The sequence below is a fragment of the Kitasatospora sp. NPDC088134 genome, assembly GCF_044741705.1.
Classification (GTDB): Bacteria; Actinomycetota; Actinomycetes; order Streptomycetales; family Streptomycetaceae; genus Kitasatospora.
The window spans coordinates 1-57671 of record NZ_JBIUTD010000023.1 but is presented as its reverse complement, the minus strand read 5'-3'; the positions used below and the strand labels follow the sequence as shown (position 1 = coordinate 57671).

47 protein-coding genes and 3 tRNA genes are annotated in these 57671 nt (G+C 73.0%); 11 read left to right on the top strand and 39 right to left on the bottom strand.

Translation table 11 applies throughout. The features are described 5' to 3' along the window. The first annotated feature begins 21 nt into the window (after positions 1-21). Together ACIOHG_RS28510 and ACIOHG_RS28505 are read left to right on the top strand one after the other, a co-directional pair. On the top strand, positions 22-576 hold the full coding sequence (locus ACIOHG_RS28510) for a MarR family winged helix-turn-helix transcriptional regulator (protein ID WP_400954657.1): 555 nt from the start codon (positions 22-24) through the stop codon (positions 574-576). 108 nt (positions 577-684) lie between these two features. Next, positions 685-1755: an NAD(P)/FAD-dependent oxidoreductase gene (locus ACIOHG_RS28505; protein WP_400954655.1), complete on the top strand. Its 1071-nt coding sequence runs from the start codon at positions 685-687 to the stop codon at positions 1753-1755. Positions 1756-1921: 166 nt separating this feature from the next. Here the strand turns inward: ACIOHG_RS28505 and lepA are convergent, their stop codons facing one another. Next, positions 1922-3790, bottom strand: coding sequence for a translation elongation factor 4 (gene lepA, locus ACIOHG_RS28500; RefSeq protein ID WP_400954654.1), 1869 nt, complete (start codon positions 3788-3790; stop codon positions 1922-1924). Between the two features lie 103 nt (positions 3791-3893). On the opposite strand from lepA, the gene ACIOHG_RS28495 reads away from it, so the two are divergent. The 3 genes from ACIOHG_RS28495 to ACIOHG_RS28485 all read left to right on the top strand — a co-directional run bounded on the left by ACIOHG_RS28495 (position 3894) and on the right by ACIOHG_RS28485 (position 5515). After that, positions 3894-4199, top strand: coding sequence for an antibiotic biosynthesis monooxygenase family protein (locus ACIOHG_RS28495; RefSeq protein ID WP_400954652.1), 306 nt, complete (start codon positions 3894-3896; stop codon positions 4197-4199). A 209-nt stretch (positions 4200-4408) separates the two neighbouring features. Then, the gene (gene rpsT / locus ACIOHG_RS28490) at positions 4409-4672 is read left to right on the top strand and encodes a 30S ribosomal protein S20 (RefSeq protein ID WP_400954651.1); all 264 of its coding nucleotides are present in this window, start codon (positions 4409-4411) and stop codon (positions 4670-4672) included. Between the two features lie 369 nt (positions 4673-5041). Beyond that, a complete protein-coding gene (locus ACIOHG_RS28485; RefSeq protein ID WP_400954649.1) occupies positions 5042-5515 on the top strand; it encodes a DUF732 domain-containing protein in 474 nt (157 codons plus the stop codon). Between the two features lie 160 nt (positions 5516-5675). Here ACIOHG_RS28485 and holA read toward each other — a convergent pair whose 3' ends face one another. Then, a complete protein-coding gene (gene holA / locus ACIOHG_RS28480) occupies positions 5676-6668 on the bottom strand; it encodes a DNA polymerase III subunit delta (RefSeq protein WP_400954648.1) in 993 nt (330 codons plus the stop codon). Between the two features lie 137 nt (positions 6669-6805). Between holA and ACIOHG_RS28475 the strand changes: the two genes are divergently transcribed. After that, complete coding sequence (locus ACIOHG_RS28475) at positions 6806-7069, top strand: hypothetical protein (RefSeq protein ID WP_400954647.1); 264 nt, start codon at positions 6806-6808, stop codon at positions 7067-7069. Between the two features lie 41 nt (positions 7070-7110). Here ACIOHG_RS28475 and ACIOHG_RS28470 read toward each other — a convergent pair whose 3' ends face one another. The 15 genes from ACIOHG_RS28470 to ACIOHG_RS28400 form a co-directional block, all read right to left on the bottom strand. Then, positions 7111-9909, bottom strand: coding sequence for a ComEC/Rec2 family competence protein (locus tag ACIOHG_RS28470; RefSeq protein ID WP_400954646.1), 2799 nt, complete (start codon positions 9907-9909; stop codon positions 7111-7113). Positions 9910-10169: 260 nt separating this feature from the next. Further along, entirely contained in the window at positions 10170-11405 is a 1236-nt protein-coding gene (locus tag ACIOHG_RS28465) for a helix-hairpin-helix domain-containing protein (protein WP_400954644.1), read from the bottom strand. Positions 11406-11518: 113 nt separating this feature from the next. Next, positions 11519-12439 carry a DegV family protein gene (locus ACIOHG_RS28460; protein ID WP_400954642.1) on the bottom strand — a complete coding sequence of 307 codons (921 nt, stop codon included), beginning with the start codon at positions 12437-12439 and terminating at the stop codon, positions 11519-11521. A gap of 118 nt (positions 12440-12557) precedes the next feature. Beyond that, complete coding sequence (locus tag ACIOHG_RS28455; protein WP_400954640.1) at positions 12558-13349, bottom strand: hypothetical protein; 792 nt, start codon at positions 13347-13349, stop codon at positions 12558-12560. A 316-nt stretch (positions 13350-13665) separates the two neighbouring features. After that, positions 13666-16539 carry a leucine--tRNA ligase gene (gene leuS / locus ACIOHG_RS28450; protein WP_400954638.1) on the bottom strand — a complete coding sequence of 958 codons (2874 nt, stop codon included), beginning with the start codon at positions 16537-16539 and terminating at the stop codon, positions 13666-13668. Positions 16540-16857: 318 nt separating this feature from the next. Beyond that, the gene (locus ACIOHG_RS28445) at positions 16858-18150 is read right to left on the bottom strand and encodes a hypothetical protein (protein WP_400954637.1); all 1293 of its coding nucleotides are present in this window, start codon (positions 18148-18150) and stop codon (positions 16858-16860) included. A gap of 92 nt (positions 18151-18242) precedes the next feature. After that, positions 18243-18315 (bottom strand) — tRNA-Ala (locus ACIOHG_RS28440). A gap of 254 nt (positions 18316-18569) precedes the next feature. Further along, positions 18570-18642, bottom strand: a tRNA-Ala gene (locus ACIOHG_RS28435). A gap of 38 nt (positions 18643-18680) precedes the next feature. Further along, positions 18681-18753: transfer RNA gene (locus ACIOHG_RS28430), tRNA-Ala, on the bottom strand. A 108-nt stretch (positions 18754-18861) separates the two neighbouring features. Beyond that, the gene (locus ACIOHG_RS28425; protein ID WP_400954734.1) at positions 18862-19509 is read right to left on the bottom strand and encodes a histidine phosphatase family protein; all 648 of its coding nucleotides are present in this window, start codon (positions 19507-19509) and stop codon (positions 18862-18864) included. Then, positions 19506-19943, bottom strand: coding sequence for a ribosome silencing factor (gene rsfS, locus ACIOHG_RS28420; RefSeq protein WP_400954636.1), 438 nt, complete (start codon positions 19941-19943; stop codon positions 19506-19508). The genes ACIOHG_RS28425 and rsfS overlap by 4 nt, the downstream gene beginning before the upstream one ends. A gap of 121 nt (positions 19944-20064) precedes the next feature. Then, positions 20065-22404, bottom strand: coding sequence for a LytR C-terminal domain-containing protein (locus ACIOHG_RS28415; RefSeq protein WP_400954634.1), 2340 nt, complete (start codon positions 22402-22404; stop codon positions 20065-20067). A 17-nt stretch (positions 22405-22421) separates the two neighbouring features. Then, positions 22422-23129 (bottom strand): nicotinate-nucleotide adenylyltransferase, encoded by a 708-nt coding sequence (gene nadD / locus ACIOHG_RS28410; protein WP_400954632.1) that lies wholly within the window; start codon positions 23127-23129, stop codon positions 22422-22424. 146 nt (positions 23130-23275) lie between these two features. Beyond that, entirely contained in the window at positions 23276-23425 is a 150-nt protein-coding gene (locus tag ACIOHG_RS28405; RefSeq protein WP_400954631.1) for a hypothetical protein, read from the bottom strand. Between the two features lie 232 nt (positions 23426-23657). After that, positions 23658-23876, bottom strand: coding sequence for a hypothetical protein (locus ACIOHG_RS28400; RefSeq protein WP_400954630.1), 219 nt, complete (start codon positions 23874-23876; stop codon positions 23658-23660). A 162-nt stretch (positions 23877-24038) separates the two neighbouring features. On the opposite strand from ACIOHG_RS28400, the gene ACIOHG_RS28395 reads away from it, so the two are divergent. After that, complete coding sequence (locus ACIOHG_RS28395) at positions 24039-25106, top strand: M48 family metallopeptidase (RefSeq protein WP_400954629.1); 1068 nt, start codon at positions 24039-24041, stop codon at positions 25104-25106. 63 nt (positions 25107-25169) lie between these two features. Here the strand turns inward: ACIOHG_RS28395 and ACIOHG_RS28390 are convergent, their stop codons facing one another. From ACIOHG_RS28390 to ACIOHG_RS28295, 20 genes are all read right to left on the bottom strand, one after another. Beyond that, positions 25170-26228, bottom strand: coding sequence for a hypothetical protein (locus ACIOHG_RS28390; RefSeq protein WP_400954627.1), 1059 nt, complete (start codon positions 26226-26228; stop codon positions 25170-25172). Positions 26229-26371: 143 nt separating this feature from the next. Beyond that, positions 26372-27010 (bottom strand): hypothetical protein, encoded by a 639-nt coding sequence (locus ACIOHG_RS28385; RefSeq protein ID WP_400954626.1) that lies wholly within the window; start codon positions 27008-27010, stop codon positions 26372-26374. A gap of 103 nt (positions 27011-27113) precedes the next feature. After that, on the bottom strand, positions 27114-28421 hold the full coding sequence (locus ACIOHG_RS28380; protein WP_400954625.1) for a glutamate-5-semialdehyde dehydrogenase: 1308 nt from the start codon (positions 28419-28421) through the stop codon (positions 27114-27116). Between the two features lie 91 nt (positions 28422-28512). Further along, complete coding sequence (locus ACIOHG_RS28375; RefSeq protein WP_400954624.1) at positions 28513-28974, bottom strand: hypothetical protein; 462 nt, start codon at positions 28972-28974, stop codon at positions 28513-28515. Positions 28975-29054: 80 nt separating this feature from the next. Continuing rightward, positions 29055-30191: a glutamate 5-kinase gene (proB, locus tag ACIOHG_RS28370; protein WP_400954623.1), complete on the bottom strand. Its 1137-nt coding sequence runs from the start codon at positions 30189-30191 to the stop codon at positions 29055-29057. 121 nt (positions 30192-30312) lie between these two features. Then, positions 30313-31773 carry a GTPase ObgE gene (gene obgE, locus ACIOHG_RS28365; RefSeq protein WP_400954621.1) on the bottom strand — a complete coding sequence of 487 codons (1461 nt, stop codon included), beginning with the start codon at positions 31771-31773 and terminating at the stop codon, positions 30313-30315. Positions 31774-31875: 102 nt separating this feature from the next. Then, a complete protein-coding gene (rpmA, locus tag ACIOHG_RS28360) occupies positions 31876-32133 on the bottom strand; it encodes a 50S ribosomal protein L27 (RefSeq protein ID WP_014135732.1) in 258 nt (85 codons plus the stop codon). A gap of 36 nt (positions 32134-32169) precedes the next feature. After that, positions 32170-32487 (bottom strand): 50S ribosomal protein L21, encoded by a 318-nt coding sequence (gene rplU / locus ACIOHG_RS28355; protein ID WP_400954620.1) that lies wholly within the window; start codon positions 32485-32487, stop codon positions 32170-32172. A 241-nt stretch (positions 32488-32728) separates the two neighbouring features. Continuing rightward, complete coding sequence (locus ACIOHG_RS28350) at positions 32729-36178, bottom strand: ribonuclease E/G (RefSeq protein WP_400954619.1); 3450 nt, start codon at positions 36176-36178, stop codon at positions 32729-32731. A 362-nt stretch (positions 36179-36540) separates the two neighbouring features. Continuing rightward, positions 36541-37314, bottom strand: coding sequence for a TIGR03936 family radical SAM-associated protein (locus ACIOHG_RS28345; RefSeq protein ID WP_400954617.1), 774 nt, complete (start codon positions 37312-37314; stop codon positions 36541-36543). Between the two features lie 132 nt (positions 37315-37446). Then, positions 37447-38112: a hypothetical protein gene (locus ACIOHG_RS28340; RefSeq protein WP_400954616.1), complete on the bottom strand. Its 666-nt coding sequence runs from the start codon at positions 38110-38112 to the stop codon at positions 37447-37449. Between the two features lie 92 nt (positions 38113-38204). Then, the gene (locus ACIOHG_RS28335) at positions 38205-40133 is read right to left on the bottom strand and encodes a TIGR03960 family B12-binding radical SAM protein (protein ID WP_400954615.1); all 1929 of its coding nucleotides are present in this window, start codon (positions 40131-40133) and stop codon (positions 38205-38207) included. 86 nt (positions 40134-40219) lie between these two features. Then, on the bottom strand, positions 40220-41386 hold the full coding sequence (gene rodA / locus ACIOHG_RS28330) for a rod shape-determining protein RodA (protein ID WP_400954733.1): 1167 nt from the start codon (positions 41384-41386) through the stop codon (positions 40220-40222). A 29-nt stretch (positions 41387-41415) separates the two neighbouring features. Beyond that, the gene (mrdA, locus tag ACIOHG_RS28325) at positions 41416-43650 is read right to left on the bottom strand and encodes a penicillin-binding protein 2 (protein WP_400954614.1); all 2235 of its coding nucleotides are present in this window, start codon (positions 43648-43650) and stop codon (positions 41416-41418) included. Between the two features lie 21 nt (positions 43651-43671). Beyond that, positions 43672-44313, bottom strand: a complete 642-nt coding sequence (mreD, locus tag ACIOHG_RS28320; protein WP_400954732.1) for a rod shape-determining protein MreD — start codon at positions 44311-44313, stop codon at positions 43672-43674. 2 nt (positions 44314-44315) lie between these two features. After that, positions 44316-45245, bottom strand: coding sequence for a rod shape-determining protein MreC (gene mreC / locus ACIOHG_RS28315; protein ID WP_400954613.1), 930 nt, complete (start codon positions 45243-45245; stop codon positions 44316-44318). Positions 45246-45309: 64 nt separating this feature from the next. Continuing rightward, complete coding sequence (locus ACIOHG_RS28310) at positions 45310-46335, bottom strand: rod shape-determining protein (RefSeq protein WP_400712543.1); 1026 nt, start codon at positions 46333-46335, stop codon at positions 45310-45312. A 365-nt stretch (positions 46336-46700) separates the two neighbouring features. Continuing rightward, the gene (gene ndk / locus ACIOHG_RS28305) at positions 46701-47114 is read right to left on the bottom strand and encodes a nucleoside-diphosphate kinase (RefSeq protein WP_400954612.1); all 414 of its coding nucleotides are present in this window, start codon (positions 47112-47114) and stop codon (positions 46701-46703) included. A gap of 86 nt (positions 47115-47200) precedes the next feature. Continuing rightward, positions 47201-47557, bottom strand: a complete 357-nt coding sequence (locus ACIOHG_RS28300; RefSeq protein ID WP_400954610.1) for a DUF4233 domain-containing protein — start codon at positions 47555-47557, stop codon at positions 47201-47203. Positions 47558-47563: 6 nt separating this feature from the next. Next, positions 47564-48955, bottom strand: coding sequence for a bifunctional folylpolyglutamate synthase/dihydrofolate synthase (locus tag ACIOHG_RS28295; RefSeq protein WP_400954608.1), 1392 nt, complete (start codon positions 48953-48955; stop codon positions 47564-47566). Between the two features lie 187 nt (positions 48956-49142). Here ACIOHG_RS28295 and wecB point away from each other — a divergent pair, with 187 nt between their 5' ends. Continuing rightward, the gene (gene wecB / locus ACIOHG_RS28290; RefSeq protein ID WP_400954607.1) at positions 49143-50297 is read left to right on the top strand and encodes a non-hydrolyzing UDP-N-acetylglucosamine 2-epimerase; all 1155 of its coding nucleotides are present in this window, start codon (positions 49143-49145) and stop codon (positions 50295-50297) included. A 195-nt stretch (positions 50298-50492) separates the two neighbouring features. Continuing rightward, positions 50493-52061, top strand: a complete 1569-nt coding sequence (locus tag ACIOHG_RS28285) for a chitinase (RefSeq protein ID WP_400954605.1) — start codon at positions 50493-50495, stop codon at positions 52059-52061. Between the two features lie 60 nt (positions 52062-52121). Here the strand turns inward: ACIOHG_RS28285 and ACIOHG_RS28280 are convergent, their stop codons facing one another. Next, positions 52122-52670, bottom strand: coding sequence for a hypothetical protein (locus tag ACIOHG_RS28280; RefSeq protein WP_400954603.1), 549 nt, complete (start codon positions 52668-52670; stop codon positions 52122-52124). A 268-nt stretch (positions 52671-52938) separates the two neighbouring features. Then, on the bottom strand, positions 52939-55578 hold the full coding sequence (locus ACIOHG_RS28275) for a valine--tRNA ligase (RefSeq protein ID WP_400954601.1): 2640 nt from the start codon (positions 55576-55578) through the stop codon (positions 52939-52941). A 147-nt stretch (positions 55579-55725) separates the two neighbouring features. On the opposite strand from ACIOHG_RS28275, the gene ACIOHG_RS28270 reads away from it, so the two are divergent. Beyond that, positions 55726-56667, top strand: a complete 942-nt coding sequence (locus tag ACIOHG_RS28270) for a hypothetical protein (protein WP_400954600.1) — start codon at positions 55726-55728, stop codon at positions 56665-56667. 43 nt (positions 56668-56710) lie between these two features. Continuing rightward, a complete protein-coding gene (locus ACIOHG_RS28265; protein ID WP_400954598.1) occupies positions 56711-57511 on the top strand; it encodes a hypothetical protein in 801 nt (266 codons plus the stop codon). Positions 57512-57671 lie beyond the last annotated feature (160 nt).

Below are 57671 nucleotides of genomic sequence, written 5' to 3'. Positions count from 1 at the left end.
GCGCTGTGCCAGACTGGCCGGATGGACCGAGTGGACCCGCGCCGCGCCCCGCACGACCCCGTCGACGCGATCGCCGACCAGTGGCGGCACGAGCGCCCCGACCTGGCCGACCGGACGGAGGCGATGGCTGCGTTCGGCCGGGTGCACCGGGTCTCCCGGGCGGTCGGCGAGCTGATGGAGCAGGCGTACGCGCCGTTCGGGATCGGCCGCGGCGAGTTCGACGTGCTGGCCACGCTGCGCCGCGCCGGGGAGCCGTTCTCGCTGTCGCCGCGCGAGCTGACGGCGACGCTGATGCTCACCACCGGCGGGATGACCGGTCGGCTGGACAAGCTGGAGCGGGCCGGCCTGGTGACCCGCTCCCCCGACCCGAACGACCGCCGGGGCCTGCGGATCACGCTCACCGACCGGGGCCGGGAGACCGTCGACCAGGCGGTGGCCGCCGGCCTGGCCGTCCAGCAGCGGATCATCGACCGGCTCGGCGAGCAGCGGCTGGCCGAGCTGAACGGCCTGCTCCGGGAACTGCTGCACAGCGTCGAGACGACCGCGCACCCGACCCCGACCCCGGCCCGCCGCTGACGATCGCACCGGGCCGGAGGGTGTGACGCGGGCCACTGTCACACTTCCGCGGGCTGCCCTGTCCTCCTTCCAGAACCGCCACCGGGCGGGGTCCCGAAGGAGGACGAGATGACCGGCAAGCACATCGTGGTGATCGGCGCGGGCTACGCGGGGCTGTCGGCCGCCGCCGGGATCGGCCGCGGCCAGGACCGGGTCACCCTGATCGCCCCCGAGCAGCGCTTCCACCACCGGGTCCGCCAGCACGAGATCGCGGCCGGCCGCCGGGTCGCCCGCCCCGACGTCGCCCACGTGCTGCGCGGCCGCCGGGTGACCCACCTGGCCACCCGGGTCACCGAACTCGACCTGGCCGCCCGGAAGGTGGTCACCGAGGACGGCGGGCGACTGGCCTACGACACCCTGGTGTACGCGCTCGGCAGCCGGACCGCCTGGGGTGCGGTGCCGGGCGCGGCCGAGCACGCGTACTCGGCGGAGCGCGCCGAGGAGCTGCACCGCCGGATCGCCGGGGCCCCGGCGCCGGGGACGGTCGCGGTGGTCGGCGGCGGCGCGACCGGCATCGAGCTGGCCACCGAGCTCGCCGAGGCGTACCCGGCCTGGCAGGTCCGGCTGGTCGCGGCGGGCCGGGTCGGCGGCTGGCTGTCGGAGCGCGGCCGGGCGCACGTGCTGGCGGTGCTCGGGCGGCTGGGCGCGCGGGTGGACGAGGAGCGGCCGGTCACCGCGGTGACCGCGGACGGGCTGGAGACCGCCGGCGGCGCGATCCCGGCCGACGTGGTGGTGTGGGCGGCCTCGCTGGCGGCGCACCCGCTGGCGGCGGAGGCCGGGCTGGCCGTCGCCGAGGACGGCCGGGCGCTGGTGGACGGCCACCTGCGCTCGCTCTCGCACCCCGAGGTGCACGTGGTCGGGGACGCCGCCGCGGTCGAGGTCCCCGGCATCGGTCGGCTGCGGATGGCCTGCGCGACCGCGCTGCCGCAGGGCCGCTACGTCGCCAAGCTGCTGACCGGCCGCACCGCCGAGCCGTTCGCCTTCCGGTACGCCACCCAGTGCATCAGCCTCGGGCGGGGCGAGGCGCTGGTGCAGCTGATCCACCCGGACGACTCGGTCCGGCCGCGGGTGGTGACGGGCGTGCTCGGGCGACTGGTCAAGGCGGGCATCGTCAAGGGCCTGCCGCTGTCGCTGCGCTGACGGGGCGTCGGCGGCCGGGAGGGCCCGGTGGCCGGGAGGACCCGGTGATCCTGCACGGCGACCGCGGCCACGACGAGGACGGTGGCCGCAACGGCGACGGGCCGGAGCCCCCTGGTGGGGACCCCGGCCCGTCGCGGCCGCCCGGTTCACGGGCGGCCGGGGAGAGCTACTTCTTCTCCTTGGGCGCCTCGGCGTCCGTCGACAGCGCGGCGATGAAGGCCTCCTGCGGGACCTCCACCCGGCCGACCATCTTCATCCGCTTCTTGCCCTCCTTCTGCTTCTCCAGCAGCTTGCGCTTGCGCGAGATGTCACCGCCGTAGCACTTGGCGAGGACGTCCTTGCGGATCGCGCGGACCGTCTCGCGGGCGATCACCCGGGAGCCGATCGCGGCCTGGATCGGCACCTCGAACTGCTGGCGCGGGATCAGCTTCTGCAGCTTGCCGGCCATCATCACGCCGTAGTTGTAGGCCTTGTCCTTGTGCACGATCGCGGAGAACGCGTCGACCGCGTCGCCGTGCAGCAGGATGTCGACCTTGACCAACTGGGCGGTCTGCTCGCCGATGGGTTCGTAGTCGAGCGAGGCGTAGCCGCGGGTCTTGGACTTCAGCTGGTCGAAGAAGTCGAAGACGATCTCGGCGAGCGGCAGCGTGTAGCGCAGCTCGACCCGGTCCTCGGAGAGGTAGTCCATGCCCTGCAGATTGCCGCGGCGGGCCTGGCAGAGCTCCATGATCGCGCCGACGAACTCGTTCGGCGCCAGGATGGTGCCGCGCACGACCGGCTCGTACACCTCGGCGATCTTGCCGGTCGGGAACTCGCTCGGGTTGGTGACGGTGTGCTCGCTGCCGTCCTCCATGATCACCCGGTAGATCACGTTCGGGGCGGTGGAGATCAGGTCGAGGTTGAACTCGCGCTCCAGGCGCTCCCGGATGATCTCCAGGTGCAGCAGGCCGAGGAAGCCGCAGCGGTAGCCGAAGCCGAGCGCGACCGAGGTCTCCGGCTCGTAGACCAGCGCGGCGTCGTTCAGGCGCAGCTTGTCGAGGGCGTCGCGGAGCAGCGGGTAGTCCGAGCCGTCCAGCGGGTAGAGGCCGGAGAACACCATCGGACGCGGGTCCTTGTAGCCGCCCAGGGCCTCGGTCGCGCCCTTGTGCATCGAGGTGATGGTGTCGCCGACCTTGGACTGCCGGACGTCCTTCACACCGGTGATGATGTAGCCGACCTCGCCGACGCCGAGGCCGTCGGCGACCTTCGGCTCGGGCGAGATGACGCCGATCTCCAGCAGCTCGTGGGTGGCGCCGGTGGACATCATGGCGATCCGCTCGCGCTTGGTGAGCTGGCCGTCCACCACTCGCACGTAGGTGACGACGCCCCGGTAGGAGTCGTACACCGAGTCGAAGATCATCGCGCGGGCCGGGGCGTCCTTGACGCCGATCGGGGCCGGGATCTTCTCGACCACGTGGTCGAGCAGGTCCTCGACGCCGAGGCCGGTCTTCGCGGAGACCTTCAGCACGTCGGCCGGGTCGCAGCCGATGATGTGCGCGATCTCGGCGGCGTACTTCTCCGGTTGGGCGGCCGGCAGGTCGATCTTGTTGAGCACCGGGATGATCGTGAGGTCGTTCTCCAGCGCCAGGTACAGGTTGGCGAGGGTCTGCGCCTCGATGCCCTGGGCCGCGTCGACGACCAGGATGGTCCCCTCGCAGGCCGCGAGGGAACGGGACACCTCGTACGTGAAGTCCACGTGGCCGGGGGTGTCGATCATGTTCAGGATGTGAGTCGTACCCGCGTGCTCGCCGGACCGCGGCGCCCACGGGAGGCGGACGGCCTGGGACTTGATGGTGATGCCGCGCTCGCGCTCGATGTCCATCCGGTCGAGGTACTGGGCGCGCATCTGCCGGGGGTCCACCACGCCGGTGATCTGCAGCATCCGGTCGGCGAGCGTCGACTTGCCGTGGTCGATGTGGGCGATGATGCAGAAGTTGCGAATCACCGCCGGGTCAGTACGGCTGGGCTCTGGCACGTTGCTGGGGGTCGCGGGCACCTTGGTCCGATTTCTGATCCGATCAATATGGTTCCGTCCATCCTCCCATGCCGAACGACCCGCGGGCCTTCCCGCCCGAGCGGGTGTGCGGAAGGATCTCCGCATGATCTTGGAAAGCGCCCTGCTCGACGTCCGCCCGGGCCAGGAGGAGTCCTTCCTCGCCGCCTTCGCCGAGGCCCGCCCGCTGATCGCGGCCCAGCGCGGTTTCCGCTCGCTGGAACTGCGCCGCTGCCTGGACGAGGGCGGCACCTCGCGGTTCCTGCTCCAGGTCGGCTGGGACGCGCTGGAGGACCACACCGAGGGCTTCCGCCGCTCCGCCGAGTACGGCCGCTGGCGCGAGCTGCTGCACCGCTACTACGACCCGTTCCCGGTCGTCGAGCACTACGGCGAACCGCTGCTGACCGCCTGACGGGACATCGGGCCGTCGGGCCCGGGCCGCGACGGGCGGTGGACGGACCCGGGACCGACGGGGGCGCGGTGCTCCGGTTTGGGCGGGCCGGGGCCGCACTGGTAGCGTGGGCCGCTGCACTCAGCCCTCGGCATGCCCTCTCAGCAGGTCCGGGCGGCGTTCCGGTGCAACCCGTCGTAGCAACGATTCACACAGACTGAGGCTCTTTCGTGGCGAACATCAAGTCCCAGATCAAGCGCAACAAGACCAACGAGAAGGCGCGCCTGCGCAACAAGGCCGTCAAGTCCTCGCTCAAGACCGCTCTGCGCAAGGCCCGCGAGGCCGCTGCCGCCGGCGAGACCGAGAAGGCCGTCGTGCTGGCCCGTGCCGCCTCCAAGGCGCTCGACAAGGCCGTGAGCAAGGGCGTCATCCACAAGAACCAGGCCGCCAACAAGAAGTCGGCGATCACCAAGCGCGTCAGCGCCGCTGCCTGATCCTGGTCCTTCTCGCACGGCCCGGCCGTGCACCCGGTGCCCCGGCACCGAACCGGACGGCGTGACCAGCGGCCCTCTACCCGCTACCGCCGACCACCGCTCCCGGAAAGCCCCGGCCCTCTACCCGGAGCCCGGCGAGCAGCACGACCCGTACCGCACGCGGCCTGCGTTCGCCACGCGGGTGCGGTACAACCAGCTTCACGGGAACGCCCGGCAACGGGACCTCCCTCCACTGCCCGCCCGGGTTGCCCGGGCGGGCAGTGTGCGTTCCGGCACCGCGCTGTGGCCTTGCAACAGGGTGACTCCCCGGCGGTCACAGGGCCGTCACAGCGCCCACGGTGCCGCCGGGGGCGTGGAAGCGTGTGCGTCATGCGTCTGAGACTCCTCGCGGCCGGCCTGACCGCCGCCACCGCCCTCCTGACCCTGACCGCCTGCAACGACGACACCGGCACCTCCACCAGCACCAGCAGCAGCGCCGCCGGCACCACGTCCGCCGCGCCCGTGCCCGCCCCCAGTTCGGCGGCCCCCAGCTCCAGCGCCCATGCGTCCGCCGCGCCGACGGCCCCGGGCGGACCGGGTGCCGCGAGCAGCGTCCCGTCGCCGAACGCGGCCCAGACCGCCGGCCTGCTCGCCGGGCTGAAGGCCCTCAACCCGGCGCTCGGCTCCGACCAGGGCAAGGCCGTCAGCGCGGCCCGCAGCGTCTGCCAGGAGCTCAAGGAGGGCAAGGAGGCGGCCACCGTCGCCACCAATGCCGCCCAGTACTTCAGCGGTGGCAGCGTCAAGTTGACCGCCGAGGACGGTGTCGCCATCGTCGCCGCGGTGAAGGTCTCCTTCTGCGCGTGACGCCCCACCCCCGCCTGTCGCCCCGCACCCGGCCGGTCCGGGTGCGGGCGGCAGGAGGGGTGCCGGGAAACAGGGCACCGGAAAATATAGGCACTGGAAAACCGTCGGGGCCGTGACCGGGGCCGGCCTTCCAGCCGATGACCGGTAAGGGCGGCCAGTACTAGTAAGGGCGGCCGGCCTTGGAGGCGCGGGCCACCGCGACCACGGCCCGTTCCAGCGCGTACGCGGGGTCGTCGGAGCCGCCCTTGACCGCGGCGTCGGCCTCGGCGACGGCGGTGAGCGCGGCGGCCACACCGTCGCCCGTCCAGCCGCGCATCTGCTGCCGGACCCGGTCCACCTTCCAGGGGGGCATGCCGAGTTCGCGGGCCAGGTCGCCCGGCCGCATGTTGCGCCCGGCGCCGGCGAGCCGGCCGATGCTGCGGACGCCGGAGGCGAGGGCGTAGGTGATGCCGGTCGGCGGCTGGCCGACCGCCAGGGCCCAGCGCAGCCGCTCCAGCGCCTCGGCGGCGCGGCCGGTGACGGCGAGGTCTGCCACTTCGAAACCCGTCGCCTCGGCCCGCCCGCTGTAGTACTTGGCGACCGCCGCCTCGTCGATCGGGCCCTCGACGTCCGCCGTCAACTGGCTGCACGCGGCGGCCAGTTCCCGCAGGTCGCTGCCGAGCGAGTCCAGCAGCGCCTGGCACGCCTCGGGGCTGGCGGCGCGGCCGATGGTGCGGAACTCGTTGCGGATGAACGCCAGTTTCTCGCTCGCCTTGGTGAGCTTGGCGCACTGGACCTCGCGGGCCCCCGCCTTCTTCGCCGCGTCCAGCAGGCCCTTGCCCTTGGCTCCGCCCGCGTGCACCAGCACCATGATCACTTCTTCGACGGGGGCGTCCAGGTAGGCCTTGACGTCCTTGACCGCGTCGGCCGCAAGGTCCTGGGCGGCCCTGACCACGATGACCTTCCGCTCGGCGAAGAGCGAGGGCGTGGTCAACTCGGCGAGCTGGCCCGCCTGCAGGGTGCCCGGGGCGAGGTCCCGGACGTCCGTCTCCGGGTCCGCCGCGCGGGCTGCGGCCACCACCTGGGCGACCGCGCGGTCGAGCAGCAACTCCTCCTGGCCGACCGCAACGGTCAGCGGGGCGAGCAGGTCGTCGGGTGCACTCTTCCTGGCCATCGCCTACCAGGATCGCACGCCGCGCCGACAGCTCCGGCCGGTGCCACCGCGCCCGGCCCCACCTGCCCGGCCTCACCTGCCCCGCGCCGCGCCGCCCCGCCCCGGACCGACTCGCCCCCGCTCGGCAGAATGATGGCGTGATCGAGAACAATGACCGCCAACTGCTCGTCCTGCCCGACCGCGACGCGGCGGAGGAGGTGGCCGAGGAGCTGAACGCGCGCTGGCCCGCGCTGGGCGACGTGGAGGTCCTCCGGGACGCCCTCGCGGGCGAGGACGATGCCGAGGACGCCCAGTGGCTGGTGGTGGTGGAGGCCCCCGAGGACGGCGGCTGGACCGCACGACTGCTGGCGGCGCTGGACCAGCTCGTCACCGAGCAGGACGGGTGGCGGGAGCAGGACTGACCATCACCCACCCGCCCTGTCCGGGCGGCCGTGCCGGGCGTTCAACCGCGGGCGGGGCGTACGTGGGTGGCCACCGCCAGGGTCCGGGCGTCGCCCAGGACGGCGATGTCGCCGACCAGGTCGGTACGGACCACCGTCGCCCCGAGGGCCTTCAGCCCGGCCACGGTCCGCGGCGCGGGGTGCCCGTACGGGTTGCCTTCGCCGCAGGAGACCAGTGCGAGTCTCGGCCGGAGCGACGCCATCAGCGACCAGTCCTGGTTCGCCGACCCGTGGTGGGCCACCTTGAGCACGTCGACCCGCCCGATGCCCGGGGGCGGGACCGGACCGCTCCGGGCTTCCCCATCCTCCGGTTTCACTGCACCATGTTCCTCTCCCTGCAGCATTTCTGATCTGTCGTCAGCCGACCAGGGCCGGCCCGGGAGGCCGGCCCTCGGTGGGGTTCCGAGGGTGAGCACCGCCGCTTGGGCCGGGGGTTCCAGGTCTCCGAGCAACGCCACCCGCAGAGCGGTCGCGGGCGGGCCGAGGGTGGCGAGCAGCGCGATGCTGGAGTTGTTCGGCCCCGAGGCGTCGGGGGCCGGGGACGGGGTCGGCCACAGGACCTGCCAGGCGAGTTGGCCCCATGCCGTGCGCTGCTCTCCGCGCCGGGCCCGGAGCACCGGGACCCCGCCGGCCTCCGCCCAGCGCAGCACCCTGGTTCGCTCGCCGTCCGGTTCGTCCGAGGTGGTCACCTCGATCGCCCCGACCGACCGGCCGCGCAGCACTCCGGGGACGCCCTCCACGTGGTCGGCGTGGAAGTGCGTCAGGATCAGCAGCGGCACCCTGGTCACCCCGAGGCCTCGCAGGCAGGCGTCGGCCGACCCGGCGTCCGGCCCTGCGTCCACCACCACGGCGGTACCGGGTTCGACCGGCAGCACGGTCATGTCCCCCTGACCGATGTCACACATCGCCAGGCGCCACCCGGCCACCGGCCAGCCGGTCGCCAGCCGTACGACGGACGGTGGGCGCAGCAGCACCAGTGGCAGGATGATCACGCCGGCGAGCGCGATCAGCATCCGGGTCCGCGGGTGCCCCGGCCGTCGCTGCCCGGCCCGCCGTGACGGGATCGCCCAGGCCAGCGACACGATCACCACGACCAGCAGTGCCGAACCGAACAGCCCGTCCGGCCAGGCGAGTTCGGCTCCGGGGAGTTCCGCTCCGCGTCGTGCGACGACCACCAGCCATCCCACGGGCAGCGCGGCGAGGTCCACCAGGAACTCGGCGGCGCCCTTCGAGAACGGGGCGACGGCCAGGGTGCCGAATCCGAGCAGGGTGGCGGGGGCGACGGCGATCTCGGCCAGCAGGTTGCAGGGAATCCCGACCAGGCTGACCCGCGGTGCCAGCAGGACGGTGACGGGCGAGCAGAAGGCCTGCGCCGCCGCGGTGGCGCCGACCGCCGAGGCCAGGTGGTGCGGCCAGCGGCGGGCCCGCAGGGCTGCCGTCCATCTGGGGCCGAGGAGGAGCAGTCCGGCGGTGGCCAGCGCCGAGAGCAGGAATCCGTAGGAGCGGGCGAGGGACGGGTCGGCCAGGACCAGGATCAGTACCGCACCGGCCAGGACGGGCACGCCCTGGCGCGGTCTGCCGGTGGCCAGGGCCAGCAGTCCGAGGAGTCCGGTGGCTGCGGCCCGGAGCACGCTCGGGTCCGGTCGGCAGATGGTGACGAAGGCCAGGGTGAGACCTGTTCCGATCAGCGCCGTCGTGCGGAAGGAGAGGCCCAGCATCCGGGCCAGACCGCCGCGGCCGGGCGCGTCGGGCTCGGTGGGGGTGCCGCCGATCAGGACCGCGAGGACGATCGCCAGGTTGGCTCCGCTGACCGCGACCAGGTGGCCCAGGTCGGTGGCCCGGAAGGCGTCCGACAGGTCGTCGGGGAGCCTGGACACATCGCCCACCACGAGCCCCGGGAGCAGCCCCCGGGTGTCCGATGGCAGGTGGTCACATGCGTCCCGGAGTCCTCTGCGGAGTTGGGCCGCGAGTCGCTGCGGCAGGTTGGGCGGGGCGATGACGAAGGGTTGCCCCTGTGGGGCGAGCAGGGCCGCTGTGTCGGTGTGGGAGCGTCGGCCGGCTCCGGTCTCCTGGTGTTCCGGCAGCACTTCCACTTCGACCGCGATCCTGGTCGAAGGGATCAACTGCCGCCATTGGTCGGTGTCCTGGGAGCGGATGAACAGGGTGACGGGCGTCCGGGTGGCAACGGACGGGGACGGCGCGTCCGACGGGAGGGAGGGTGGACGGACGCGGGTGACGAGGGCGGGAATGGTGAGGGTCGGCCGGGACAGGCCGCTGCCCCGGGTGTGCCCTCCGTGCGGTTCGGGGTCGCGGGTGACGGTCAGCTCGACGGCGACCCGGGGATTGGCGGGTTTCTCGTGCTCGGGTTTCTCCCGGTCGGGATTCTCATGGTCAGGATTCTCGGTCTCCGTGCCGGTGGTGGCCTCCAGCGACGGGTCGGCTCCCGGTGGTGTTCCGGGGCCTTCCCGGCTCTGTGCCGACGGGGGCCGTGCCAGCGCCGGAAGCGGCCCGCGGTGCAGGTCTGCGGTGTGGAGGACGGTCGTGGTCGTGGCCGCCGCAGCAGTCAGGAGGACGGCGGCAACCAGTCGGTGGGTGGAGGGTTGGTGGGTGGCGGCGTGTGTTCCTTTCGCGGCGAGGAGGGTGAGGCCGGTCGCTGCGCTCAGCAGCGCTGCCAGCAGCAACGAGGGGTGATGGCGCGGGTCGAGGCCGAGGACGGTGGCGGTCACCACCCATGCGGTGCAGGCGGGGAGGAGGAGCCGGTGGTCGGTTCGGCCCTGACCGGTCGTGGGCGTGGCGGACAACGCGGCACCTCCTCTCGTCTCTGGCCGGTGGTGCGGGTGGATACAGGCGGGGGGTGGTTCGGTGGCCTTGCCGGGAGCAAGGCCCTGACAGAGCGTCGGTTGCGAGCGGCCGGGCGCGGCCGGGCGGCGAGCCGCGAACGGCACGAGGTGATTCGGCGTTGGTGGTCGATGCCTCCAGAACGACGGGTCGGGCAGGTTCTCGCGCCGATACGGAACGGTCCGAGTCGGACGGAACAGCGGGGGCGGGGAGAAGAAGGAGGTCAGAGGGTCAGCAGTGCTTTGAGGTCTTCGTACTTGCGCGCTCCGATGCCGGGGACGTGGCGGAGGTCGTCGACGGACTGGAACGGGCCGTGGGTGAGGCGGTATTGGAGGATGCGTTGGGCCAGGGCGGGCCCGACGCCGGGCAGGGAGTCGAGTTGTTCGGCGCTGGCGCGGTTGAGGCTGACCGGTCCGGTCGGAGCTGCGGGGGCTCCGCCGGCCGGGGTGTCGGTACCCACGAGGATCTGTTCTCCGTCGGTGAGCGGGCGGGCGAGGTTGAGCAGGCTGGTGTCGGTCTCGGGCAGGGTGCCCCCTGCGGCGGCCAGGGCGTCGGCGACCCGCGAACCTGCGGGGAGGGTTCGCAGACCGGGGTGCTGGACCTTGCCCCCGACGTCGATCACGAGGGGCGGTCCGGAGAGACGGGAGGTGCGGGCTCCTTCCAGGGTCGGGCTCGTGGCGGATTCGGCCACGGAGATCGCTGGCACGGCGACCGGGTGCGGGCGCCCCAGCCAGAAGTGCTGGACGGCGTAGCCGATGGCGAGCACGAGCAGGACGGTGAGGCCGAGGACGGCTCGGCGGTCGAAGGCGAGAGCAGTGGGGAGGCGGAAGCGCAACGGGAGTCGTGGCTGGGTGGTCGGGGACACGGTGGCGGGTTTCGGAACTGATGGCGGATCAGCGGAGGAGGGGGCGGGGTTCGATCGCGGGTCGGCCCGATTGCCCATCGGGGTACCGGCGGTGGTCGACCGTTCTTCCGGCACGGTCGCGCCGTCTCGATGGGAAGGCTCGGCGGCGGGTACGGTGAGCCGATCAGCGGGTGAGCGGGCGGGCGGGTCCCGCTCCGGCACCGTGAACGGCGGGCGATGGTCGAAGTCCTGCCCGGTTTCCCCGACCGCTTCGGTGTCCGCAGCTCGGGCGGGTACCCCGTAGCCGGCGAGGATCTGCCGTGAGGAGAGTGCCGCGGGAAGGCCCCGGGCATCTTCAGCAGGCCGGGTGAGCCCATCGGGGTCGAAATCACCGTCGTCGGACGTGCCAGGGCAAGGCTCCGCCGGATCGTCGGGACCGATGTTCGGTTCGGCCTCGTGCGTGGGGTGCGGCAGGGCCGGAGGCGGGCTTTCGACCGCCGTACCGGCGGCGTCCGAACCGTCTGCGGAGGCGGGTGGGAACAGCAGGTCGAGTCGGGAGAGGGTGGTCAGCGCGAGCTGTCGTCGGCGGGCCTGGGGTGTGGTGATGGTCCTCATGGCGAGGACAGTAGAGCGATCCCGCAGAGGTGCCGGTAAATTTCTCCACCCCTGTGGACAACTCGGCCCTGTGGAAAACTCATGTCGCTCGGACGAGTGAGTTTGACGGCCCGTCAGCCGGTGAGGTCGACGACCGGAGCCACCACTACGGCCAGTAGGCCGGGGCCCACGTGGGCCCCGATGACGGCTCCCACTTCGCTGACGTAGAGCCGGTTCAGACCGGGCACTCGTTCCCGGAGCCGTTCGGCCAGCGGTTCGGCCCGCTGTTCGGCGACCAGGTGGTGCACGGTGATGTCCACCGGCAGCGTCCCTGCGCGCTCGACGGCGATCTCCTCCAGTCGGGCGATCGCCCGGGAGGCGGTGCGGACCTTCTCCAACGGCTCGATCCGGCCGCCAGCCAGGTGGAGCAGGGGCTTCACCGCGAGCGCGGAGCCGACGAGCGCCTGCGCGGTGCCGATCCGGCCACCGCGCCGCAGGTGCTCCAGGGTGTCGACGTAGAAGAAGCCGCTGGTGCCGGCCGCACGGCGAACCGCCGCCTCGACCACCTGGTCGAGGTCCGCCTCGGTACCACCAGGAACAGCATCGGAAGCGGCACCGGCCGCGCCCGCGCGGGCGCCGTCCAGGGCGTCGGCCAGTTCGGCGGCAGCCAGCACGCTGCTGCCCAGCGCCATGCCGACCAGCCTGCTGTCGACCACGCGGACCGGGATCGGCGCGTTGGCGGCGGCCAGCTGGGCGGCCTCCGCGGTGCCGGAGAGCTCTGCGGAGAGGTGGATCGAGACGACGCCGCGCGCGCCCGACTCGGCGGCGGCCCGGTAGGCGGCGGCGAAGGTCTCGGGGCTGGGTCGCGAGGTGGTCACCCGCTGCTTGGAGCGGAGGGCCTCGGCCACGTCCTTCGGGGAGATCTCGATGCCCTCGGCGAAGACCTCGTCACCCACCGCGACGCTGAGCGGCACCACGTGGATGCGGTGCCGCTCGACCGCCTCCGGGGGCAGGTACGCGGTGGAATCCGTGACAAGTGCGAGGTGGCCGGGCATGTGCCGGAGGTTACCCGGAGCGGGGCCGGGAGGACAGCGCCCGATCTTCGCTGGTTTGACCCCCGCAGGAGCGGGTAACCACTCTGCGCACGGACAGCGATCGCCTCGTGACGCGGGGTCAGGGGCGGTTGGGTCCCGCCGGGTTCGGCTTGCGGAGTCGTTCGGCCAGGCGGGCGAGCGGTTCGGCGGCCAGTCCGAGGATCTCCTCGGCGCTGTTCTGCCGACCGGGGCCCAGACCCTTCCGACGGTCGGCGGGGCCGTCGGCGGAGGCGGCCGCCCGCTGGTTGCCGGTACCCGTGGCGGAGCTCGGGGCGGACCGGTCGGCGGAGGCGGAGCCGCGGTCGGCGGCGGGTTCGGCCGGGGTCCAGTGCCGGAGCGCTCCGGCTTCGTCCTGGCACTCCTGACTGAGCCGGGAGAGCTCGTCGTCGGCGAAGCGGCGCATGCGGTCCTGGGCGGCCCAGCGCAGCGAGTCCGCGGCGTGCGTGATCCGCTCGGTGCGCTCGCGCAGCTCGGGGAGCTTGGCCGCGATCCGGTCGTTGGCCGGCTCGCGTTCGAGGAAGCGCAGCTCGGCGTCGAGTTCGGCGGCGTGCGAGTCGAGGCGGCCCAGCAGTTGGAGGGCGTCCCCGAGCTGGCCGTCCTGCGGGAGGCCGGACTGCAGGACCTGGCGGGTGGAGTCGAGCGCGGTGCGCAGGGAGAGCCGCAGGGCGGCGATCCGGCCCTGCTCGCCGGGCTTGGCGAAGCTCTTCGCCTTGAGGGTGGCGTTCTCCACCGCCCGCTGGGCGTTGGCTCCGTGCCGCTCCACCTTGGCGGCCACCGCCTTCGCCGCCTTGACCGTTCCGACCACCGCCATCACCAGCAGCGCCACCCCGAACAGCGCCACCAGCGCGACCACGACACCGAGCGCTTCCATCGGGAGCCCACCTTCCGCCCGTGACCGGACCGGGACCGCCCACCGCGATCCACTCCGTCCGCCGGATCTCCACCGTAGCCGGGCCCGGCCCCGGACTGGAGCCCTCGAACGCCCCTTCCGACCGAGATCAGGGAGAGCTCAGGGATTTCCCCCACGTCTGCTCCCCCGGATCACCTCGAAGAACGGAGCCACCTTGTTCGCGTTCCTCCGGAACACCTTCACCCGCCGCCCGCCCGCCGGAACGGCGCCGGGCCGGCCACCCCGTGACGGGGGCGACTGGCCCGGCGGGGCCGACGGTGCGTCGGCCGACGCGTCGTCAGCCCGTGACGATGTTCACCAGCTTCGGCGCGCGCGCGATGACCTTGCGCACCGGGGCACCGCCGACGGCGGCGACCACGGCGGGGTCCGCCAGGGCCAGCGTCTCCAGCTCGGCGTCCGAGATGGACGGCGCGACCTCCAGCCGGGCCTTCACCTTCCCCTTGATCTGCACGACGCAGGTGACGGTCTCGTCGACCACGTACGCCGGGTCGGCCACCGGGTAGTCCGCGAAGGCCAGCGACTGCTCGTGGCCCAGGCGGCGCCACAGCTCCTCGGCGATGTGCGGCGCCAGCGGGGCGATCAGCAGGACGATCTGCTCGGCGACCGACCGGGGCGTGGAGCCGCGCTTCACCAGGAAGTTGTTCAGCTCGATGGCCTTGGCCACCGCCGTGTTGAACCGCATGCCCGCCATGTCGCCGCGGATGCCGTCGATCGTCTTGTGCAGCGCGCGCAGCGTCGCCTCGTCCGGCTCCTCCTCGGTGACCACCAGCTCGCCGGTGACCTCCGAGACCACGTTGCGCCACAGGCGCTGCAGGAACCGGTAGGAACCGACCACGGCGCGGGTGTCCCAGGGACGGGAGACGTCCAGCGGGCCCATCGCCATCTCGTACAGGCGCAGCGTGTCCGCGCCGTACTCGTCGGCGATCTCGTCGGGGGCGACGGCGTTCTTCAGCGACTTGCCCATCTTGCCCGCCTCGCGGCGGACCGGCTCGCCCTGCCAGGAGTACTGGCCGTCGCGCTCCTCGACCTCCGCCGCCGGCACCGGGAAGCCCCGGTCGTCGCGGTAGACGTCGGCGGTGATCATGCCCTGGTTGAACAGCTTGTGGAACGGCTCGACCGAGGCGACGTGGCCCAGGTCGTGCAGCACCTTGTGCCAGAACCGGGCGTACAGCAGGTGCAGCACGGCGTGCTCGGCACCGCCGACGTACAGATCGACGCCGCCGGCGGGCTTCTCGGCGGTCGGGCCCATCCAGTAGGCCTCGTTGGCGGGGTCGACGACCTCGGAGGAGTTGACCGGGTCGATGTAGCGCAGCTCGTACCAGCAGGAACCCGCCCAGTTGGGCATGGTGTTGGTCTCGCGGCGGTAGGTCTTGACGCCGTCGCCCAGGTCCAGCTCGACGTTGACCCAGTCCTCGTTGCGGGACAGCGGGGTCTTCGGCGAGGACGCGGCGTCGTCGGGGTCGTAGGTGTGCGGCGAGTAGTCGTCCACCTCGGGGACCTCGACCGGCAGCATCGACTCGGGCAGCGCGTGCATCGCGCCGGTCTCGTCGTAGACGATCGGGAAGGGCTCGCCCCAGTACCGCTGACGGCTGAACAGCCAGTCGCGCAGACGGAAGTTGACGGTGCCTTCGCCGATGCCCTGCTCGGCCAGCCAGGCGGTGATCCGGGCCTTGGCGTCGACCACGGACAGGCCGTCCAGCGAGATGCCGTCGCGCTCGGAGTTGACCAGCACCGAGTCGTAGGTGTCGAAGGCGTCGTCCCAGCTGTGCGGGTCCTCGCCGCGGCCGTCGGTGGGCCGGACGACGCAGCGCATCGGCAGGTTGAACGCCTGCGCGAAGGCGAAGTCGCGGCTGTCGTGCGCCGGGACGGCCATGATCGCGCCGGTGCCGTAGCCCATCAGCACGTAGTCGGCGATGAACACCGGGATCTGCTCGCCACTGACCGGGTTGGTCGCGTAGGCGCCGGTGAACACACCGGTCTTGACCTTGGCGTCGGCCTGCCGCTCGACGTCGGACTTGGCGGCGGCGGCCGCCCGGTACGCGGCCACGGCGGCGGCCGGGTCGGCGGCGCCACCGGTCCACTCGTCGCGGGTGCCGGCCGGCCAGACGGCCGGGACGATGGTGTCGACCAGGGCGTGCTCGGGCGCCAGCACCATGTAGGTCGCGCCGAACAGGGTGTCGGGCCGGGTGGTGAAGACCGTGACGGTGTCGCCGCCGACGGCGAAGTCGACCCGGGCACCCTCGGAGCGGCCGATCCAGTTGCGCTGCTGCTGCTTGATCGCCTCGGGCCAGTCCAGCAGGTCCAGGCCGTTGATCAGGCGGTCCGCGTAGGCGGTGATCCGCATCATCCACTGCCGCAGGTTGGACTTGAACACCGGGAAGTTGCCGCGCTCGGACCGGCCGTCCGCGGTGACCTCCTCGTTGGCCAGCACGGTGCCCAGGCCGGGGCACCAGTTGACCGGCACCTCCTTGGAGTAGGCCAGCCGGTACTCGCCCAGCACCTCGTCGCGCTCGACGCCGGACAGCTCGGCCCAGGCCCGGCCGCCCGGCATCGCACGCTCGCCGGACTCGAACTGCGCGATCAGCTCGGTGATCGGGCGGGCCGCGGCGGCGTCCTCGTCGTACCAGGAGTTGAAGATCTGCAGGAAGATCCACTGGGTCCAGCGGTAGTACTCGGGGTCGATCGTGGAGATCGAGCGGCGCGAGTCGTGGCCCAGGCCCAGCCGGCGCAGCTGGCGGCGCATGTTGGCGATGTTGTCCTCGGTGGACACTCGCGGGTGGACGCCGTGCTGGACGGCGTACTGCTCGGCGGGCAGCCCGAACGCGTCGTAGCCCAGGGTGTGCAGGACGTTGTGGCCGTTCATCCGCTGGAAGCGGGCGTAGACGTCGGTGGCGATGTAGCCCAGCGGGTGGCCCACGTGCAGACCCGCGCCCGAGGGGTACGGGAACATGTCCATGATGAAGCTGTGCGGCTTCGTGGCGACGGCCGTTCCGTCGGCCAGCGGGCCGGTCGGGTTGGGGGCATCGAACGTCCCCTCCTTCTCCCACAGGTCCTGCCAGCGGGACTCGATCTCGGCGGCCAGCGCGGCGCCGTAGCGGAAAGGCTCGGTGGCGGCTTCGGCCGCGCCGGAAGCGGGGGTCGTCTCGCTCATGGTCCTTCAGGCTCCATCGTCATCAGTCAGCGAACAGGCCGAACAGGCCCCAGAAAGCAGAAAGCCCCTCCGCAGGAGGGGACGCCACGCCGACTCCGGCCGTCGGGCCGGTCCTGGTCAGCGCGGCCGGCTAAGAAGCAGGCTCACAGTTCGCATGGGCTCAGGGTACCGCACCCCTTCAACCCGCTTTCCCCGAACCGGCGGCAGCCCCTCCCCCGGCAGGCCCTCCCCCAGCACGCCGACCCGCCCCACGGCCCGCCCCACGATCTGATGCCCCCGGACCCGAACCAGGCGCGCGGCCGGGTCCCGGGCCGACGGCTACGCCTCGGCGCGCATCGCGGTGTCGAAGTCGCGCAGCGCCCGTGCCACCCGCGCGGACTGCATGCCGGCCGCGAGCAGTCGCGCGCGGTCCGCGGTGCGCTCCGCCTCCGCGCGCTCGCCCGTGCGGCGGTACGAGTCGGCCAGCCGCACCATCAACAGGGCCTTGGCGCGGGCGCGTTCCGCGGTGAGCGCGTCGATCGCGCCCAGCAGCAGGCCGCGGGCCTGCTCGTGCTCGCCGAGCAGCAAGTAGCCCTCGCCGATCATGCCCTCCAAGTCGGCCCGCTCCTGGGCGTGCCCCTCTTGGCCCTCCAGCACCCGGAAGGCCCGCTCGGCGACGGCCTCCGCGCTGATCTGCTCGCCCTTGCGGCCGTGGGCCCGGGCGATCCGCCCGAGTTGCAGCGCCCGCTCGCGGGGGGTCAGCACGCCGTCGGCCGCGCGCAGCGCGGTGGAGAGCATCGCCACCGGGTCGAGGCCGCGCCCGCCGGAGTTGTACGTCGCCTGCACGGCGAGGCAGCCGACCACGCCGACGCCCAGCCGCGGGTCGCCGGAGACGTGCGCGGCCCGCAGGGCGGCGACGAAGGCGCGCTGGGCGGCGGCGTCGTTGCCCATGTCGTAGTTGGCCCAGCCGACCAGCCGGGCCAGCCTGCTGGCCGCCCCGTACAGCTCGCGGCCGAGCGGCTCGTCGTAGCGGCCGAGCTCCAACAGCTTGCCGACCATGGTGAGTTCGGCCTTGGCCAGGTCGAGGATCAGGCCACCGCCGTAGGCGCGCTCCAGTCGCTGCTTGGAGTCGTAGGAGAGCCGCAGGTCGGCCAGCTGCTCGGGGGCGATCCGCAGCGCGCCCTCGCCGCCCGTGACGGGCGGCGGCGGCGAGGCCCAGTGCCGGGCCGCCTGCTCCAGCTCGTCACCGCGGAAGAGGTCGGTGAGGCGCACCGGTGCCGCGTCGGTGCCGGCCTCGTGCAGTGCGGTCTGCGCGGTGTGGGCCGTCCACGGGTCGGTCAGCAGCCGGGGCGAGAGCATCTTGGCCCCGCGGTGGGAGCCCATCTGCCCCCACAACTGCTCGTACGTGACGGCGATGCCGACGCTGCGGGCCAGCACCTCGCAGACGGTCTGGTCGTGCGGCGACCGCGGGACCATGCCCCGGTCGCGCCACTTGTACGGCGCGGTCGAGCTGATCGCCATGCCGGGCGGCAGCACCGCGTTCACCTCGCGGGCCAGCCGCTCCGGACTCCAACCCAGCTGGTGGAGTATCCGGGCGAGCTCGTCGTTGCGTTTTCGCGCCAGGTCGGCCATGCCACGACCGTAGCGGCCGGGCGCCCCCACCGGCACGGAACTTCCTCGAACGACCGGAGGCCGCCCCTCCTGGGACGGCCTCCGGACTGCTGTGGAGCTAAGGAGAATCGAACTCCTGACCTATTGCATGCCATGCAATCGCTCTACCAACTGAGCTATAGCCCCGTGCTGTTGTGCTGGTCACCTGCGGTTTCCCTCGGCGACATCGACAACTCTACACGGTCGGGAGTCCAGTCCCTAATCCGTTCCGGCGCCCACCCCCGGCGTCCAGCACCGCCCGCACCGACACCACCCGCACCGGCCCCACCCGCACCAGCACCGCCCACCCCGACAGCAGCACCGCCCCCGCCGGCGCGACGGCCGCCGGAAAGCACCGAAGGCCACCACCCTCTTCGGGTAGCGGCCTCGCGGAACTGCTGTGGAGCTAAGGAGAATCGAACTCCTGACCTATTGCATGCCATGCAATCGCTCTACCAACTGAGCTATAGCCCCGCGACACTGACGACCACTCACGGACCACCGGTGCGGAGTGGAGCTAAGGAGAATCGAACTCCTGACCTATTGCATGCCATGCAATCGCTCTACCAACTGAGCTATAGCCCCGCAGTTCCGCGACTCCCGCCCCCGGTTTCCCGTCTGCGTTCCTCGCTGCGAACGAGGAAGACTCTAGCTGGTCAGAGCCGGAACTGTGAAATCCGTGTCGGGCGGCCGTCAGGTCTCGTCGCCGATGACCGGCTGCGGCAGCGTGCCCGCGTTGTGCTCCAGCAGCCGCCAGCCGCGCGCGCCCTCCCCGAGCACCGACCAGCAGCAGTTCGAGAGGCCGCCGAAGCGCTCCCAGAGCTGCGGCTCCATGCCCAGCAACCGGCCGATCATGGTGCGGATGGTGCCGCCGTGGCTGACCACCACCAGGGTGCCGTCCTCGGGCAGCTTCTCCCAGGCCTCCAGCACCACGGGAACGGCCCGGTCGGCCACCTCGGTCGCCAGCTCGCCACCGCCGCGCCGGACCGGCTCGCCCCTCGCCCACGCCTCGTACTGCTCCGGGTAGCGCGCCCGGATCTCGGCGTTGGTGAGCCCCTGCCACTCGCCCGCGTAGGTCTCCCGCAGCCCCTCGTACTGATGCACCTCGAGGCCGGTGAGCGCGGCCAGCTCGGCGGCGGTGCGCCGGGCCCGCGTCAGGTCGGAGGAGATCAGCAGGTCGGGCCGGAGGCCGGCCAGCAGCCGGGCCGCCCGCCGGGCCTGGAAGATGCCCTGGTCCGTGAGGTCGATGTCGGTGGTGCCCTGGAACCGCGATTCGAGGTTCCAGGAGGTCTGGCCGTGCCGCCAGAGGACGAGGCGCGGCCCGGCCGCGGCGCGGCTCAGAGGTCGCCGCCGGAGACGGCGTTGCCGGCGGCGTCGGTGACGGCGTTCTCCGGCCGGTTGCGGGTGGCCAACGCGTCCTCGGGCAGCGGGAGTTCGGGGCAGTCCTTCCACAGGCGGTCGAGCGAGTAGAAGGAGCGCTCCTCGGAGTGCTGGACGTGGACCACGATGTCCAGGTAGTCGAGCAGGATCCAGCGGCCCTCGCGCTCGCCCTCTCGGCGCACCGGCTTGGCGTCCAGCTTCTCGCGCAACTGGTCCTCGATCTCCTCGGCGATCGCGCGGACCTGGCGGTCGTTGGCGGCCGAGGCGATCACGAAGGCGTCGGTGATCGACAGCACCTCGCTCACGTCGAAGGCGATGATGTCGTGCGCCAGCTTGTCGGCCGCCGCCTGCGCGGCGACGGTGATCAGTTCCTGGCTTCGGTCGGTGACGGTCACAGTGCTCTTCCGGATCGGCTGCGGGGATACCACTCCAGGATCTCACGAACGCGCCGGAGCCCCCGAGCGTTTTGCGCCCGGGGGCTCCGGAAGGCACCCGCGGCGGCGGGCCGACCACGGGTCAGGGCGTCTTCGCGCCGCCCTGGTAGTCCTTGCCGACCACCAGCACCAGGTCGGCGTTCTGCGCGTCCGCGACCTTCTTCAGCACGGAGTCCGGCAGCCCGAGGCTGGTGGCCAGGGCGAGCGCGGCCGGCTTCTTGGCGTCGTCGTTGTAGCGGATCTCGGAGGTCGCCTGGTCGGGAGCCTTGGCGGTGGAGGGCAGCGCGTCCATGCCCGCGTTGACCACCGCGACCTGCGCGGTGGTCGCCACGCCGTCGTTGCCGGAGGCGTTCACCACGGTGACGCGGGTGCTGCCGCCGGTGCCCTTGGCGCTGCTGACCGTGCCGCCCAGCACCTCCTTGACCTGCTTGCCCGCCGTGGCGTCGTCCAGAGTGCCGTCGGGCTTGGTGGTGAGCACCGCCGTGGCGAGGTGCCCGGCCTTCGCCTGCTCGGCGAGGTTGACCAGCACGCCGGCCAGCGCGCTCTCCGGCAGCGAGGGGTCGGCGACCGAGTTCATCCGGTGCACGTCGTCGGTGGCGTCGGCCAGCGTGGTCGGCATGGTGCTGATCACCGCCGCCATCACCTGCCCGAACCGGGCGAGCTGGGCGCCCCGGTTCTCGCCGGGCGCCTGCAGGGTGGCGTAGGCCACCGCGGCCTGGCCGTTCAGCAGGACGTCCTTGCCTGCGGGCGCGAGCACCTTGCCGTCCGCCTTGTTGCCCTCGCGGACCTCGGCGTTGGTGTCGACCTTGACCCCGCCGAGCTGGGAGACCAGCAGCAGCAGGTAGGGGGTGTCCAGCCGCCAGGTGCCGGCCACCTTCGCGCCGAGCACCGAGGAGAGGCCGTCACGGGTCGCGGAGGCGCCGATCGCGTCCAGCGACTGGCCGACGGTGGTGGTGGCGGAGTCGCCGTTGCTGGGCAGCTGCAGGGTGTCGGGCAGCAGCAGCACCGTCGCCTTCTTCCCGCCCCGGTCGTCGACCAGCAGCGCGGTGGTGACCTTGCCCTGCGGGTCGCGCAGGTGCACCACGTTGACGAACCGGCCACCCGCCGCCGCGGTCGCGTCGTTGCCGCCGCCGAACAGCTTGCCGCTCCACCACAGGTAGCCGACCGCGCCGGCCGCCAGCACGGCGAGCACCACCAGCAGCGCGACCAGCCGGTTCCGCAGCCGGCGCCGGCGCTCGGCCCGCACCTCGCTGCGCGACTCGGCGAACTTCAGCCAGTCGATGGCGTCCTCGGACTCGTCCGTCTGCTCGTCGACGAAGCTGAACTCGCCCGTGGGGTACGAGTCGCCGTTCCCGGCCTGGGCCTGGGCCTGGGCCTGGGCCCTCGCCCGGGCCGCGGCGGCCCGGCCGCCGACCGCCTCGGAGGGCTCGTCGGCCTCCTCGGCCGCCGGGGCGGCGGGCGCCGCGGCCTGCGGACGCACCCGGGGCGGCGGCACCGCGCCGGAGACCGCACCGGGCACCCCGGTCGCCCCGGTGCCCGTCCCGGCCACCCGCGTCACGACCGGGGCGGCCCCCGGCACGGCACCCGGCGTCACGGGCGCGCCCGACACGGTTCCCGGCGCGGCTCCCGCCACGACACGCGGCACGACGCCAGGTTCGGCGGCCGCCGCCCCGGCCCCGGCCCCGGCCCCGGCTGACGGTTGCGCCTGCTGCTGGTAGTACCCCTGCCCGGACTGCTGCTGCGGGAAGGAAGCGTCCCGGGACTGCTGCCCGTAGGAGTCCGCGGCCGGCCCCGCCGCCCCGCCCCGACCGTCGAACTGCTGGGCGTACCTGCCCTCTTGGCGGCCTTGCGCCGGGAAGCCCGCGGAGTCGTAGCCGGTCGCCTCGTAGCCCGTCGCCCCGTACCCGTTCGAGTCGTACCCGCTGGACCCGTACCCGTTCGGGTCGTAGCCCGCCGACTGGTACCCGTTCGACTCGTAGCCCGCCGACTCGTAGGCGGACTGCTGGTACCCGCGGGCCCGGTGGTCGGGCGCGGCCGGCGTGCCGCCGTACTGGTCCTGCGCGTAGCCGGACGGCTGTTGCTGCTGCCCGTACTGGTACTGCTGCGGCGGCTGCCCGGTCTGCCCGAACTGCTGGGCGCCGCCCGGGGCGTAGGACTGCCCGCCGTAACCCTGCTGCTGCCCGTACCCGTCCGACTGCCCGTGCCCGGGCTGCTCGTAGCCCCCGGGCCCGTACCCGCCCTGCTCGTACCCGCCGCCCTGCTCGTAGCCACCCTGCTCGTAGCCGCCCGCCGGGTGGCCCTGCGCCTGCGGGTCGTGGCCCGGCTGCTGCTGCTCGTACTCGTAGGGGTGCTGCTGGTAGGGCGGTCGGGGCTGCTGCGGCTGCCCGCCGTACCAGCGGTCGTCGTCGGACGTTCCGGTCACGCCGTCCCTCCCGGGGGTCAAGGGCGGGCCGACGCGTACAGCGCCCGCTTGTGGATGTATCGGACCACGCCGTCCGGCACCAGGTACCAGATGGGGTCGCCCTTGGCGACGCGCACGCGGCAGTCGGTGGAGGAGATGGCGAGGGCGGGCACCTCGACCAGCGAGACGCCGCCGACCGGCAGGCCGGTGTCGGAGAGAGTATGGCCCGGCCGGGTGCAGCCGATGAAGTGCGCGAGCTCGAAGAGCTCCTCGGAGCGGCGCCAGGACAGGATCTGGGCGAGCGCGTCGGCGCCGGTGATGAAGAACAGCTCGGCGTCGGGGTGGAGGCTGCGGAGCTCGCGCAGCGTGTCGACGGTGTAGGTGAGGCCGTCGCGGTCGATGTCGATCCGGCTGACCGAGAACTGCGGGTTCTCGGCGGTGGCGATCACCGTCATCAGGTAGCGGTCCTCGGCCGGGGAGACCTGCCGGTCAGTCTTCTGCCAGGGCTGCCCGGTCGGGACGAAGATCACTTCGTCGAGGTGGAACGCGCTGGCCACCTCGCTCGCGGCCACCAGGTGCCCGTGGTGGATGGGGTCGAAGGTGCCGCCCATCACGCCCAGCCGTCGCCTGCGCGGCGCACCGCCCGCAGTCCGGACATCCTCGGCCGGGCTGTTCACGGCCGGGGTGCCCGGCTCGGTGCTGCCCGGCACCGGGTCCGTCCCGGAGGTCTCGACCTGCTCTCTCATGGCGCCACACCTTACGCGACCCGGGTGTACCGGCGATTCCGCCCGGGTATCGGCCCCCTCCGACGCCCGACCCCTTACCGCCCCCGGTGCCCGCCGCCCCGAGGACGGCGGCACGGGTCGACGGTGACAAGGGCCGACGACGGCCGTCAGCGGTCGCGGTTGAAGCGGGTGGTGATGTACAGCATCAGCAGCAGGATGAACAGCGCGGCGCCGCCGGTCAGGTAGGGGTTGAGGCTGTCGTGGTTACCACCCTCCTCGGCGAGGCGGGCGAGGGCGGGCAGGGCGGAAGCGCTCATGATCGGCGGGACCTTCTCGGCTCGGTGTGAGGACCAGGCGGTCACGGACCGTGCGGCCCGCGCGCTCATCGTACGGGGGCCCGACACGCAACCGCGCGGCGGCCCACCGCGTCTGACCACCCGTGAGCCCCGTCGGCCACCAGGCCGCCACCGACCGACCCGACGACCCACCCACCGGCCAACAGCCGGCCGGCCGGCAACCGACCGACGACCGGTCGGCCGACGACAGCCGTCAGCTCCCGTCGGCCGTCGCGGCCCGCTCGCGCTCGGCGGCCCGTTCGGCGGCGCGCTGCGCGTCGCGCTTGGCCCCGTCCTTGCTCGCCCGGGCGAACGCCCAGACCAGCAGGCCGACTCCGACGAAGGAGGCGATCAGGATGATCCGCAGGAAGAGGCCGGGGCCCTTCTCGGTGGAGATCGGCCCGGCGAGCAGGACCAGGTCGGCAGGGGACATCACGGGGCTCCTTGTTCAGTGCGGCACAGCCAGGGTAGACCCGTTTACCACCGCCCCCGGACCGGGTCCGCGGGGACGAGTTCGCCCGCCGCGACGTTGAAGTGACAGCAGCGGGGGCCGGCCGGTGGGCCGGTGCCGGCGTCGATCCAGGAGAGGTACGCAATGACCGACATGACCAAGGGCTCCGCGCCGAGCCGTCGCCGCCAGCGCTTCCCGGAGATCTCCACCCGCGCCTGGGAGCACCCGGCGGACCGCTCGGGCCTGGTGGCGCTGCGCAAGCTCACCGGGTTCGACGACATCCTGAAGAAGCTGGCCGGGCTGGTGTCGGAACGCAGCGTGCGGCTGCTGTTCCTGGCCACGGCGGTGAAGACCTCGGAGCGCCAGTTCCCGGAGCTGTACGACATGGTGCGGGACGCCGCGTACGTGCTGGACCTGGAGAAGGTGCCGGACCTGTACGTCACCCAGGACCCGGTGGTGAACGCGTACTGCATCGGCATGGACTCCCCCGTGATCGTGGTGACCACCGGGCTGGTCGAGCTGATGGACGAGGAGGAGCTGCGCGCGGTGATCGGCCACGAGGTCGGTCACGCGATGTCGGGGCACGCCGTCTACCGGACGATGCTGCTGATCCTGACCAACCTGGCGGCCCGGATCGGCTGGCTGCCGCTGGGCAACCTGGCGATCACCGCGGTGATCACGGCGCTCAAGGAGTGGTTCCGCAAGGCGGAGCTGTCCAGCGACCGGGCCGGCCTGCTGGCCGGGCAGGACCTGCAGGCGTCGATGCGTTCGCTGATGAAGCTGGCCGGCGGCGCGCACATGGCCGAGATGAACGTGGACGCGTTCCTGGAGCAGGCCGCGGAGTACGACAAGGCCGGCGACCTGCGCGACAGCGTGCTGAAGCTGCTCCAGGTGCTGCCGCAGAGCCACCCGTTCGCGGTGGTGCGGGTGGCGCAGCTGAAGAAGTGGGCGGAGAGCGAGGAGTACCGCTCGATCCTGGCGGGGGCGTACCCGCGGCGCGGCGACGACCCGGACGCCTCGGTCGGGGCGCAGTGGAAGGCCGCGGCCGACTCGTACTCGCAGTCGGTGAAGGACAGCAAGGACCCGCTGATGGGCCTGCTGCGCGACCTGTCCAACGGCGTCGGCACGGTCGGCGGCAAGCTCCGCGACACCTTCACGGGCGCCGGCCGCAACAACAACGGCGGCGACTCCACCGACACCGACCGGGGCTGACCCCGCACCCGCACCCAAGCCCACACCCCTACCCGGGCCCACGCCGACGCCCGGGCCCGGGGCTCAGCCGGTGATCGACCCGAGCACCCCGCAGGACTGCCAGGCCGGCCGGGCGTGCTCGGCCGGGTCGACGGCGGGCGGGCTGCTCGGGCGGACGCCCGCCGTGGTGGCCAGCACCGGCTGCAGGTAGTCGCTCTGCGGGGTGCCGCAGCCGGTCGGCCCGGCCTGCTGGGCGGTGTCGACCAGCCGCAGCCGCCCGGTGTCCAGGTCGGCCCGGTCGAGTTCGACGCGCACCGCCCGGCGGACGGCGTACAGGGTGACCGCGGGGTCGCTGGTGGTCCCGGCCGGGCGGAGCGCGTAGACCAGGGTGTGGTCGGTGGTGATCTCCAGGGTGTCGGCGTCGAGTTCGCCGACCTGGACGGTGCCGCGGGCCTTGACGGTGCCGGCGGCGAGCGCGACCTGCCCGGGGTCGAAGCGGACCATCCAGCCGGTGGCGGCGTGGTGCTGGTCGTCCCGCGGCGCGTTCAGGCTGTCGTCGTACTGGGCGAGTTCGCCGGAGGTGAGCAGCGTGCGGACCCGGCCGGTCTCGTTGGCGGTCAGGGTGGCGGGGGTCAGCTCGGAGAGCACCAGGTACTGCTGGACGGTGTCCAGGGCGTGCTGCACCTCGGATCCGGTGAAGTGGGCGGTGGAGTGCGCGGCGGGCACCCCGAGTCCGGCCGGGCCGTCGGCGTAGCCGGCCGGGAGCCCGGCGAACGGGTTGGCGGGGTCGGCGACGGCGCTGACCGTGCCGGCCGGGGCGAGCGGGGTGAGGCTGACGGTCAGCTGGGTCCCGCTGGGCGCGGCGACCTGCCCGTGCGGGGAGGTGACCCCGAAGTAGACGGCCGCGGCGAAGGCCAGCGCGACCAGCAGCAGCAGGGCGATCGCCTGCCGGGGCAGGGTGAGCCAGCCCAGGCCGCGTGGCCGGGTGGCCCGGCCGAAGGCGCCCGACAGGCGTTCCCGGGCGGACAGTTCCTGGATCCGGGCAGCCCGGACGAACGATTCGTCGAAGACGACGGACCGGAACTCGTCATCGTTGGAACCACCCTCGGGCGTGCCCCCAGGAGGCTCGCGCGGGTCACCCATGACACCAGGGTAGACTCGCCCGCCGCCCGCGACGAGGGGGCGCGGGTAACGAGCCTGCGACGGCGTGTCACCCCCGGACCGATCGCCGTACCGGGCCGCCCGAGCCGCGTCCGGCCCGAACCACCCGTAAGCCTCGCCGCCCGTCAGCCGACCGGGACCGCGACCGCCGTCGAGGGCTGGGTCGGCACCGCCGACTGGAGCTCGGAGCGCACCGGCTGCCCGCCCGGGCCGCCCGCGCCGGGGCTGCTGCTGCCGCTGGCCGGCCGGGCGGGGGCCTCGGGCGCGCCGCCGACCCCGCGGTAGACCGCGGCGACCGACAGGGCGACCACGCCGACGCCCATCACCAGCGCCAGCACCCAGGCCACCGGCCGGTGCCAGCGCTGCTGGGCGACGGTGCCGCCGCGCAGCGGGTCGAGGGCGCGCACCCGGGCCCGGCGGGTGCGCCGTTCCTGGCGGTTGCCGCCCGACCACGGGTCCGGGTAGAAGCGGTCCTCGTCCAGGCCGCCGGGCAGCGGGCGCAGCTCCAGCGGCAGCCCCTCGGCCCCGACGGCCGGTCCGCCGGTCTCGGCGAACTCGGTGACGTCCCAGCTCCGGGCCGCGCCGGCCTGTTCCGGTTCGAGCCGGGCCTCGGCGGCGGCGAGTTGCCGCTCCAGGGCGCTCGGCTCGTGCACGGCGGCGGAGCGGACGAAGCTCTCGTCGAGGACCACGGTGGCGAACTCGTCGTCCGCATCACCGTGGTCGGCGCCGTCGGAGTACGGCGAGCCCCCCACATCCTCAGCCACGGATTCAATGTATTACCGGCCGGGGCGTTTGTCTGTGGGTCCGGCCGATCAGGCCCGTATGGGTTACCGCGTTCGGCCGCCGGGGCCCGCCGGGCCCGCGCGCTCAGCCGCCGACGGTCGGCCGGGCCTCGCCGCGGACGTGCCCGTCGCCGGTGACGATGTACTTGGTGCTGGTCAGCTCGGGCAGACCCATCGGGCCGCGGGCGTGCAGCTTCTGGGTGGAGATGCCGATCTCGGCGCCGAAGCCGAACTCGCCGCCGTCGGTGAACCGGGTGGAGGCGTTGACCGCGACGGTGGTGGAGTCGACGAGCCGGGTGAAGCGGCGGGCGGCGGCCTGCGAGGTGGTGACGATCGCCTCGGTGTGGCCGGAGGACCAGCGGCGGATGTGTTCGACGGCGGCGTCCAGCGAGGGCACCACGGCGGCGGCGAGGTCGAGCGAGAGGTACTCGGTGCCCCAGTCCTCCGCGGTGGCGGGGACGGCCGTGACGGCGCTGCCCTCGGCGGCCTTGAGCACCGCCTCGTCGCCGTACACGGTGACGCCGGCCTCGGCCAGCGCGGCCAGCGCGAGCGGCAGGAAGGCGTCCGCGACGTCCTGGTGGACCAGCAGCGTCTCGGCGGAGTTGCAGACGCTGACCCGCTGCGCCTTGGAGTTCAGCAGGATGCCGACGGCCATCGCCAGGTCGGTGTCGGCGTCCACGTAGACGTGGCAGTTGCCGGTGCCGGTCTCGATCACGGGGACGGTGGAGCCCTCGACCACGGTGCGGATCAGCGAGGCGCCGCCGCGCGGGATCAGCACGTCGACCAGGCCGCGGGCCCGCATCAGCTCCTGCACCGACTCGCGGCTCTCGCCGGGCACCAGCTGGACCGCGTCGGCCGGCAGGCCCGCGTCCGCCACCGCCGCGCGCACCACCTCGACCAGCGCGGTGTTGGAGCGGTAGGCCGAGCCGGAGCCGCGCAGCAGCACCGCGTTGCCGGACTTCAGGCAGAGCGCGGCGGCGTCCACCGTGACGTTCGGGCGGGCCTCGTAGATGATGCCGACCACGCCGAGCGGCACCCGGACCTGGCGGACGTCCAGCCCGTTCGGAAGGGTGTAGCCGCGCACCACCTCGCCGACCGGGTCGGGCAGGCCGACCACGCTGCGGACGTCGGCGGCGATCGCGGCGATCCGGTCCGGGGTGAGCGTCAGGCGGTCGATCACCGACTCGGCGGTGCCGGCCGCGCGGGCCCGGGCGACATCCTCCGCGTTGGCGGCGGTGATCTCCGCGGTGCGGGCGACCAGCGCGTCCGCGATCGCCAGCAGCGCGGCGTCCTTGACCGAACGCGGCACTGGCGCGAGGGCGGCGGCCGCCTCCCGGGCACGGCGCGCGGCGGCGAGGACGGGGCTGTCGGCGGTGGCGGTGAGGTCGCTCATGCCGTCCAGCCTAGCGATCCGGCCGGGCCGCCCCGCCGCGCATTTCGCCCGCTGAGACGGCGGACGGCGACGGACCCGCGAGCAACCGCGGTCAGTAGGGGTGCACCCCGCCGAGCTGCGGCGGCGGATCGCCGAAGCCCTCCGCGACCCGCTTGTGGTACGTCGGGCGGTCGACCACCTCCAGGCCGACGATCTCCCAGGCCGGGAGCTTGGCGCTGGCCTTGTGCTCGCCCCACAGCCGCAGCGCGATCGCGGCCGCGTCGTGCAGGTCCCGCGCCTCCTCCCAGTAGCGCACCTCGGCGTGGTCGGCGGCGTACCGGGCCGTCAGGAAGAAGGAGTGGTCGTGGGCCAGTTTCTCCAGTGCGGTGCGCAGTTCGGGCAGTGGCGTCGCCGCGCCCGCCACGCTCAGCACCACGTGCCACAGCCGGCCCTGTTCGGGTTCCGGCTCCCGCACGTCCTCGTGCTGCCCGTCGACGCCCCGGCCGCCCTCGATGCTGGTGAGCCGCCGCTCGGGCCTCTGCCCCGGCAGCGCTTCCTCCCGCCTGCGAACCACCGGCGGCCTCCTGTTCAGCGTGTCGCGCGGGCCCCCCGGCCCGCTGCTCCCACCCCCCGTACCGGCCCCGCCGCCCGTGCTCAGCCGCGCAGCACGACCAGGTCGTCGCGGTGGACGACCTCGCGTTCGTACGCGGCGCCGAGCTCCTGGGCCAGTTCTCGGGTGGACCGGCCGAGCAGACGGGGCAACTCCCTCGCATCAAAGTTGACCAGTCCGCGGGCGACGATGTGACCGTTTTCGCCAAGAAGGTCGACCGGATCACCCGCGACGAACTCCCCGTCCACCCGGGTCACTCCGGCCGGGAGCAGCGACTTCCCTCCGTGCACGACCGCGGCGACCGCCCCGTCGTCCAGGGTGAGCGCGCCGCGCGGCGAGGAGGCGTGCTCCAGCCAGAGCAGCCGGTCCGCGGAGCGGCTGCCGGTGCGGCGGAACAGCGTGCCGGTGGGGCGGCCGGCCAGCGCGTCGGCGGCCTGGCTGGCGGCGGTCAGCACCACGGGGATGCCCGCGCCGGTGGCGATCCGGGCCGCCTCGACCTTGGTCACCATGCCGCCGGTGCCGACGCCGGCCTTGCCGGCGCTGCCGATCTCGATCCCGGCCAGGTCCTCGGGGCCGTTCACCTCGGCGATCCGGCTGGTCCCGGGCCGGGCCGGGTCGCCGTCGTAGAGGCCGTCCACGTCGGAGAGCAGCACCAGCAGGTCGGCCCGGACCAGGTGGGCGACCAGCGCGGCCAGCCGGTCGTTGTCGCCGAACCGGATCTCGGCGGTGGCGACCGTGTCGTTCTCGTTGACGATCGGCATCGCGCCCATCACCAGCAGCTGGTCCAGCGTCCGGTAGGCGTTGCGGTAGTGCGCCCGCCGGCTGGCGTCCTCGGCGGTGAGCAGCACCTGGCCGACCCGGACCCCGTAGCGGGCGAACGAGGCGGTGTAGCGGGCCACCAGCAGGCCCTGCCCGACGCTGGCGGCGGCCTGCTGCCGGGCCAGGTCGGTCGGGCGCCTGGCCAGTCCGAGCGGGGCCAGGCCGGCGGCGATGGCGCCGGAGGAGACCAGCACGATCTCCGGCGCGTCCGGGCCCGTGCGGACCTTGGCCAGCGCGTCGACCAGGGCGTCCACCCGGTCCGCGTCCAGCCCGCCGGCGGCGGTGGTCAGCGAGGAGGAACCGACCTTCACCACGATCCGCCGTGCCGAGCGGACCTCCTCGCGGAGCAACTGACCCACCATCAGTCCCGATCCTTCCGACCAGACGTACCAGCCGTGCCAGACGCAGCTGTGCCACGCACAGTAGTCATTCGGCAGGCGGGTTACGAAATCGCCGACGAACCGCGGGACGCGGACCCGCGGCCTACTGGTCGAGTTCCTCGCGGCCGGAGCTGAGCGCCTCGAACTCCAGGTACTCGCGCTCGGCGGCGTCCCGGCCGCGCTGGCGCTCGCGGCGGCGGTCGACGGCGGGGCGCTGGGTCTCCATCCGGTGGTCCTCGCCGCGGCGGCCGAGCATCTCCGCGCCGGCCGCCATGGTGGGCTCCCAGTCGAAGACCACGGCGTTCTCGTCGGGGCCGATGATGACGGTGTCGCCCTCCTTGGCGCCGATCTTCCACAGCTGCTGCTCGACGCCGAGCCGGGCCAGCCGGTCGGCGAGGTAGCCGACCGCCTCGTCGTTGGCGAAGTCGGTCTGGCGGACCCAGCGTTCGGGCTTGCCGCCGCGGATGCGGTAGGCGCCGTCCTCCTCCTCGATGGTGAAGCCGGCGTCGTCGACGGCGGTGGGCCGGATGACGATGCGGGTGTTCTCCTGGACGGGCTTGGCGGCGCGCGCGGCGGCGACGATCTCGGCCAGCGCGTAGGAGAGTTCGCGCAGGCCCTTGTGGGCGAGCGCGGAGACCTCGAAGACCCGGTAGCCGCGCTCCTCCAGCGAGGCGCGGGTCAGGTCGGCGATGTCCTGGCCGTCCGGGACGTCGATCTTGTTGAGCGCGACCAGCCGCGGCCGGTCCTCCAGGCCGCCGTACTTGGCGAGCTCCTCCTCGATGGTCTCCAGGTCGGTGAGCGGGTCGCGGCCCGGCTCCAGGGTGGCGCAGTCCAGGACGTGCACCAGCACCTCGCAGCGCTCGACGTGCCGCAGGAACTCCAGGCCCAGGCCGCGGCCCTCGCTGGCGCCGGGGATCAGGCCGGGCACGTCGGCGATGGTGTAGACGGTCTCGCCGGCGGTGACCACGCCGAGGTTGGGGACCAGGGTGGTGAACGGGTAGTCCGCGATCTTCGGCTTGGCGGCGGAGAGCACCGAGATCAGCGAGGACTTGCCGGCGCTCGGGTAGCCGACCAGCGCGACGTCGGCGACGGACTTGAGCTCCATCACGATGTCGCGGGCCTCGCCGGGCTCGCCGAGCAGCGCGAAGCCGGGGGCCTTGCGGCGGGCCGAGGCCAGCGCGGAGTTGCCGAGGCCGCCGCGGCCGCCCTGGGCGGCGACGAAGGTGGTGCCGTGGCCGACCAGGTCGGCGAGCACGTTGCCCTGCCGGTCGAGCACCACGGTGCCGTCCGGGACGGGCAGCACGATGTCGGGGCCCACCGCGCCGGTGCGGTGGCCGCCGGCGCCCGGCTTGCCGTTGGCGGCCTTGCGCTTGGGCGAGTGGTGGTACTCCAGCAGGGTGGTGACCTGCGAGTCCACGACCAGGATCACCGAGCCGCCCTCGCCGCCGTTGCCCCCGTCGGGGCCGCCCAGCGGCTTGAACTTCTCCCGGTGCACGGAGGCGCAGCCGTGGCCTCCGTTACCCGCGGCGACGTGCAGTTCGACGCGGTCCACGAAGGTGGTCATGAGGTGTGCCTCTCGTACGAAGAAAAAGGGTGTCCTGCGGTAAAGCGGAAGGGTGGGTCCGGATCATCCCGGCCCCACCCTTCACAGCGAGTCTGTTCGGACTCAGGCCTCGACGGCCACGATGTTGACGACCTTGCGGCCGCGACGGTTGCCGAACTGGACGGCACCGGCGGTCAGCGCGAACAGGGTGTCGTCGCCACCACGGCCGACGTTGGCGCCCGGGTGGAAGTGGGTGCCGCGCTGGCGGACGATGATCTCGCCGGCGGAGACGACCTGGCCGCCGAAGCGCTTCACGCCGAGGCGCTGGGCGTTCGAGTCACGACCGTTGCGAGTAGAGCTTGCGCCCTTCTTGTGTGCCATCTGGCTATCCCCTTTCTAGGAAGACCGCAGGAAGTGTTACTTGCTGACCGAGTCGATGCTGGTGATGCGCACCGCGGTGTGCTTCTGGCGGTGGCCCTGACGACGGCGGTAGCCGGTCTTGTTCTTGTAGCGCAGGATGACGAGCTTGTCGCCCTTGGTCTGGTCGACGACCTCGGCGTGGGCCTTCACGCCGCCGAGCACCCACGGGTCGGAGGTGACGGAGTCACCGTCGACGACGAGGATGGTCGAGAGCTCGACCGAGTCACCCGGCTTGGCGTCGATGCGGTCGATCTCCAGCACGTCGCCCACGGCGACCTTGTGCTGGCGGCCGCCGGCGCGAACGATCGCGTACATGCGGTACCTACTTTCCTATAACTCGGTCGGAACTCCGGATGCCAGCCGCCTGGGTATGGACACAAGCGGCCTCCCCCGGAAGCGCCGGGAACGGCGCCCACCTGGGAGGTGAGGTGCTCAGGAGCATGGCGTCAACACGCCGAGGGTCAAGAATACGGACCCGTCCACCCGGGGGCAAACCGGGCCCGTCACGCGGCCGGGGCCGCCACCGCGCGCGGCGGTGGCGGCCCCGGCCGGGCGGTCACTCCGCGGCGCCGTCACCCTCGGCGGCCGCGGCCTTCTTGGCCGCCGCGCTCGTCCGCTTGGTGGCGGTCTTGCGGGCGGTGGTCTTCTTGGCGGCGGCTGCGGTGGTCTTCTTCGCCGCCGTCTTCTTGGCGGTGGCCTTCGCCGCGGTCTTGGTGGCCGTCTTGCGGGCAGCGCGCTTCTTCGGCGCCTCCTCCGCGGTGGCCTCCCCGTCCACCGGCTCCGCGGTCTCGACCAGGACGGCGACCTCGGCCTCCGGCTCCACCGCGGCCACGGCCTCGGCCGTCACCCCGGCGGCGGCCTCGACCGCCTCCGCGGACCCGGCGGCCTGCTCGGCGGCGGTCAGCGCGGCCTCCATCGCGGCCTCGGCCCGGGCCTGCAGCACCACGATCTCGGCGGCGCCGGACGCCCCGGCCGGAGCCGTCGCCTTCCGGACCGCGCGGCGGCGCGGACGGCCGCCGACCGCCGGGGCGGCCGGCTCCACGACCGGCTCGGCCACGGCTTCGGCCACCACGGCCTCGACCACCGGCTCGGTGACCTGCTCCGCCACGACCGCGGTCTCCACCGGCTCGGCCTCGACCACGAGCTCGACCGGCTCCTCGACCGCCTCGACCGGCTCGATCGCTTCGACCGCCTCGGTCTCCGCGCCCGCGCCGCCGCGGCCGCGCCGCCGGCGCTTGCCGCCGCCCTCGCCCGCCGGGGCGGCGGGGGTGTGCGCGCCGTTGCCGTGGTGGGTGTGGCTCGGCTGGTCCATGTGGACGATCACGCCGCGGCCGTTGCAGTGCACGCAGGGCTCGGAGAAGGACTCCAGCAGGCCCTGGCCGACCCGCTTGCGGGTCATCTGGACCAGGCCGAGCGAGGTGACCTCGGCCACCTGGTGCTTGGTCCGGTCCCGGCCCAGGCACTCCAGCAGGCGGCGCAGCACCAGGTCGCGGTTGGACTCCAGCACCATGTCGATGAAGTCGATCACGATGATGCCGCCGAGGTCGCGCAGCCGCAGCTGGCGGACGATCTCCTCGGCCGCCTCGATGTTGTTGCGGGTGACGGTCTCCTCCAGGTTGCCGCCCTGGCCGACGAACTTGCCGGTGTTGACGTCGACCACGACCATCGCCTCGGTCCGGTCGATCACCAGCGAACCGCCGGAGGGCAGCCAGACCTTGCGGTCCAGCGCCTTCATCAGCTGCTCGTCGATCCGGTAGGTGGCGAACACGTCGACGTCCGAGGTCCACCGCTGCAGGCGCTCGGTGAGGTCGGGGGCCACGTTGGAGACGTAGTCGTGGATGGTGTTCCACGCCTCGGCACCGCTGACGATGACCTTGGTGAAGTCCTCGTTGAAGATGTCGCGGACCACCCGGACCGTCATGTCGGGCTCGCCGTAGAGCAGCGCCGGGGCGTTGCCGGTGGCGGCCTTCTTCTGGATCTCCTCCCACTGCTGCTGCAGGCGCTGCACGTCGCGGGTGAGCTCCTCCTCGGAGGCGCCCTCGGCGGCGGTGCGGACGATCACGCCCGCGTCGTCCGGGACGATCTTCTTGAGGATCTGCTTCAGGCGGGTCCGCTCGTTCTCCGGCAGCTTGCGGGAGATGCCGGTCATCGAGCCCTCGGGCACGTACACCAGGTAGCGGCCGGGCAGCGAGATCTGGCTGGTCAGGCGGGCGCCCTTGTGGCCGATCGGGTCCTTGGAGACCTGCACCAGCACGGACTGGCCGGACTTCAGCACCGACTCGATCCGGCGCGGGCCGCCGTGGCCGAGCGCGCCGAAGTTCACCTCACCGGCGTACAGCACGGCGTTGCGGCCCTTGCCGATGTCGACGAACGCGGCCTCCATCGACGGCAGCACGTTCTGCACCTTGCCCAGGTACACGTTGCCGACGTAGCTGGTGGCCTGCTCCTTGTTGACGTAGTGCTCGACCAGCACGCCGTCCTCCAGGACGCCGATCTGGGTGCGGTTGCCGCTCTGGCGGACCACCATGACCCGCTCGACAGACTCGCGGCGGGCCAGGAACTCGGCCTCGGTGATGATCGGCACCCGGCGGCGGCCCAGCTCGCGGCCCTCGCGGCGGCGCTGCTTCTTGGCCTCCAGGCGGGTCGAGCCCTTGATCGACTGCACCTCGTCCGGGTCGAACGCGGGCTCGGTGGAGCGGCGGCGCGGCTCGCGGACCTTCACCACCGTGCGGACGCTGTCCTCGGTGCTCTCCACCGGGTCGGAGCCGCCCTCGCCGGAGCGGCGGCGGCGCCGGCGACGGCGGCGCGAGGAGGACAGGCCGGCGGCCAGCTCGTCGTCCTCGTCGTCGTCCTCGACCGCGTCCTGGGCCTCGGGCTCCTCGGGGGCGTCCTCGTCCTGCGCCTCGGTCTCGACGGCCTCGGCGCCCTCGTGGGCGTCGTCGGCCTCACCGCGGCGGCGGCGACGGCCACCGCGACGGCGGCGCCGGGACGGGCGGTCGTCCTCCCACTCGGCGTCCTGCTCCGGACCGGCGGCGGGCGCCTCGGGCTCGGCCGGGGCCTCCTCGACGGCCGGGGCGGCCTTGACGACCGGGGCGGCGGCGGCCTTGACGGCCTTGGCCGGGCGGGCGGGCTGCTGGACCCGCACCGCGGTGCGGGTCCGGCGGCGGCGGCCGACGCCGCTGTACTCGAACTCCTCGTCCTCCTCCGGCTCGGCCACCGGCGCGGCCGGGGCCGCCTTGGCGGCGGGCTCGGCCTTGGCGACCGGCTCGGCCTTCGGGGCGACGTAGGCGGCGGGCTCCTGGAAGACCGGGGCCTGGAAGATCGCGGTGGACGGGCGGACCGCGCGGCGGCGGGCCCGCGGGGCCTCCGGCTGCTCCTCGGCGGCGGGCGCGGGCTCCGGCTCGGCGGCCGGCTGCTCCTCCGCGACGGCCTCCGGCTCCTCCTCGGCCGCGGGCTCCTCGACGACCGGGCTCTGCACGGGGGCGGAGGCGCGCTTGCGGGTGCGGCGGGCCCGGGGGGCCGGCTCCTCGGCAGCAGCGGGCTCCTCGGCGGCGGGCTTCTCGGCTGCGGGCTCGGCGACCGGCTCGGCGGCGGGCGCGTCCTCGGCGGCGGGGCTCTGCACGGGGGCGGAGGCGCGCTTGCGGGTGCGGCGGGCCCGGGGGGCCGGCTCCTCGGCAGCGGGCTCCTCGACGGGGGCCTCGGCGGCCACCGGCTCGGCGGCGGGGGCCTCCGGCGCACCGACCGGGGACTCGACGCGCTTGCGGGTGCGGCGGGCCCGGGCGGGCTTCTCCTCGGCCACCGGCTCGGCGGCGGGCGCGGCCGGGGCCGCGGGCTCGCTCGCCGGGGCGGCCTCGGCGGCCGTCGCGGCGCTCTCGCCGGCGGCGGGCTGCGGGGAGCCGGCTGGGCGGGACACCGCGCGGCGCCGGCGGCGCGGCGGGGCGGCGGAGGCGCCGTCGGATTCGTTGTGGTCGGCCGCAGCGGACTGCGGTTCGGTGTTTTCGAGCATGCGGGTGTGTCTCCCGTCAGGCCCCCGGGCTCCGCATCGGGCACGACGCTCCACCGCGTTCACCAGCCGGCCGCGCTTCGGGCGGTTCCGGCTCCCACGGTGCCGTCGTGCGGACGCGAGGCCGCACAGGGGCTCGTAGTCTCGCTCGATCCTTCGCGGGGCGCGGAGGATCGAAAAGTCTTCTGGTCTGACCAGTCTTCTCAGTTTTCAAGGGCCGGGCCGAGGGGTGGCCGGGCCTGCGCGCGACGACGCTCGCTCCCCTGGGGAGCCGCGGGGGCCGGGGAGCCGCAGGCGCGGAGCTGGTCTCCGTGCCTGCGCTCCCGCCTCGCTCGGCGGACGGCGGATGCGCGCGGCGGGGCGGCCTACCGGCCGACCTCGGCCGCGGCGCGGTCGAGCGCCAGCGGGTCGGTCACCGTGCCGGTCTGCTCGTCGAGCGGCCCCTGCGCCAGCCTGGTCACCTCTGCGGGGACCGGCGGCGCGAGGTCGGCCGTCGAACGGAGACCGGACAATACGTCGTCGGGTCGTACGGCGGGTGTGGCGTGTCGTACTACCAGGCGCAGTATCGCACAGGGAGCACCCGTCCGAACATCGTCCGCACCGTCCGTGCCGGTGTCGTCACCGAACCCGACCGATTCGGACGCATCCGGGCGGACCTCCATCGCGGCGACGGCGCCGCGCGCGTCGAAGACCCGCAGGCCGTTCTTGGTCATCCGCTGGACCTCGACCCGGTCGGCGGCCAGGAACACCTCGGCGGCCTTCGCCGCCTCGGCGGGCTCGACGCCGGGCAGGCGCAGCAGCCACTCGGAGGCCTCCAGGCGCTCCACGAAGTTGCTCGTGGCGACCTCGACGGCCTCGGTGATGTCCAGGCCGGGGGGCAGCGACTCGTCCAGTTGGCGGCGGAGCGCCTCCGGGTCGCGGTGCTCGGCGAGGCCGATCTCCAGGTACTCGGCCTCGCTGGCGGTGCCGGTCGGGGCCGCGTTGGCGTAGGAGACCTTGGGGTGCGGGGTGAAGCCCGCGGAGTAGGCCATCGGGACGGCCGAGCGGCGGAGCGCGCGCTCGAACGCCCGCTGGAAGTCCCGGTGGCTGGTGAAGCGCAGACGGCCGCGCTTGGTGTAGCGGAGACGGATGCGCTGCACCGTCGGCGCGGGCGGCGGACCGTCGGGCGTGCGGCGTGCCAGGGAGCTCAGTCCTTCGTCAGTTGTCCCCGTCCGGCCTCGCACCGCTGGCGGCTCCGGCCGGACCCTGTCACCACCAAGGGTACCGGTGGCTCACCCCAGCAGCGCCCGCCGGACCGCCCGGGCCACCCGGCGGATCTCCGCCTTCACCGGCCACCAGACGTCCCGGCGCACCCAGCGGCAGGGGCGGACCACCGTGAAGCGCCAGATCCGGCCGCCGAGCCGCCAGGACCACAGGAACGCCAGCCCGAGCGCGCGCAGCACCGGGTACAGCACCGGCCGCCACAACCCGTGGTGGAAGCCCTTGCCGAGCGGCACCAGCACCCACCGCCACAGCGCCCGGACCGGCACCACCACCAGGTGGTACGCCAGCCAGCCGATCCCCTTGCCGAACCCGACCGCGAGGTACGCCGTGCCGAGCGCGAGCGGCACCAGCACGTAGCGCCACAGCCCCTTCAGGAACGGCCGCACCACCCACCGCCACAGCGCCCGGACCGGCACCACCACCAGCCACCGCCACAGCCAGGTCAGCGGGACGACGACCAGCCAGTGCACCAGCGGCCCCAGCACCCACTCCCAGAGGAACGCCAGCGGTACCACCACCGCCTTGTCCAGCACCCACCCGACCCCGCGGCCGACCAGCACCACCAGCTCCCACAGCAGCCGCAGCGGCACCACCACCGCCACCACCACCGGCCGCACCACCGCGACCAGGCACCCGTCGCCCGGCTGTCCCTGCTGCCCCTGTTGCTGAGCCATCGTCACTCCCCCGTGGATCGATCGGCCGATGGTACGACATGCCGACGCCCCCGCCGCGGGGTCGCGGCGGGGGCGGGCGGGGTGAGCGGGCGTCAGGTGTTGACGACCGTCAGGGGGAGGAGCTTCTTGCCGGTGGGACCGACCTGGATGTGGGTGTCCATCTGGGGGCAGACGCCGCAGTCGAAGCAGGGGGTCCAGCGGCAGTCCTCGACCTCGACCTCTTCGAGGGCGTCCTGCCAGTCCTCCCAGAGCCAGTCCTTGTCGAGGCCGCTGTCCAGGTGGTCCCAGGGGAGGACCTCCTCGTAGGTGCGCTCGCGGGTGGTGTACCAGTCGACGTCGACGCCGGTGCCGGCCAGGCCCTTCTCGGCGGAGGCCATCCAGCGGTCGTAGGAGAAGTGCTCGCGCCAGCCGTCGAAGCGGCCGCCGTCCTCGTAGACGGCGCGGATCACGGCGCCCAGGCGGCGGTCGCCGCGGGAGAGCAGGCCCTCGACGATGCCGGGCTTGCCGTCGTGGTAGCGGAAGCCGATGTTCTTGCCGAACTTGCGGTCGCCGCGGATCGAGTCGCGCAGCTTGGTCAGCCGCTCGTCGGTGGCCTCGGCGGACAGTTGCGGGGCCCACTGGAAGGGGGTGTGCGGCTTGGGGACGAAGCCGCCGATCGAGACGGTGCAGCGGATGTCGTTGGTGCCGGTGACCTCGCGGCCCTTGGCGATGACGTTCTTCGCCATCTCGCCGATCTGCAGGACGTCCTCGTCGGTCTCGGTGGGCAGGCCGCACATGAAGTACAGCTTCACCTGGCGCCAGCCGTTGCCGTACGCGGTGGCCACCGTGTTGATCAGGTCCTCCTCCGAGACCATCTTGTTGATGACCTTGCGGATCCGCTCGGAGCCGCCCTCGGGGGCGAAGGTGAGGCCGGAGCGGCGGCCGTTGCGGGACAGCTCGTTGGCCAGGTCGATGTTGAAGGCGTCGACCCGGGTGGAGGGCAGCGAGAGGCCGACCTTGTCCTCGGCGTAGCGGTCGGCGAGGCCCTTGGTGATGTCGGCGATCTCGGAGTGGTCGGCGGAGGACAGCGAGAGCAGGCCGACCTCCTCGAAGCCGGTGGCCTTCAGGCCCTTCTCCACCATCTCGCCGATGCCGGTGATGCTTCGCTCCCGCACGGGGCGCGTGATCATGCCGGCCTGGCAGAAGCGGCAGCCGCGGGTGCAGCCGCGGAAGATCTCCACCGACATCCGCTCGTGCACCGTCTCGGCGAGCGGGACGAGCGGCTGCTTGGGGTAGGGCCACTCGTCGAGGTCCATCACGGTGTGCTTGGAGACCCGCCACGGCACGCCGGGGCGGTTCGGGACGACGCGGCCGATCCGGCCGTCGGCCAGGTACTCGACGTCGTAGAACCGCGGGATGTAGACCCCGCCGGTCTTCGCCAGGCGCAGCAGCAGCTCGTCGCGGCCGCCGGGGCGGCCCTCGGCCTTCCAGGCCCGGACGATGTCGGTGATGTCGAGGACGGCCTGCTCGCCGTCGCCGATCACGGCGGCGTCGATGAAGTCGGCGATCGGCTCGGGGTTGAACGCGGCGTGGCCGCCCGCGAGGACGACCGGGTCGTCCATGGTGCGGTCGGCGGCGTTCAGCGGGATGCCGGCCAGGTCGAGCGCGGTCAGCATGTTGGTGTAGCCGAGCTCGGTGGAGAACGACAGGCCGAACACGTCGAACGCCTTGATCGGGCGGTGCGCGTCGACCGTGAACTGCGGGACGCCGTGCTCGCGCATCAGGGCTTCCAGGTCCGGCCAGACGCTGTAGCTGCGCTCGGCGAGGACGCCCTCGCGCTCGTTCAGCACCTCGTAGAGGATCATGGTGCCCTGGTTGGGCAGGCCGACCTCGTAGGCGTCGGGGTACATCAGCGCCCAGCGGACGTCGCAGGCGTCCCAGTCCTTGACGGTCGAGTTGAGCTCGCCACCGACGTACTGGATCGGCTTCTGGACGTGCGGGAGGAGGGCCTCCAGGCGTGGGAAGACCGATTCGACAGTCATGTGCGAGGACCTTTACGGCAGAAAAAGCAGTGACCCTTCAGGGTAGCCGAGCCCCGAGGGTCACTGTTTCCACACCGGTGCCGGCGCTAGATCCCTATCGGCCGCTGGGAGCGCACCGACTGGAGCAGGCCGACGGCGATCCAGACCGCGAACATCGAGGAGCCGCCGTAGGAGACGAAGGGCAGCGGGATGCCGGCCACCGGCATGATGCCGAGGTTCATCCCGATGTTCTCGAAGGCCTGGAAGGCGAACCAGCTGACCGCGCCGGCCGCCAGGATCGTGCCGTACAGGTCGCTGGCCTGGCGGGCGATCCGGCAGGCGCGCCAGAGGATGACGCCGAGCAGGCCGATCATCAGCAGGCCGCCGGCGAAGCCGAGTTCCTCGCCCGCGACCGAGAAGACGAAGTCGGTCTGCTGCTCGGGGACGAACTGGCCGGTGGTCTGGGTGCCGTGGAACAGGCCCATGCCGGTGAGGCCGCCGGAGCCGATCGCGATCCGGGCCTGGGCGGTGTTGTAGCCGACGCCGGACGGGTCGAGGGCCGGGTTGGCGAAGGCCGCGAAGCGGTCGATCTGGTACTGGCTGAGGATGCCGAGCTTCCAGACCGCGAGCGCCCCGGCGACACCGGCCCCGAGGATGCCGAACACCCAGCGGTTGGCGGCGCCGGAGGCCATCAGCACGCCGAGCATGGTGACCGCCATGACCATCACCGAGCCGAGGTCGGGCATCAGCATGACCACGCACATCGGGAAGGCCGCGACCGCCAGGCCCTGCAGCACGCTGCGGGTGGGCGGGTGCTCGCGCTCGCCGGCGTCGACCCGGGCGGAGAGCACCACGGCCATCCCGAGCACGATCGCCAGCTTGGCGAACTCGGCGGGCTGGATGGAGAAGCCGCCGCCGAACTGGATCCAGGAGTGCGCGCCGTTGATGGTCGAGCCGAGCGGGCTGAGCACCGCGAACAGCATCAGGATCACGGCGAGGTAGACGAACGGCACGGCGGTGCGCAGCCGGCGGGTGCCGAGCAGGGTCACCCCGACGCACAGGCCGACGCCGATCAGCAGGTTGGTCAGGTGCCGGTAGAGGAAGTACTGCGGGTCGCCGTGGGTGAGCGAGTCCCGGCCGCGGGTGGCGGACCAGACCAGCAGCGAGCCGACCAGGGAGAGCGCCAGCGCCGCCAGGACCATCACCCAGTCGAGCCGGCGCAGCGGGGAGTCCTTGGCCAGCGCCCGGGACAGCGAGGAGCGCTGCGGGGCCAGCCGGACGGTGCGGTAGGAGCCGTAGGAGGTCACGCCCTCCCCCTTCCGTACCCGCCGGACCGGGTGGGTTCGACGGCGGCCAGCAGCAGCGGGGCCCCGGGGGCGGTCCGCTGCGCCGGGGCCGGGGCGAGCAGGGCCGCGCCGTCCTGGTAGGTCCAGGCGGTCGGGACGATCGCGGTGCCGTCCGGGTTGAACTTGGGCAGCTGGGCCTGCGGCTGCGGCAGCAGCGCCTTGCCGTTGTCGATGCCGCCCTTGTCGTCCACGCCGTACAGCGCCTGGTAGATCCGGCGCACCGAGTCGCCGGAGCCGCCGGAGCCGGTGCCGCCCTGACTGATCGTCATGACGACGGCGTAGTCCTTGCTGTAGGTGGTCAGCCAGGAGGTGGTCTGCTTGCCGGCGACCTCGGCGGTGCCGGTCTTGGCGTGCAGCTCGATCTTGTTCTGCGGCCAGCCGGCGCCGGTGAACTTCCAGGCGGCGGTGCCCTGGGTGACGACGCCGGCGGTGGCCTGGTCGATGTACTCCAGCAGCTGCCCCTGGGCGGGGATCTTGCCGTCCTCGTGCGGGGCGATGTCGCGCACCAGGCTGCCGTCGGGGGCGACCACGGCCTTGCCGATGGTGGGCCGGTACAGGGTGCCGCCGTTGGCGAGCGCCGAGTAGATCCGGGCCATCTGGAGCGGGGTGACCAGGGTGTCGCCCTGGCCGATGGCGAAGTTGACCATGTCACCGGCGCGCATCTGGTTGCCGTCGGCGCAGTTCTCGCGGGCGATCTCGTCGCTCTCGCTGTGGCCGCCCTTGGCCGCCTGGTCGCACCAGGACTGCTTCATCGCGTCGTAGTAGGACTGCTTCCACTGCCGGTCGGGGACCCGGCCGGGCACCTCGCCGGGCAGGTCGACGCCGGTCTTGGCGCCGAGGCCGAACTGGTGGGCGGTCTTGAAGAACCAGTCGCCGGCGTCCTTCTTCGGCTTGAGGCCGCCGTCCTTCATCCACTGGTCGTAGGCCAGGCCGTAGAAGACGGTGTCGCAGGACACCTCCAGGGCCTTCTCCAGCGTGATGTCGCCGAAGTTCTCGGACTCGAAGTTCTTGAACTCGCGGCTGCCGATGGTCAGCGACTTCGGGCACGGGTAGCGGCCGTTGAGCGAGTACCCGGCCTGCACGGCCGCGGTGGTGGAGACCACCTTGAAGGTGGAGCCGGGGGCGGACTGACCCTGTATGGCCCGGTTGATCAGCGGGTAGTTCGAGTCCTTGTTGTTCAGCGACTCGTAGTCCTTGGCGGAGATGCCGCCGACCCACAGGTTGGGGTCGTAGGTGGGGGCGCTGGCCATCGCCACGATCCGGCCGGTGTGCACGTCCATCACCACGGCGGCGCCGGAGTCGGCGACGTAGTTGCGGCTGGTGACCTTGTCGTAGGTCTTGCGGGCCTCGGCCATCGCCAGCGCGAGCTGGTCCTCGACCACCTTCTGCACCCGGGCGTCGATCGAGGTGACCAGGTTGTTGCCGGGCTTGGCGGCGGTGGTGCCGGCGCTGCCGATCACCCGGCCGAGGTTGTCGACCTCCAGCCGGTCGACACCGGTGGTGCCGCGCAGGTCGTCGTCGTAGACCGACTCCAGGCCGGCCCGGCCGACCTGGTCGGAGGGCAGCCGGCGGGCCCGGCCGTCCTTCTGGGCGCTCTTGGTGACCTCGTCGTCGGTGACCGGCGACAGGTAGCCGAGCACCTGGGCGGCGCTGGCGCCCTCGGCGCCGGTGTAGCGGCGCAGCGCGGTGGGCTGGGCGGTGACGCCGGGGAAGTCCTCGCGGCGTTCCATTATCTGCATCGCCTGCTGGGTGGTGGCCTGCTGGGTGACCGGGATCGGCTGGTACGGGGAGCCGTTCCAGCACGGCTGCGGCGTCTTGGCGTCGCAGAGCCGGACCTTGTTCCTGACGTCGTCGGCGGGGACGCCGAGCACCTCGGCGAGCCGGTTCAGCACGGCCTTGCCGTGGTCCTTCTGCTGGAGCAGCGCGGTGCGGGACACCGACACCACCAGCTTGGTCTCGTTGCCGGCCAGGATGCGGCCGGAGGCGTCCAGGATCTCGCCGCGGACGGCGGGCTCCACCACCTCGCGGATGTGGTTGCCCTGGGCCTTGGCGGTGAACTCCTTGCCGTTGCGGATCTGCAGGTACCACAGCCGGCCGCCGAGGGTGGCGAGCAGCGACAGCACCAGCACCTGGAGGACGACCAGGCGGATCGTCACCCGCCGGGTCCGGCCGGTCTCGGGGATGTTGCTCACGTGCGCGGACTCCTTCCGGGATCAGGGGCGCTTGGCGAGGCCGAGCGTGCGCTTCTTCTTGTAGGGGCCGGGCGAGGGCTCGCGGGTGGTCCGGTAGCGGGCCAGCGAGCCGAGGCCGGAGCCGCCGTCCGCGCCGCGCACCGTCTCGTTGACCACCCGGTCGCCGTCGAAGCGGCGGGCCAGCAGCATCACCAGCGGCACCGTGAACGGGGCCAGCAGCACGTCGTACAGCAGGGCGCTGAACACCAGCCCGGTCAGGCCGACGTGCCGGGCCGCGGTGTCGCCGACCAGGGCGCCGACCGTGGCGTACAGCAGGGTGGAGACCACGGCGGCAACCGCGACCACGGCCAGCGCGGAGAACGCCGAGCGCTGCCGGCCGGCCTCCGGCTTGAGCAGTCCGGCGCCGTAGCCGACCAGGCAGAGCACCAGCGCGTAGCGGCCGACCGCGTGGTCGGACGGCGGGGCGAGGTCGGCGAGCAGGCCGGCCGCGAAGCCGACCAGGCAGCCGCCGGTCGGGCCGTAGACCAGGCCCAGGCCGACCACCACCAGCATCAGCAGGTCCGGGGTGGCGCCGGGGAGTTGGAGCCGGCCGAGGACGCTGACCTGGAGCACCAGGGCCAGCACCAGCAGGACGGCGGACAGCACGATCCGGATCGGACGCAACATCAGTTCCCCCGGGTGGCCGGCGGTGCGGCGGCGATCGGCGCCTGCGGGTTGCCCGCGGCGGTGGCGGCGGGGACCGGCGGGAGCACCGCGTCCCGCGGGTCGGTGCGCGGCGGCACGACCACCACGCCGACCAGGTCGAGTCGGGTGAACTGGACGTACGGCTCGACCAGGACGGTCTTGGTGAGCTGGCCCGGGGTGGCCTGCACCTCCTTGACGGTGCCGACCGGGACGCCCGGGACGAACGGGCGGCCGCTCTGCGAGCCGAAGGTGACCAGCCGGTCGCCGGCCTTGACCTGGGCGCGGCCGTTGAGCAGCTCGATCCGCATCGGGGCGGCGCCCTGGCCGGCCGCGAAGCCGATCTCGCCGCCGCCCTCCAGCCGGACGCCGGCGGTGAAGCCGGGGTCGGAGGCGAGCAGCACGGTGGCGGTGGTCGGGGCGACGGTGGTGATCCGGCCGACCAGGCCCTGGCCGTCGATGACGGTCATGTCGCGGGTCAGGCCGTCGTCGCTGCCGGCGTCGATGGTGACCGTCCAGGAGAAGCCCTGGGCGGCGCCGATCGCGATCACCTGGGCGGCCTTGATGGTGTAGCCGCCGGTGCCGGCGGTGCGCAGCAGGTCGTCGAGCTGCTTGCTGCGGCTGGCCGCGGCGTCCGAGGAGGCCAGCTTCTGGCGCAGTTCGGTGTTCTCGCGGGTGATCTGGTCGAGCCGCTGCTGGTGGGTGCCGGCGTCGCGGATCGCCCGGATGTAGCCGGCCACCGGGTCGACGGCGCCGGCCGCGGCGTTCTCCACCGGGCCGAGCACGGAGGCGGCGGCCCGGCGGGGGGCGCCGAGCGGGGAGTCCTGACCGCCCTTGATGTCCACGGTGATCAGTGCGAAGGCCGTCAGGACCAGCAGCACCAGCAGTAGTCGACTCTGTCGGGTGTCCCTCACGGTGCTGGTGCCGCCCCTTCGTGCTGAATGCTCATCAGCTGTATCTCGTGTTCAGTTGCCCTGCTCAACGACGCGGCTGCGCGTCCAGTACCTGCTGCAGCGCCTCGAACTCCTCGACGCACTTGCCCGCCCCCAGCGCCACCGAGTCCAGCGGGTTCTCCGCGATGTGCACCGGCATGCCGGTCTCCCGGCGCAGCCGCTCGTCCAGGCCGCGCAGCAGGGCGCCGCCGCCGGTGAGCACGATGCCGCGGTCCATCACGTCGCCGGCGAGTTCCGGCGGGCACTGGTCGAGGGTGGTCTTCACCGAGTCGATGATCGAGTTCACCGGCTCGTCGATGGCCTCGCGGACCTCGGCGGCCGAGATCACCACGGTCTTCGGCAGGCCGGAGACCAGGTCGCGGCCGCGGATCTCGGCGTGCTCGTCCTTCTCGCCCTCCAGGCCGAAGGCGCTGCCGATCGACATCTTGATCTGCTCGGCGGAGCGCTCGCCCAGCAGCAGGCTGTACTCCTTCTTGATGTGCTGGACGATCGCGTTGTCCAGCTCGTCGCCGGCCACCCGCAGCGACTGGGCGGTGACGATGCCGCCGAGCGAGATCACCGCGACCTCGGTGGTGCCGCCGCCGATGTCGACCACCATGTTGCCGGTCGGCTCGTGCACGGGCAGGCCCGCGCCGATCGCCGCGGCCATCGGCTCCTCGATGATGTGCACCTGGCGCGCGCCGGCCTGCATGCTGGCCTCGACCACCGCGCGGCGCTCCACCCCGGTGATGCCGGAGGGGACGCAGACCACGACCCGGGGGCGGGCCAGGTAGCGGCGGCGGTGGATCTTCAGGATGAAGTAGCGCAGCATCCGCTCGGTGATCTCGAAGTCGGCGATCACGCCGTCCTTCAGCGGGCGGATCGCCACGATGTTGCCCGGGGTGCGGCCGATCATCTTCTTGGCCTCGGCGCCCACCGCGAGGATGCCGCCGGTGTTGGTGTTCACCGCGACCACGGACGGCTCGTTCAGCACGATGCCCTTGCCCCGGACGTACACCAGTGTGTTCGCGGTGCCGAGGTCGATCGCCAGGTCCCGGCCGAGGAACGACAGGTTGTTCGCCATGGGATGTCGAGTGCCTTCCCGAATTCGGATCAAGGGCGGGGAGCGGGCCGTCCGTCCGGGCCCGGGCATGGGCCGACGGCGGCTGGGCAGCCGCTCCGGGCCCGTGAGGTGGGGTCCATCGTAGTCACGCCGGTCTGCGCGAGCGGCGGGTACGGCATGCCGCCCATTCTCCGGGGGTGGATCGGCTTCTCTTGGCATTGGGACGCCGTGTCGGAGGGTAGGGTTCCGTGATTTGACGATTAACGCCCAGAGGGAGCAACCCGGCCCTCGTCCGGCCGCTGAGCTGGCCGTTCTCCGCCGCGGGGCACCCCGCGCCCGTGTGGGGCCCGGGGTGCGGAATCGCTACGAAATCCTCACGCGTGCGCGGGGAAGAAGATCTTGATCTCGCGCTCCGCCGACTCCGGGGAGTCCGAGGCGTGGATCAGGTTCTCCCGGGTGATCGTCGCGTAGTCGCCGCGGATGGTGCCCGCGCCGGCCTGCAGCGGGTCGGTGGCGCCGGCCAGCGCCCGGATGCCGGGGACGACGTTCTCGCCCTCGACGATCAGCGCGATCGACGGGCCGGAGGTCATGAACTCCAGCAGCGGCTCGTAGAACGGACGGCCGACGTGCTCGGCGTAGTGCTGCTCCAGCGTGGCCCGGTCGAAGGTGCGGAGCTCGATGGCGGCGAAGCGCCAGCCGGCCTTGCGCTCGATCCGGCTGATGATCTCGCCGGCCAGGCCGCGCTCCACGGCGTCGGGCTTGAGCAGGACGAGAGTGCGCTGGGACACGGGGCGGCTCCTGGTGGGGTGTGCGGTGGACCGTCTGTGCCTCCGACACTACCCCGGCCGGGTGGCCGCCCCGGTGACCAGGCCGGTCAGGCCGCCGCCGGGGCCGCCGGGGCGGCGGCCGCGGCCCGCTGCGCCTTGATCGCGTCGATCTTGCGGCCGTAGTGCACCGAGCACCACCACAGGCCGCCGAAGACCACGCCGAACGCGTACATGGTGGGCAGCACCAGGCCGCTCGCCAGCACCGCCAGCTGCAGCGCCCAGCCCACGTACACCGCGCCGGGGCGGGTGATCACGCCGCAGAGCAGCACGCAGAGCAGCATCGCCACGGCGCTGACCGTCCAGATGGTGCCGGTGCCGACGTCGGTGAGCTTCATCGCGACCAGGCCGGCGAACATGATCAGCAGGGCCTCGCCGATCAGCGTGGAGGAGCACAGGGTCCGCATCGGCGGCTACTTCCTTCCGAACAACAGGCGGGCCTCGCCCACCGTGATGACCGAGCCGGTGACCAGGACGCCGGCGCCGCCGAGGTCCTCCTCCTCGGCCAGCGTGACCGCGGCGTCGATCGCGTCGTCCAGCCGCGGCTCGACCTGCACCCGGTCCTCGCCGAAGACCTCGACGGCGATCGCCGCCAGCTCGTCGACCGGCATCGCGCGGTGGGTGGAGTTCTGGGTGATCACCACCTCGGCCAGGATCGGCTCGAAGACCTCCAGCAGGCCGGTGACGTCCTTGTCGCCGCTGGTGGCGATCACGCCGACCAGCTTGGTGAAGCCGAACGCCTCGCCGATCGCGGCGGCGGCGGCCTGCGCGCCGTGCGGGTTGTGCGCGGCGTCCAGGATGACGGTGGGGCTGCGCCGGACCACCTCCAGCCGGCCCGGGGAGGAGACGCCGAACAGCGCCTGCCGGACCTTCTCCTCGTCCAGGTGCTCGGCGCCGCCCTGGCCGATGCCGAAGAACGCCTCGACGGCGGCCAGCGCCAGCGCGGCGTTCTGCGCCTGGTGGTCGCCGTGCAGCGGGATGAAGAGGTCCTGGTACTCGTGGCCGCCGAGGCCGCGCAGCGTGACCAGCTGGCCGCCGACCGCGACCTCCCGGCGCAGCACGCCGAACTCCATGCCCTCGCGGGCCACCGTGGCGTCCACCTCGACGGCCCGGCGGAGGATCTGCTCGGCGGCGTCCAGCTGCTGCTGGGCGACCACGGCGAGCGCGCCGGGCTTGATGATGCCGGACTTCTCGACCGCGATCTCGCCGGTGGTGCTGCCGAGCTTGTCGGTGTGGTCCAGCCCGATCGGGGTGATCACCGCGACCTGGGCGTCGATCACGTTGGTGGCGTCCCAGGAGCCGCCCATGCCGACCTCGACCACCGCGACGTCCACCGGGGCGTCGGCGAAGGCGGCGTAGGCCATGCCGGTCAGCACCTCGAAGAAGGACATCGCCACCGGCTGCGCGGCGTCCACCATCTGCACGTAGGGCGCGATGTCGCGGTACGTCTCGACGAACTTCTCCGGGTCGATCGGCGCGCCGTCCAGGCTGATCCGCTCGGTCACCGACTCCACGTGCGGGGAGGTGTAGCGGCCGGTGCGCAGCTCGAAGGCGCCGAGCAGCTGCTCGACCATCCGGGCGGTGGAGGTCTTGCCGTTGGTGCCGGTGATGTGGATCGACGGGTAGGCCCGCTGCGGCTGGCCGAGGATGTCCATCAGCGCCTCGATCCGGTCCAGCGAGGGCTCCAGCTTGTTCTCCGGCCAGCGGCCGGCCAGCTCGGCCTCGACGGCGCGCAGTTCGGAGTCGGTGCCGCCGGCGTCGGCGGGACGGACGGTGTAGGGGTTGGGCTCGGCCTTGTCGCTCACCCCGCCAGTCTAGGGACTCGCCGCCCGCTCCCCCTGACGGGCACCCCGCCGGGCGTCCCGGTGGGCGAACGGCCCGTCCGGGCGGGACCGAAGTCCCGGGCGGACGGGCCCGAGGACCACGGCCGGACGGCCCCCGGCCGGGCGAGGCTGGTCGGAGCCCCCGGACCACCCGCCAGGAGAACCCCCGATGACCGTGCACCCGCTGCCCCGGACGCCCCGCGAGCCCGCCCCCGAGAGCGTGGCGGTGGTCCTCGGCACCCGCCCCGAGCTGGTGAAGCTGGCCCCGCTGGTGCACGCCCTCGGCCCGGCCGCCCGGCTGGTGCACACCGGACAGCACTGGGACGAGGCGCTGTCCGGGCGGTTCCTGCGCGAGCTGGGCCTGCCCGCGCCGCAGTTGCTCACCGGGGTAGGCGGCCGCCCGCGGGCCGGTCAGATCGCCGTCTCGCTGGGCCAGTTGGACGCCGCCTTCGCCGACGACCGCCCGGCCGCCGTGGTGGTGCAGGGCGACACCAACGCCACCCTGGCCGGGGCGCTGGCCGCGAACGCCCGCGGCATCCCGCTGGTGCACGTGGAGGCGGGGCTGCGCAGCCACGACCGGGCGATGCCGGAGGAGCACAACCGGGTGATGGTCGACCACCTCGCCGACCTGCTGTGCGCCGCCACCCCGGAGAACGCCGCCGAACTGCGCGCCGAGGGCATCGCCGGGGACCGGATCGCGCTGACCGGCAACACCGTGGTCGAGGTGGTCCGGGACCGGCTGCCCGACGCCGCCGGGCGGGCCGCGCTGCTGGCCCGGTACGACTTGACCGCGGACGGCTACCTGCTGGCCACCGTGCACCGGCCGGAGAACACCGACACCGCCGGGTCGCTGGCCGCCGTGCTGGGCGCGCTGGCCGAGCTGGCCGCGGACGGCCGGCCGGTGCTGCTGCCGCTGCACCCGCGCACCCGGGCCGCCGCCGAACGCTTCGGCCTGGCCCCGCTGCTGGCCCGGCTGCGGGTGGTGGACCCGCTCGGGTACGCCGAGTTCCTCGGCCTGGCCCGGCACGCCGCGCTGCTGGTCTCGGACTCCGGCGGCGTGCAGGAGGAGTGCACGGTGCTGGGCCGCCCGCTGCTGGTGGTGCGCCGCTCCACCGAGCGCCCGGAGGCGGTGACGGCGGGCTTCGCCGCGCTGGTCTCCCCCGGCCCGGAGCTGGTGGCCGCGGCCCGGGCGAGGCTGGTCGAGGGCCCGGCGCTGCCGGCCCGGCTGGCCGCCACGCCGTCCCCGTACGGCGACGGTCGGGCGGCCGAGCGGATCGCCCGATTGATCCCGGGCCTGGTGTCCGCGCTGCCGCAGGCGGCCTGACGGGCCGTTGGCCCACGGACCGTCACCTCGCCCTCTTGACACCGGAATTGGTCTACTCCACCGTGTGAGTCGCTCCCCCGCTCCGACCCGCACCGCTCGCACCACCCGTACCGCTCCCCCGCTCCGACCCGTACCGCTCCCCCGCACTGCTCCCCGCACCGCACCCCCATCGACACTCCCCCACATGGAGATGGCATGCGTGCACCACAGAAGGACCCGCGCACCGCGCGGGCGCTGCTCGCCGGGCTGGTGGCGGCCTCGCTCGGGCTGGCCGGCCTGGTGATGGCCGGTTCCGGCACGGCCTCGGCCGCCCTGCCCAACGTCGACGTGGTCGCCAACGGCGACTTCTCGGCGGGCAACCACATCAGCCCGTGGACCTGCGGTCCGACCGTGGCCGCCGTCAACAACGCGGCCACCGGCTGGGACCTGCAGGGCAGCCCGGCCGGCTCGGACTACGCGAACTGCAGCCAGACCGTCACCGTCCAGCCGAACTCGACGTACACCCTGAGCGCCGTGGTGCAGGGCTCGTACGTGTTCGCGGGCGTCACCGGCACCGGCGGCACCGACCCGTCCACCTGGAGCTCCAACGCCGGGTGGAACACCCTGACCTCGACCTTCACCACCGGCGCCGCCACCCGGTCGGTGTCGGTCTGGTTCCACGGCTGGTACGGGCAGAGCCCGTTCCTGGTGGACAAGGTGTCGCTGGTCGGCCCGGGCACCGGCAGCCCGTCCCCCTCGGCGTCGAACACCGTGACCGTCACCCCGACGCCGTCCGGCTCGCCGTCGGGCTCCGCCTCGCCGTCCACCTCGGCCTCGCCGTCCACCTCGGCCTCGCCGTCCACCAGCAGTTCGCCGACCGCTCCCCCGCCCGGGCCGAAGCACAAGCTGACCGGCTACTGGCAGAACTTCTACAACGGCGCGACCCCGCAGCGGATCAGTGACGTGCCGGCCGCGTACGACATCATCGCGGTGGCCTTCGCGGACGCCACCAGCACCCAGGGCGCGATCTCCTTCACCCTGGACTCCGGGCTGTCGGGCAAGCTCGGCGGCTACACCGACGCCCAGTTCAAGGCCGACATCGCGGCCAAGCGGGCGGCCGGCAAGAAGGTGATCGTCTCGGTCGGCGGGCAGAACGGCACCGTCTCGGTGGCCAACTCCACCGCCGCGGCCAACTTCGCCGACTCGGCGTACGCCCTGATCCGGACCTACGGCTTCGACGGCATCGACATCGACCTGGAGAACGGCGTCAACGCCACCTACATGTCGCAGGCGCTGCACACCCTGGCCGCGAAGGTCGGCCCCGGCTTCGTGCTGACCATGGCGCCGGAGACCATCGGCATGCAGTCCACCGGCGGCGAGTACTTCAAGCTGGCGCTGGCCACCAAGGACATCCTGACCATCGTCAACATGCAGTACTACAACTCCGGCGCGATGCTCGGCTGCGACGGCGGCGTGTACGCGCAGGGCACCGAGAACTTCCTCACCGGGCTGGCCTGCATCCAGTTGCAGGGCGGGCTGCGCCCGGACCAGGTGGGCCTCGGCGTCCCGGCCTCGACCAGCGCGGCGGGCGGCGGCTACACCAGCCCGTCCGTGGTGAACGCGGCGCTGGACTGCCTGGCGGCGGGCACCAACTGCGGCAGCTTCAAGCCCGGTCAGACCTGGCCGGCCATCGGCGGCGCGATGACCTGGTCCACCAACTGGGACGCGCTGGCCGGGAACCCGATCGCCAACACGGTCGGCGCGCACCTGCACACGATGCCGTAACGCGGTGCCGCGGTGCGGCACGGCTGCCTCCCCCGGCGGGGAGGCAGCCGTGACGGGCCGTCAGACCGCAGCGCAGGCCCGGGGCGTGGGCAGCCGGCCGCCGTACCGGCGGCGCAGCTCGGCCGCGATCTCCTCGGCCTCGCCCTCGGGCAGCAGCGGCAGCATCATCGCGGCGGCCTGCACCAGGCCGCCGAGCAGGTAGGTGGTGTCGGGCGTCCCGGCGACCAGGCCGCGGACCCGCTCGATGTCGCCCGCGGCGACCGCCTCCAGCACCAGCGCGGCGCCGGCCGCCTCCTCGTCCACCGCGACCTGCGCGGTGTCGTGCGGGGCGCGCCGGGCCAGGCCGCGCAGCACCCGGTCGGCGACGCCGGGGGCGTAGGCCTTGCGGACCGCCTCGGCGGCGATCCACACCAGCAGGGTGACCACTTCGCGCTCGGCGTGCTCGGCGAGCAGCAGATCGAGCTCGGTGTCGAAGGCGAGCTGGTTTCCGTGCCGGAATGCCAGCAGCAGCGTCGCCGCCCGGGCCTTGGCCGCCTCCACCTCTTCCGCCGGGAGTTCGTCCGGGAGCTCGTCCGGAAGTTCGTCGGCCAACTCCCCGGTCGCCACCATGCGTGTACCCTCCGTCCGTCGCCCCGCCCGAATGGGAACTTCCGCCCACCGTACACATTCGGTGTGCGAAGTTCGCTGAACGCGCGGACCGGCACGGAATGCATTCCGACCGGTGCGCGCCGCCAATTGCCCGGTAATGACGCCGAATAGGCGGTGCGAAACCGGTACCGCGACGCGCGGCCAAGGGAATTGACAGCCCGTCCGGAACAGGTCGGGAAATGGCGGAGGGCCGCCGCTCCGTCGGAGCGGCGGCCCTCGGCCCGGGCGGTCAGCCCTGCGGCAGCGCCGCGAGCTGGGCGGTGATCCGCTCGATGTCGGCCTCGGCGGCCGTCAGCCGGGTGCGGATCTTGGCGACCACCTCGTCCGGTGCCTTGGCCAGGAAGGCCTCGTTGCCGAGCTTGCCGGTGGCCTGCGCCTTCTCCTTCTCGGCCGCCGCCAAGTCCTTCTGCAGGCGCTTGCGTTCGGCCGGGACGTCGATGGTGCCGGACAGGTCGAGCTCGACGGTGGCGCCGGCCACCGGGAGCGAGGCGGTGGCCGCGAAGCCCTCCTCCGGGACGGTCAGGCGCAGCAGCGAGCGGATCGCCGCCTCGTGCACCTCCAGCCGGTGGCCGGCCAGCTCCAGCCGGGCCGGGACCTTCTGGGTGTCGCGCAGGTTCTGGTCGTTGCGGAACCGGCGGATCTCGGTGACCAGTTGCTGGAGCTGGGCGATCTCCGACTCGGCGTCGGCGTCCCGGTAGCCGGAGTCCTTCGGCCACTCGGCGACCACCACCGACTCGGCGCCGGTGAGGGTCGTCCACAGCGCGTCGGTGACGAACGGGACGATCGGGTGCAGCAGGCGCAGGGTGACGTCCAGCACCTCGCCGAGGACCCGGCGAGCCGCGTCGGCCTGCGCGCCGCCCTTGTTGAGGGTGGTCTTGGAAAGCTCGACGTACCAGTCGAAGACCTCGTCCCAGGCGAAGTGGAACAAGGTGTCCGCGAGCTTGGCGAACTGGTAGTCGTCGTACAGCGCGTCGGCCTCGGTGACCGTGGCGTTCAGCCGGGACAGGACCCAGCGGTCCGCGGCGGTGAGCTCCTCCGGCGCAGGCAGCGGGCCCTCGACGTTGGCACCGTTCATCAGCGCGAACCGGACGGCGTTCCAGATCTTGTTGCAGAAGTTCCGCGAGCCCTGGACCCAGCTCTCGCCGATCGGCACGTCGGCACCGGGGTTGGCGCCGCGGGCCAGCGTGAAGCGGACCGCGTCGGCGCCGTAGGCGTCCATCCAGTCCAGCGGGTCGACGACGTTGCCGAAGGACTTCGACATCTTCTTGCCGAACTCGTCCCGGACCAGGCCGGTCAGCGCGATGGTGTGGAAGGGCGCCTGGCCGTCCATCGCGTACAGGCCGAACATCATCATCCGGGCGACCCAGAAGAAGATGATGTCGTGGCCGGTCAGCAGCACGTCGGTCGGGTAGAACTTCTCCAGGTCCGGGGTCTTCTCCGGCCAGCCGAGGGTGGAGAACGGCCACAGGCCGGAGGAGAACCAGGTGTCCAGGACGTCGGTGTCCTGGGTCCAGCCCTCGCCGGTGGGGGGCTGCTCGTCCGGGCCGACGCAGACGACCTCGCCGTCCGGGCCGTACCAGACCGGGATCCGGTGGCCCCACCAGAGCTGGCGCGAGATGCACCAGTCGTGCATGTTGTCGACCCAGTCGAAGTAGCGGCGCTCCAGCTCCTTCGGGTGGATCTGGACCCGGCCGTCCCGGACGGCGTCGCCCGCGGCCTTCGCCAGCGGCTCGACCTTGACCCACCACTGCAGCGACAGCCGCGGCTCGACCACGGTCTTGCAGCGCGAGCAGTGGCCGACCGCGTGCTCGTAGGGGCGCTTCTCGGCGACGATCCGCCCCTGTTCGCGCAGTGCGCCGACCACGGCGGCCCGGGCGTCCATCCGGTCCAGGCCGAGGAACGGGCCGTGCACCGTGATGGTGCCGCGCTCGTCCATCACCGTCAGGTTCGGCAGGTTGTGGCGTCGGCCGATGGCGAAGTCGTTCGGGTCGTGCGCGGGCGTCACCTTGACGGCGCCGGTGCCGAACTCCGGGTCGACGTGCTCGTCGGCGACGACCGGAATCTCCCGGTCCGTCAGCGGCAGCTTGACCGTCCGGCCGACCAGGTGCGCGTAGCGCTCGTCGGACGGGTGGACGGCGATCGCGGTGTCGCCGAGCAGGGTCTCGGCCCGGGTGGTGGCCACCACGATGGAGTCCGCGCCGTCGCCGTAGCGGATCGAGACCAGCTCACCGGGGACGTTCTCGTGCTCGACCTCGATGTCGGAGAGCGCGGTCAGGCAGCGCGGGCACCAGTTGATGATGCGCTCGGCACGGTAGATCAGGCCGTCGTCGAAGAGCTTCTTGAAGATGGTCTGGACGGCCTGCGACAGGCCCTCGTCCATGGTGAAGCGCTCGCGCGACCAGTCGACGCCGTCGCCGAGGCGGCGCATCTGGCCGAGGATCCGGCCGCCGTAGTTCTCCTTCCACTCCCAGACCTTCTCGACGAAGGCCTCCCGGCCCAGGTCGTGCCGGGACAGGCCGGCCTCGGCGAGCTGCTGCTCCACCTTGTTCTGGGTGGCGATGCCCGCGTGGTCCATGCCCGGGAGCCAGAGCGCCTCGAAGCCGAGCATCCGCTTGCGGCGGGTCAGCGCGTCCATCAGCGTGTGCTGGAAGGCGTGGCCCAGGTGCAGGGCGCCCGTGACGTTCGGCGGGGGGATGACGATGGTGTACGCCGGCTTCTCGCTCTTCGCGTCGGCCGTGAAGTAACCGCGCTCCACCCAGCGCTCGTACAGCTCGCCCTCTACCTCGGCCGGGGCGTAGGTCGTCGGGAGGGTGGCTGCGTCGTCCCCGGGCTCGGAGCTCGCGGGGCGCTGGTTCGTCGTGTCGGTCACGACGCACAGTTTACGGAAGGCCGGACCGCGGTTACGAACCGATTGTGCCCGGACCACTCGGGCGCGCCGGGAGGGCCGTACGGTAGCGTGCCCCGCATATATCGACCGGACGGGCCGCGGAGTCGAGCGGCGGGGGAGACGAAGACGATGTACGGCCAGGGCCAGGGACCGCAGCAGTATCCGCAGGGGCAGCCGCAGCAGCCGTACGGCGCTCCCCCGCCGCAGCCGGGTTACGGCGCGCCCCAACCCCCCGCCTACGGCGCCCCGCAGCAGCAGCCCCCGGCCTACGGCGCCCCGCAGCCCCCCGCGTACGGCGCGCCCCAGCCGCCCGCGTACGGCGCCCCGCAGCAGCCGGCGCCGCAGCCCGGGTACGGCTACCCCCAGCAGCCGCCCGCGCCGGGCCCGCAGCAGTGGGGCGGCGCCCCGGGCCAGCCCGGGCAGCCCGGCTACGGCGGCTACCCGCAGCCGCCGGCCCCCTCCAAGGGCAAGGGCGGGATCATCGCCCTGGTGGTGGTCGTGGTGGTGGCGCTGATCGCCGGTGTCGGCTGGTTCGTGCTGAGCGGGAACAAGGGGTCGGACACCGCGGGCAAGTTCAGGCTCAGCCCGCCGGACAGCGTCTCGGGCTACACCAAGAAGTCCTCCAACGAGAAGGGCACGCTGAAGGGCCTGGACGGCGTCGGCACCCTGGAGGGCTCGGTCACCGCGACCTACCAGAAGTCGATCACCGACGTGGTCAGCATCAGCGGCAGCTGGGGCAAGATCTCCGATCCCGCCAAGGGCATGTCGGTGGCGACCGACAAGCTGGAGAACGGCGACGGCTCGGACTCGGGGGCGGAGAAGCCGACGTGGAAGGAGAAGCTCACCTCCTTCGACGCCAACGACCCCAACGACGCGGGCTCCAAGCTGAGTTGCGGGGTGGCCACCTCGGAGGCCGGCAAGGCCCAGATGAGCATTCCGATCTGCGTCTTCGTCAGCCACTCGACCATCGGCATCGTGGTGCTCGGCGCCTCCGACGGCAAGGCGGTCAGCGCCAGCACCGCCGCCGACCGGGCCCGCCAGTTCCGCGACGCCGCCACCGTCGCCAAGTAGTCCCCACCTCACCGCAGTTCACCCCGAACGGAGTCACCCCGCCGTGTCCGACAACCAGTTCGGCCCGCCCTCCGGGTACGACAAGCCCCAGCCCGACGCCCCGATACCCCCGCAGGGCGCCCCCGCCCCGCAGCCCGGCTACGGCTACCCCGGCCAGGCCCCCCAGGAGCAGCCCTGGGGCGGCGGCGCGGTCCCCCCGCAGGGCGCCCCCGGCTACCCGGCCGGCTACCCCGGTTACCCGGCCCCGGCGAAGAAGTCCCGCAAGGGCCTGTGGATCACCCTCGCCGTGGTCGGCGTGGTGCTGCTCGGCGGCGCCGGCGCGATCGGCTACGTGGCCTGGGACACCGCCGAGAACACCGGCAAGAACAAGGTCGTGCTGCCGCAGTCCTTCCACGACATGACCTCCGACCCGGAGGACGAGACCACCAAGGCGCTCTCCAGCGAGCTGCAGAAGGGCTTCGACGGCGAGAAGTCCTCCTTCACCCACCCCGAGCCGGTCAGCACCATCTACCGCTCCGCCGAGGGCACCAAGATGCTGCTGGTCTCCGGGGCGACCGGCAACGTGCTGCTCCCCTCGCAGCAGGTGGACGCCGCCTTCAAGAGCTTCTCCGGCGAGGGCGGCGCGTCCGTCAGCGACCGCAGCGACATCGACCCGGGCCCGCAGGGCGGCAAGCTCTCCTGCGGCTCGATCGACCTGAGCGGCCAGAAGGGCGGCATCTGCGTCTGGGCCGACGGCTCCTCCGTGGTCGTGGTGCTGGAGATCGACGCCGACAAGGAGATCACCAAGGACGCCGTGGTGGCCGACACCAAGGAGCTCCGCAAAATCTCCGAGGTCCCGAAGTAGCCGACGCGGCCTCAAGTGCCGGGCGCCGCAAGGCGGTCGGAGCACGCGAAAGGGCCCCGCACCTCACGGGATGCCGTTGGCGAATTCGGGGTCTGATCGCTTCGCCCCGTCGGGTTGTTACCCGGCGGGGCGAAGCGCTGCCAGGTGCGATGTGCGGGTG

Coding starts and splice junctions, on each gene's coding strand:
- ACIOHG_RS28510 (WP_400954657.1), top strand. CDS start 22: ATGGACCGAGTGGACCCGCGCCGCGCCCCGCACGACCCCGTCGACGCG.
- ACIOHG_RS28505 (WP_400954655.1), top strand. CDS start 685: ATGACCGGCAAGCACATCGTGGTGATCGGCGCGGGCTACGCGGGGCTG.
- ACIOHG_RS28495 (WP_400954652.1), top strand. CDS start 3,894: ATGATCTTGGAAAGCGCCCTGCTCGACGTCCGCCCGGGCCAGGAGGAG.
- ACIOHG_RS28485 (WP_400954649.1), top strand. CDS start 5,042: ATGCGTCTGAGACTCCTCGCGGCCGGCCTGACCGCCGCCACCGCCCTC.
- holA (WP_400954648.1), bottom strand. CDS start 6,668: ATGGCCAGGAAGAGTGCACCCGACGACCTGCTCGCCCCGCTGACCGTT.
- ACIOHG_RS28465 (WP_400954644.1), bottom strand. CDS start 11,405: ATGAGGACCATCACCACACCCCAGGCCCGCCGACGACAGCTCGCGCTG.
- ACIOHG_RS28460 (WP_400954642.1), bottom strand. CDS start 12,439: ATGCCCGGCCACCTCGCACTTGTCACGGATTCCACCGCGTACCTGCCC.
- ACIOHG_RS28455 (WP_400954640.1), bottom strand. CDS start 13,349: ATGGAAGCGCTCGGTGTCGTGGTCGCGCTGGTGGCGCTGTTCGGGGTG.
- leuS (WP_400954638.1), bottom strand. CDS start 16,539: ATGAGCGAGACGACCCCCGCTTCCGGCGCGGCCGAAGCCGCCACCGAG.
- ACIOHG_RS28445 (WP_400954637.1), bottom strand. CDS start 18,150: ATGGCCGACCTGGCGCGAAAACGCAACGACGAGCTCGCCCGGATACTC.
- nadD (WP_400954632.1), bottom strand. CDS start 23,129: ATGAGAGAGCAGGTCGAGACCTCCGGGACGGACCCGGTGCCGGGCAGC.
- ACIOHG_RS28405 (WP_400954631.1), bottom strand. CDS start 23,425: ATGAGCGCTTCCGCCCTGCCCGCCCTCGCCCGCCTCGCCGAGGAGGGT.
- ACIOHG_RS28400 (WP_400954630.1), bottom strand. CDS start 23,876: ATGTCCCCTGCCGACCTGGTCCTGCTCGCCGGGCCGATCTCCACCGAG.
- ACIOHG_RS28395 (WP_400954629.1), top strand. CDS start 24,039: ATGACCGACATGACCAAGGGCTCCGCGCCGAGCCGTCGCCGCCAGCGC.
- ACIOHG_RS28390 (WP_400954627.1), bottom strand. CDS start 26,228: ATGGGTGACCCGCGCGAGCCTCCTGGGGGCACGCCCGAGGGTGGTTCC.
- ACIOHG_RS28380 (WP_400954625.1), bottom strand. CDS start 28,421: ATGAGCGACCTCACCGCCACCGCCGACAGCCCCGTCCTCGCCGCCGCG.
- proB (WP_400954623.1), bottom strand. CDS start 30,191: ATGGTGGGTCAGTTGCTCCGCGAGGAGGTCCGCTCGGCACGGCGGATC.
- obgE (WP_400954621.1), bottom strand. CDS start 31,773: ATGACCACCTTCGTGGACCGCGTCGAACTGCACGTCGCCGCGGGTAAC.
- rpmA (WP_014135732.1), bottom strand. CDS start 32,133: ATGGCACACAAGAAGGGCGCAAGCTCTACTCGCAACGGTCGTGACTCG.
- rplU (WP_400954620.1), bottom strand. CDS start 32,487: ATGTACGCGATCGTTCGCGCCGGCGGCCGCCAGCACAAGGTCGCCGTG.
- ACIOHG_RS28350 (WP_400954619.1), bottom strand. CDS start 36,178: ATGCTCGAAAACACCGAACCGCAGTCCGCTGCGGCCGACCACAACGAA.
- ACIOHG_RS28340 (WP_400954616.1), bottom strand. CDS start 38,112: ATGGCTCAGCAACAGGGGCAGCAGGGACAGCCGGGCGACGGGTGCCTG.
- ACIOHG_RS28335 (WP_400954615.1), bottom strand. CDS start 40,133: ATGACTGTCGAATCGGTCTTCCCACGCCTGGAGGCCCTCCTCCCGCAC.
- ACIOHG_RS28300 (WP_400954610.1), bottom strand. CDS start 47,557: ATGCGGACCCTGTGCTCCTCCACGCTGATCGGCGAGGCCCTGCTGATC.
- wecB (WP_400954607.1), top strand. CDS start 49,143: ATGACCGTGCACCCGCTGCCCCGGACGCCCCGCGAGCCCGCCCCCGAG.
- ACIOHG_RS28285 (WP_400954605.1), top strand. CDS start 50,493: ATGCGTGCACCACAGAAGGACCCGCGCACCGCGCGGGCGCTGCTCGCC.
- ACIOHG_RS28280 (WP_400954603.1), bottom strand. CDS start 52,670: ATGGTGGCGACCGGGGAGTTGGCCGACGAACTTCCGGACGAGCTCCCG.
- ACIOHG_RS28270 (WP_400954600.1), top strand. CDS start 55,726: ATGTACGGCCAGGGCCAGGGACCGCAGCAGTATCCGCAGGGGCAGCCG.